General features: G+C 66.4%; 33 protein-coding genes and 9 pseudogenes (2 of these 42 running past the window's edge). 19 read left to right on the top strand and 23 right to left on the bottom strand.

The features are described 5' to 3' along the window. The 3 genes from EET10_RS04520 to EET10_RS04510 all read left to right on the top strand — a co-directional run. Positions 1 to 368, top strand: partial view of an MBL fold metallo-hydrolase gene (locus EET10_RS04520; protein WP_036398462.1) — the 3' portion only. 349 nt of this gene lie to the left of the window's left edge; only the last 368 of its 717 coding nucleotides appear in the window; its start codon lies beyond the left edge, outside the window; the stop codon is at positions 366 to 368. Between the two features lie 128 nt (positions 369 to 496). Next, positions 497 to 1,330, top strand: coding sequence for a hypothetical protein (locus EET10_RS04515; protein WP_036398464.1), 834 nt, complete (start codon positions 497 to 499; stop codon positions 1,328 to 1,330). A 79-nt stretch (positions 1,331 to 1,409) separates the two neighbouring features. Beyond that, positions 1,410 to 2,105, top strand: coding sequence for a crotonase/enoyl-CoA hydratase family protein (locus EET10_RS04510; RefSeq protein WP_122501929.1), 696 nt, complete (start codon positions 1,410 to 1,412; stop codon positions 2,103 to 2,105). 73 nt (positions 2,106 to 2,178) lie between these two features. Here EET10_RS04510 and EET10_RS04505 read toward each other — a convergent pair whose 3' ends face one another. Next, positions 2,179 to 3,942, bottom strand: coding sequence for a transposase (locus EET10_RS04505; protein WP_136623064.1), 1,764 nt, complete (start codon positions 3,940 to 3,942; stop codon positions 2,179 to 2,181). Positions 3,943 to 4,266: 324 nt separating this feature from the next. Between EET10_RS04505 and EET10_RS04500 the strand changes: the two genes are divergently transcribed. Together EET10_RS04500 and EET10_RS04495 are read left to right on the top strand one after the other, a co-directional pair. Further along, entirely contained in the window at positions 4,267 to 6,723 is a 2,457-nt protein-coding gene (locus EET10_RS04500) for a molybdopterin oxidoreductase family protein (RefSeq protein WP_036398468.1), read from the top strand. Further along, complete coding sequence (locus tag EET10_RS04495) at positions 6,720 to 7,199, top strand: hypothetical protein (RefSeq protein ID WP_036398470.1); 480 nt, start codon at positions 6,720 to 6,722, stop codon at positions 7,197 to 7,199. Before EET10_RS04500 ends, EET10_RS04495 begins: the two co-directional genes overlap by 4 nt. Before the next feature lie 8 nt (positions 7,200 to 7,207). Here the strand turns inward: EET10_RS04495 and cynS are convergent, their stop codons facing one another. After that, positions 7,208 to 7,666, bottom strand: coding sequence for a cyanase (cynS, locus tag EET10_RS04490; RefSeq protein WP_036398472.1), 459 nt, complete (start codon positions 7,664 to 7,666; stop codon positions 7,208 to 7,210). 14 nt (positions 7,667 to 7,680) lie between these two features. Then, positions 7,681 to 8,223 (bottom strand): annotated as a pseudogene (locus EET10_RS04485) (SAM-dependent methyltransferase). 230 nt (positions 8,224 to 8,453) lie between these two features. Here EET10_RS04485 and recC point away from each other — a divergent pair. From recC to recD, 3 genes are read left to right on the top strand one after another with little or no spacing between them, the layout of a single operon-like run. Further along, positions 8,454 to 11,738: an exodeoxyribonuclease V subunit gamma gene (gene recC, locus EET10_RS04480; RefSeq protein WP_122501928.1), complete on the top strand. Its 3,285-nt coding sequence runs from the start codon at positions 8,454 to 8,456 to the stop codon at positions 11,736 to 11,738. After that, positions 11,738 to 15,016 carry an exodeoxyribonuclease V subunit beta gene (recB, locus tag EET10_RS04475; protein ID WP_122501927.1) on the top strand — a complete coding sequence of 1,093 codons (3,279 nt, stop codon included), beginning with the start codon at positions 11,738 to 11,740 and terminating at the stop codon, positions 15,014 to 15,016. The genes recC and recB overlap by 1 nt, the downstream gene beginning before the upstream one ends. Then, complete coding sequence (recD, locus tag EET10_RS04470; protein WP_122501926.1) at positions 15,013 to 16,740, top strand: exodeoxyribonuclease V subunit alpha; 1,728 nt, start codon at positions 15,013 to 15,015, stop codon at positions 16,738 to 16,740. The genes recB and recD overlap by 4 nt, the downstream gene beginning before the upstream one ends. A gap of 515 nt (positions 16,741 to 17,255) precedes the next feature. Here recD and EET10_RS04460 read toward each other — a convergent pair. From EET10_RS04460 to EET10_RS31905, 10 genes and pseudogenes are all read right to left on the bottom strand, one after another. Then, positions 17,256 to 18,237 (bottom strand): annotated as a pseudogene (locus tag EET10_RS04460) (ISL3 family transposase); the annotation flags it as partial. A 15-nt stretch (positions 18,238 to 18,252) separates the two neighbouring features. Beyond that, positions 18,253 to 19,620 (bottom strand): annotated as a pseudogene (locus EET10_RS04455) (IS1634 family transposase); the annotation flags it as partial. Between the two features lie 66 nt (positions 19,621 to 19,686). Beyond that, positions 19,687 to 20,499, bottom strand: a complete 813-nt coding sequence (istB, locus tag EET10_RS04450) for an IS21-like element helper ATPase IstB (protein ID WP_122501800.1) — start codon at positions 20,497 to 20,499, stop codon at positions 19,687 to 19,689. Further along, positions 20,496 to 22,016: an IS21 family transposase gene (gene istA, locus EET10_RS04445; protein WP_122501925.1), complete on the bottom strand. Its 1,521-nt coding sequence runs from the start codon at positions 22,014 to 22,016 to the stop codon at positions 20,496 to 20,498. The genes istB and istA overlap by 4 nt, the downstream gene beginning before the upstream one ends. Before the next feature lie 166 nt (positions 22,017 to 22,182). Beyond that, positions 22,183 to 22,338 (bottom strand): annotated as a pseudogene (locus EET10_RS30505) (IS1634 family transposase); the annotation flags it as partial. A 114-nt stretch (positions 22,339 to 22,452) separates the two neighbouring features. Further along, positions 22,453 to 23,028: pseudogene (locus EET10_RS04435) on the bottom strand (transposase); the annotation flags it as partial. 187 nt (positions 23,029 to 23,215) lie between these two features. Beyond that, positions 23,216 to 23,527: a hypothetical protein gene (locus EET10_RS04430; RefSeq protein WP_075509581.1), complete on the bottom strand. Its 312-nt coding sequence runs from the start codon at positions 23,525 to 23,527 to the stop codon at positions 23,216 to 23,218. A 230-nt stretch (positions 23,528 to 23,757) separates the two neighbouring features. Beyond that, positions 23,758 to 24,321, bottom strand: coding sequence for a hypothetical protein (locus tag EET10_RS04425; protein WP_036398480.1), 564 nt, complete (start codon positions 24,319 to 24,321; stop codon positions 23,758 to 23,760). Positions 24,322 to 24,335: 14 nt separating this feature from the next. Continuing rightward, positions 24,336 to 26,234 carry a hypothetical protein gene (locus EET10_RS04420; protein ID WP_246013600.1) on the bottom strand — a complete coding sequence of 633 codons (1,899 nt, stop codon included), beginning with the start codon at positions 26,232 to 26,234 and terminating at the stop codon, positions 24,336 to 24,338. 441 nt (positions 26,235 to 26,675) lie between these two features. Further along, positions 26,676 to 26,881, bottom strand: a pseudogene (locus EET10_RS31905) (creatininase family protein); the annotation flags it as partial. Positions 26,882 to 27,276: 395 nt separating this feature from the next. On the opposite strand from EET10_RS31905, the gene EET10_RS04405 reads away from it, so the two are divergent. Both EET10_RS04405 and EET10_RS04400 read left to right on the top strand, forming a co-directional pair. Continuing rightward, entirely contained in the window at positions 27,277 to 28,539 is a 1,263-nt protein-coding gene (locus tag EET10_RS04405; RefSeq protein WP_036398485.1) for a metal-dependent hydrolase family protein, read from the top strand. A gap of 45 nt (positions 28,540 to 28,584) precedes the next feature. After that, on the top strand, positions 28,585 to 29,292 hold the full coding sequence (locus EET10_RS04400) for a TVP38/TMEM64 family protein (RefSeq protein ID WP_051490193.1): 708 nt from the start codon (positions 28,585 to 28,587) through the stop codon (positions 29,290 to 29,292). Here EET10_RS04400 and narI read toward each other — a convergent pair. The 6 genes and pseudogenes from narI to EET10_RS04370 all read right to left on the bottom strand — a co-directional run. After that, positions 29,274 to 30,023: pseudogene (gene narI, locus EET10_RS04395) on the bottom strand (respiratory nitrate reductase subunit gamma); the annotation flags it as partial. The gene EET10_RS04400 and the pseudogene narI overlap by 19 nt on opposite strands. 48 nt (positions 30,024 to 30,071) lie before the next feature. After that, entirely contained in the window at positions 30,072 to 31,721 is a 1,650-nt protein-coding gene (narH, locus tag EET10_RS04390; protein WP_063468624.1) for a nitrate reductase subunit beta, read from the bottom strand. Next, positions 31,721 to 35,395 (bottom strand): nitrate reductase subunit alpha, encoded by a 3,675-nt coding sequence (locus tag EET10_RS04385; RefSeq protein ID WP_122501924.1) that lies wholly within the window; start codon positions 35,393 to 35,395, stop codon positions 31,721 to 31,723. The genes narH and EET10_RS04385 overlap by 1 nt, the downstream gene beginning before the upstream one ends. Then, positions 35,392 to 36,588 carry a nitrate/nitrite transporter gene (locus tag EET10_RS04380; RefSeq protein WP_276860781.1) on the bottom strand — a complete coding sequence of 399 codons (1,197 nt, stop codon included), beginning with the start codon at positions 36,586 to 36,588 and terminating at the stop codon, positions 35,392 to 35,394. The genes EET10_RS04385 and EET10_RS04380 overlap by 4 nt, the downstream gene beginning before the upstream one ends. Before the next feature lie 107 nt (positions 36,589 to 36,695). Beyond that, complete coding sequence (locus tag EET10_RS04375; RefSeq protein WP_122501923.1) at positions 36,696 to 37,652, bottom strand: class I SAM-dependent methyltransferase; 957 nt, start codon at positions 37,650 to 37,652, stop codon at positions 36,696 to 36,698. Positions 37,653 to 37,683: 31 nt separating this feature from the next. After that, positions 37,684 to 37,883 (bottom strand): annotated as a pseudogene (locus EET10_RS04370) (hypothetical protein); the annotation flags it as partial. 75 nt (positions 37,884 to 37,958) lie between these two features. On the opposite strand from EET10_RS04370, the gene EET10_RS04365 reads away from it, so the two are divergent. Together EET10_RS04365 and EET10_RS04360 are read left to right on the top strand one after the other, a co-directional pair. After that, entirely contained in the window at positions 37,959 to 40,511 is a 2,553-nt protein-coding gene (locus tag EET10_RS04365; RefSeq protein ID WP_122502741.1) for an SEC-C domain-containing protein, read from the top strand. 84 nt (positions 40,512 to 40,595) lie between these two features. Further along, positions 40,596 to 41,747 (top strand): FIST signal transduction protein, encoded by a 1,152-nt coding sequence (locus EET10_RS04360; protein WP_036398493.1) that lies wholly within the window; start codon positions 40,596 to 40,598, stop codon positions 41,745 to 41,747. 51 nt (positions 41,748 to 41,798) lie between these two features. Here EET10_RS04360 and EET10_RS04355 read toward each other — a convergent pair whose 3' ends face one another. Continuing rightward, the gene (locus EET10_RS04355; protein ID WP_122501922.1) at positions 41,799 to 42,197 is read right to left on the bottom strand and encodes a type II toxin-antitoxin system VapC family toxin; all 399 of its coding nucleotides are present in this window, start codon (positions 42,195 to 42,197) and stop codon (positions 41,799 to 41,801) included. Beyond that, positions 42,194 to 42,439 carry a type II toxin-antitoxin system VapB family antitoxin gene (locus EET10_RS04350; RefSeq protein WP_036398495.1) on the bottom strand — a complete coding sequence of 82 codons (246 nt, stop codon included), beginning with the start codon at positions 42,437 to 42,439 and terminating at the stop codon, positions 42,194 to 42,196. The genes EET10_RS04355 and EET10_RS04350 overlap by 4 nt, the downstream gene beginning before the upstream one ends. A gap of 596 nt (positions 42,440 to 43,035) precedes the next feature. Here EET10_RS04350 and EET10_RS04345 point away from each other — a divergent pair. The 7 genes and pseudogenes from EET10_RS04345 (at position 43,036) to EET10_RS04305 (ending at position 54,387) form a co-directional block, all read left to right on the top strand. Continuing rightward, positions 43,036 to 45,402, top strand: coding sequence for a DEAD/DEAH box helicase (locus EET10_RS04345; RefSeq protein WP_246013712.1), 2,367 nt, complete (start codon positions 43,036 to 43,038; stop codon positions 45,400 to 45,402). Then, positions 45,384 to 45,473 (top strand): annotated as a pseudogene (locus EET10_RS04340) (DUF4926 domain-containing protein); the annotation flags it as partial. The gene EET10_RS04345 and the pseudogene EET10_RS04340, both read left to right, overlap by 19 nt. Before the next feature lie 488 nt (positions 45,474 to 45,961). After that, positions 45,962 to 47,689: an exonuclease domain-containing protein gene (locus tag EET10_RS04335; protein ID WP_122501921.1), complete on the top strand. Its 1,728-nt coding sequence runs from the start codon at positions 45,962 to 45,964 to the stop codon at positions 47,687 to 47,689. Between the two features lie 738 nt (positions 47,690 to 48,427). Continuing rightward, positions 48,428 to 49,093: a hypothetical protein gene (locus EET10_RS04325; RefSeq protein ID WP_036398499.1), complete on the top strand. Its 666-nt coding sequence runs from the start codon at positions 48,428 to 48,430 to the stop codon at positions 49,091 to 49,093. Between the two features lie 158 nt (positions 49,094 to 49,251). Continuing rightward, positions 49,252 to 50,049 carry a glycine-rich domain-containing protein gene (locus tag EET10_RS04320; RefSeq protein ID WP_136624711.1) on the top strand — a complete coding sequence of 266 codons (798 nt, stop codon included), beginning with the start codon at positions 49,252 to 49,254 and terminating at the stop codon, positions 50,047 to 50,049. Positions 50,050 to 50,242: 193 nt separating this feature from the next. Next, complete coding sequence (locus EET10_RS04315; protein ID WP_122501918.1) at positions 50,243 to 51,481, top strand: PPE family protein; 1,239 nt, start codon at positions 50,243 to 50,245, stop codon at positions 51,479 to 51,481. A 530-nt stretch (positions 51,482 to 52,011) separates the two neighbouring features. Continuing rightward, positions 52,012 to 54,387, top strand: coding sequence for a lysylphosphatidylglycerol synthase transmembrane domain-containing protein (locus tag EET10_RS04305; protein WP_036398507.1), 2,376 nt, complete (start codon positions 52,012 to 52,014; stop codon positions 54,385 to 54,387). A 111-nt stretch (positions 54,388 to 54,498) separates the two neighbouring features. Here EET10_RS04305 and EET10_RS04300 read toward each other — a convergent pair whose 3' ends face one another. Both EET10_RS04300 and EET10_RS04295 read right to left on the bottom strand, forming a co-directional pair. Further along, positions 54,499 to 56,232 carry an IS1634 family transposase gene (locus tag EET10_RS04300; protein WP_036398586.1) on the bottom strand — a complete coding sequence of 578 codons (1,734 nt, stop codon included), beginning with the start codon at positions 56,230 to 56,232 and terminating at the stop codon, positions 54,499 to 54,501. A 263-nt stretch (positions 56,233 to 56,495) separates the two neighbouring features. After that, positions 56,496 to 57,671: the 3' end of a GH92 family glycosyl hydrolase gene (locus EET10_RS04295; RefSeq protein ID WP_063466607.1), read on the bottom strand. Its footprint extends 1,467 nt past the window's final position; 1,176 of the gene's 2,643 nt are visible here — the last part of the coding sequence; its start codon lies off the right edge, out of view; its stop codon occupies positions 56,496 to 56,498.

Below are 57,671 nucleotides of genomic sequence, written 5' to 3'. Positions count from 1 at the left end.
GGATTCCGATGAGTGACCTGACCACCCATGAGCACCGCGACAAGGTCGCCATCGGCGACATCGAGATCGAGTTGCTACACACTCCGGGCCACACGCCGGGTAGTCAATGTTTCCTACTCGACGGCCGGCTGGTCGCCGGTGACACGCTGTTCCTGGAAGGCTGCGGGCGCACCGACTTCCCCGGCGGGGATTCCGACGAGATCTACCGCAGCCTGCAACAGCTCGCCGCGCTACCCGGCGATCCGACGGTATTTCCCGGGCATTGGTATTCGGCCGAACGCAGTGCGCCGCTCTCGGAGGTCAAGCGGTCGAACTACGTCTATCGCGCCGCCGATCTGGGCCAGTGGCGCATGTTGATGGGCGGCTGAGCACCGGCGCCAAATCCGAGTTGATCCCTGCCACGTGCCCGCCGCCGCGATGGGGCCACACCCAGGATCGTGCGCCGCTCAATTTCGCCGGCGGATCGGTGTGGTGGTATAAGCGGAGGGTGGATTCCATGGGGTGGGTCCAGAGCAGCTGGCATGGGGTCACCGATGTCGAGTCCGGCACCTGGTTCGCGGTGGCCGCGTGGGCGGCGTTGGCGCTCGGTGTTATCGCACTGGTCGTGATGAACTATCACCTTCGCCGCAGCCGCGAACTGACGTTCGAGCAGACGCGACCGTATGTGTCGATGCTGATGGAGCCTCACGTCGCGGACTGGCATGTGATCGAACTCGTGGTCCGAAACTTCGGTCGCACCGCGGCCTATGACATCCGGTTCTCGTTTCCCAATCCGCCGACCGTGGCCGAATACGAGAACGCCTCGGACGGTTACGCCGACGTCGTCGAATTACAGTTGCCCCGCGAACTGCCGACGCTGGCGCCCGGTCAGGAATGGCGGATGGTGTGGGATTCGGCACTCGACCGCGCCGAGATCGGCCATGGCGTCGAATCCCGGTTCGAGGGGACGGTGATCTACTACGACCGCCCCGAGCAGCGGCCCGGCTGGCGGTTCTGGCGACGGGGGCGGCGTCCACTCGAGACAAAAGTGGTGCTGGACTGGGATGCCCTGCCGCCGATTCAGCGGATCGAGCTGATGACGACCCACGACCTGGCGAAGCGGGAAAAGCAGAAGCTGGAGCTGTTACGCAGCCTGCTGACGTATTTTCACTACGCAAGCAAGGAAACCCGACCCGACGTTTTCCGCAGCGAGATCGACCGGATCAACCGCGCCGTCCAGGAGACCCAGGACAGGTGGCGAACCCGCCAACTCGACGAGCCCACCGACGTCAGCCTGCGCTGGGGTGACGCGGAAAGCGAGCTGGGCAAGCATCGCAGTCAGCGGGTCTGAGGGCGCGCTGCGGCCAGCCAAGCGGTGCGCGGCGAAGTTGATCTGATTCAATCGACGTCCCTACCGAAGGAGTAAACCCATGAGCGGCCCGGTCACCTACACCCACGACGAAACCATCGCGGTGATCCGGATGGATGACGGCAAGGTCAACGTGATCGGCCCCGCCATGCAGCAGGCTCTCAACGAGGCGATTGACCAAGCCGACCGGGACGACGTCGGTGCGCTGGTCATCGCAGGCAACCACCGAGTATTCAGCGGCGGCTTCGACCTCAAGGTCCTGACCTCCGGCGAGGTGCAGCCCGCGATCGACATGCTGCGCGGCGGCTTCGAGTTGGCCTACCGGCTGTTGTCCTATCCCAAGCCGGTGGTGATGGCCTGCACCGGTCATGCGATCGCAATGGGCGCGTTCCTGTTGTCCTCCGGCGACCATCGCGTGGCCGCGCATGCCTACAACATTCAGGCAAACGAAGTCGCGATCGGCATGACCATTCCCTACGCCGCCCTGGAAATCATGAAACTGCGGCTGACTCCGTCGGCCTACCAGCAAGCCGCCGGACTGGCCAAGACATTCTTCGGTGAAACCGCGCTGGCGGCCGGCTTTATCGACGAGATCGCGTTGCCCGAAGTGGTACTCAGCCGCGCCGAGGAAGCCGCGCGTGAATTCGCCGGTCTCAATCAGCAAGCCCACGCCGCGACCAAATTACGCGCCCGGGCCGACGCCCTGAAAGCGATGCGCGCCGCGATTGACGGAATAGAAGCGGAATTCGGTGTGTAACCGCGGCAAAGCCGTAAAAGGCGGTAACGGCCGCTAACGCGGATTTCCGCGCAGGAAGTTCGGCACAAGTTGGTCAGTTGAATTCGTAGCGGAGTGTTCGGTTTCCCCACCATGGGACGGTGGTGTCGTGTGCCAGGTCGGCTTGGCGGAGGACGGGGGTGTAGGCGCGTCGGTCGAGTCGGACGGTGATGGTGTCGTTGGTGGTGGTGATCTGGCCGGGGGTTTCGAGGAAGCGGCGTTGCAGCACGTCGGGGGTGACGGCGGCGTAGCCGGGTAGTCGGTTGCGCAGGGCGGCGGTGAGGGCCTGGGCGAGCACACAGAGCATGATGTCGAGATCGACGTTGAGGTTGACCGCTGAGGACAGCGCGTCGGCGTGGAAGGCTTGGATGATCTCGGCGAGGCGTTGCTCGATGGTCATGCGCCGCGCGTAGTGGGCGATGAGGGCCTTGGCGGGCAGGTCGTGGTCGTTGGTGATGATCACGGTGGGGGTGTCGCGGCCGAGCCCGGTGACGACGAGTTGCCGCACGGTGGCGGGGTAGCCGGTCAGGTGTACGCCGGTGGTTTCACATACCTTGGGGCGGTTGAACTTTCCGGGCCGGTCGAGGGTCACGGTGGTGAAGTCTTTGCCCGTGAGGGCGTCGATCTGTTTGACCAGGGATGCCGAGCGCATGCGCAGGGTCAGGAACTTGACGCCGCGGTCGTTGAGTTCGCCGAGCACGGTGTGGGTGGTGACCTTCTGGTCCATGATCAGCATGGCCGGGTCGGTGCCGGACACGGTTTTCCAGTGGTCGCAGAAGGCGATGACCTCGCGGGCCTGGGTGGCTTTGGACAGGTCGGCGTTGGCGTAGACCAGGTTGTGGGTGCCGGTGTCTTGGGCGAAGAAGGTGAGCACGGAGCGGGCGCGTTGCGAGCGGGTGGGCACGTAGTGCTTTTCCAGCGCGGGGTCGTGGCCCCAGTGCATGACGGCGTGGAAGTCCAGGTCGAAGACTGCGTTCTCGCCGGTGGCGAGCCCGCCGTCGATCATCTTCGCATCCAGTGCGGCCAGGAAGCGGCGTTGGTGGTCGTGGCCGGTGCGATAGGAGTAGTCGGTCAGGGCGGACTTTTTCGGCAGTGCGGCCAGTCCGGCGAACAGGGCCGCGGCCGGGTCGGAGATCAGCAGGTCATCGACGTGGGAGACGCGGCGGGTGCGGGTCAGCTTCAACGCCAGCAGCGAGAGCAACCACGAGGTCGCGGGCACCACCCGGGTGCCGGGATAGCCGGCTCGGCGCACCAGCTCGGGCAGCCCCAGCGCGACCAGGTCCGGGATCAACAGCAACAGCCCCGCCTTGCCGGTTTCGACTGTGGCGGGCCAGGTTTGGAAGTCCAGCTTGCCGGTGCGCGGTAGCCGGGTGTCCCGTCCTGGGGTGGCCGGGCTGGTGCTGGCGACCGGTTCGGGGTGGCGCAGCAGGCGCCCGAATCCCTCCTCGGTGAGGATCTCGCCGACGCTGGTGCGGTTCAGCGGGGTGTTCTCGCCGGCGAGCCGCGCGGAGATCTCGTAGGTGGACAGCCCCTCGCGACGCAGCTCGATCACCCGGGCGCGGACCCGCTCCTTGGCCGGCGCGGTGCCCGGTGCGGGGCCGGGCTTGCGTTGCGGGGCGAACAACTCCAGCTTGCCGGCCCGGTGGTCGCGCACCAGGTTGACCATTCCCCACCGGGTGTAGCCGAACCGCTCGCCGGCCTCGGCATGGGACAGGCCCTCGACGAAGAACGCGCGCAGCGCCTCGTAGCGGCGCTGGTTCACCTGCTCCGGCGCGGTGAACGCCCGCACTTCTCGATCTTGTGGTGATCTAGCTGGCACACAACAATTTTAACAGTTCTACTCGGCAAGCTAGCACTACGACATGCCGGCACGGAAAGTGTTGAACTGCAACGATTGCTGAATTCAGAGTGCGATTCTACCCGTCGCTCCGCTCGACGATTACGACAGCCAACGATCACCAATTGTCTATAATGACAGCCAGCTATACACAATATAGGTCAGTGATCCACACCCGAAATCACCAAGAAACCGCAGGTCAGGCGGCTCTCGCTACGCGCGGGTGTTGCCCCGAACCAACTACGCGGAAATCCGCGCTAACAACCGCGGCGTTTCGAATTCTCATCGCCGGGTAACTATCCGCCCATGGCTACGCCGGACCGGATCGCCCAGCCCTGGGGAACCAGGACCCCCTACGGAACCGGCCAGGACTGGCCGCAGCGCGTCGATCAATACTTGGCCGACGGCCTGGACCCGGAATCGGTTGATCAGTGGGTGCAGTCGGCTGCGGTGTTGCACTCCAACGGCGACGGCCTGGACATCGCCGTCAAGGATGGGCGCATCGTCGGTGTCCGCGGGCGCGCCGTCGACCGGGTGAACCATGGGCGCCTCGACCCCAAAGACCTGTTCGGCTGGCAGGCCACTGCGTCGCCGGACCGCCTCACCACACCGCTGATCCGCCGACACGGCCAATTGCGACCGTGCGACTGGGACACCGCCATGGACGCGATCGTGCAGCACAGCCGGGAGCTGCTGGACAGCCACGGCCCCGGCGCGATCGGGTTCTATACCTCCGGCCAGCTGTTCCTCGAGGAGTACTACACCCAGGCCATCATCGCGCACGGCGCTATCGGCACCAACCATGTCGACGGCAACACCCGGCTCTGCACCGCAACGGCTGCGGAGGCGCTGAAGGAGACATTCGGCTGCGACGGCCAGCCCGGGTCGTATACCGACGTCGACCATGCCGACGTCATCGCGCTGTTCGGGCACAACGTGGCCGAGACGCAGACCGTGCTGTGGGCGCGGATGCTCGACCGGCTGGCCGGCGACACGCCCCCCGCCATCGTGTGCGTCGATCCCCGTCTCACCCCGGTGGCCCAGCAGGCCACGGTGCACCTGGCGCCGCTACCGGGCACGAATGTGGCGCTCATGAACGGGTTGCTGCACGAGATCATCGCGCACGACTGGGTCGACCGCGACTACATCGACGCGCACACCGTCGGCTTCGACGAGCTGCGCAGCCGAGTGGCGGAGTTCCCCGCACAGCACGCTGCCGAGATCTGCGGCGTCGACGCCGACGACATCCGCCGCGCGGCAAGGCTTCTCGGCACCGCCGAGCGACTGCTGTCCACTGTGCTGCAGGGCTTCTACCAGTCCCATCAAGCCACTGCGGCAGCGGTCCAGGTCAACAACATCCACCTGGTGCGCGGCATGCTCGGAAAACCGGGCTGCGGCATCTTGCAGATGAACGGGCAACCGACGGCCGAAAACACTCGCGAGTGCGGCGCCGACGGGGATCTGCCCGGCTTCCGCAACTGGTCCAACGACGACCACATTGCCGACTTGGCCCGGGTGTGGAACCTTGAGCCACAACAGATCCCGCACTATGCTCCGCCCACGCACGCGATGCAGATGTTCCGCTATGCCGAAGAGGGCACGCTTCGGATGCTGTGGGTTACCGCCACCAATCCGGCGGTGTCGCTGCCGGAACTCTCGCGGATCCGCGACATCCTGGCCCAGAAACGACTGTTCCTCGTCGTCGAAGACATCTTCATGACGGAGACGGCCGAGCTGGCGGACGTGGTATTGCCGGCCGCCGCGTGGGGCGAGAAGACGGGAACGTTCACCAATGCCGACCGCACCGTTCACCTATCCGAAAAGGCCGTCGAGCCACCAGGGTTCGCGCGTAGCGACCTGGACATCTTTCTCGACTACGCGCGGCGCATGGACTTTCGCAACAAGGACGGCCAACCGCTGGTGTGGTGGACCGATCCCGAATCGGCGTTCGAAGCGTGGAAGAAGTGCAGCGCCGGACGACCCTGCGACTACACCGGCCTGAGCTACGACAAGCTACGCGGCGGCAGCGGCATCCAATGGCCCTGTAACGCAGAGCATCCCGACGGTATCGAACGGTTATACATCGATGCCCGATTCTGGGCGCATCCCGACTACTGCGAGGCTTACGGCAAGGACCTGATCACCGGCGCTCCGCTGGAGCCCACCGAATACCGCGCGATGAACCCGTACGGCAAAGCCATTATCAAAGCGGCCGAATACATTCCGCCGCACGAGCCGATCACTGCCGAGTTCCCGTTCGCGTTGATCACCGGCCGCACCCTTTACCACTTCCATACCCGCACCAAAACGGCTCGGGCACCGCAACTTCAAGACGCGGCACCCGAGGTGTGGGTGGAAGTCTCGCAGCGCGACGCGGGCCGGCTCGGCATCGCGGAGGGCGATACCGTCGAGGTGAGCACCCCGCGTGGCAGCGTGCGCTGCGCCGCCCGGATCAGCGGCATCCGCCACGGCGTGTTGTTCGTGCCGTTCCATTACGGCTATTGGGACGCCGAGGAGGCCCATGACCATGGTCATCATCGAGCCGCCAATGAGCTCACCCTGACCGATTGGGATCCGGTGTCCAAACAACCGATCTACAAGACCGCGGCCGCAAGGCTGCGGCGGCTGCGCGCCGGAACCGGTGGTGCGGCATATGCGCCGACCACGGCGGCGCCGGCGCCGGTCGGCGGCGCGGTGCCCGATACGGTGGGCGGAACCGCGGCTCGCGCAGCCGAAGCCCTGGTCAGTGGCGGTGCGTCGTGAAGCTCAAGCTCGCCATCCGCGAATTGCATCGCTCTGAGCGCAAACTCGCTCACCGGTTCAACGTGATGGCCGCACGCCACCGCAGCGACCAGGACATCTATCAGCTGGCGCACGACCAGGCCGGCTGGTCGCTGCATCACCTCGAAGAGCTGGCCAAGCATGGCCGCCACTACGGGCTGCGGCTGTCCGCCGACCCGCATACCCGCGCATTGACCGGCTTTGCGCAGACTCGGATGAGCGGCATGCTGCGACACCGCCCGGAACCGGCCCTGTTGCTACTCGCCGACCTGCGGCGAATACACCGGATCGCCGCGGGCGCATCCCTGGACTGGGAGCTGCTGGGCCAGGCCGCGCAGGCGGCGAAGGATCTCGAACTGCTGGAGCTGACGTCGCGCTGCCATCCGCAGACACTTCGCCAGATGCGTTGGGCCAACGCAATGCTCAAAGAACTCTCACCACAAGTGCTCACCAGCTGAACGCTCTTTCACTGCTCATCAGCCGAAACCCATTGATAGGGAAGGAATTTCCCATCGAATGTCACAACCACCCGGTCACCTGAGGAATGTGTCTGCCGCTGCACTTCGACGCTGAAGTTGATGGCACTCATGATGCCGTCGCCGAACTTCTCGTGGATCAATTCCTTGATGGCTCCCCCGTAGACCTGCAGCGCTTCGTAGAAGCGGTAGATCGTGGGGTCGGTGGGCACCGCGGTGGGCAGACCGCCGCGCATCGGCGGAGCGGCCAGCACGGGCACCGCCGACGCGTCAAGACCCAGCATCTCGACCAGGACCGTGCCCAGTTCGGCGGGAATAGGGTGCTGTCCAAGTAGCGCCGACGTCGTCCACACCACCGGTCTGCCGATGGCGTCGGCCAGTTCCTGCCAGCTGAGCCCTGTGGACAGGCGGGCCAAGACGATCTGTTCGGTAATGCGGGATCTGTTCATCGACCTAGCATGCGTCACCGAGGTTTCGTGGCGGCGACCAGGCGCGTGGAAAACCACGGCCCCCCGTACCACATACGCCGACCGGCACGGGTGGCAATGTTGTGCATGGCCAGGCTGCTGACCACCACGTCGACGCTATCGTCGGCCGACGGCAGCGCGGTCATGTCGGCGGTGCGCAACTCGATCCGATCGGCGACGTCCTCCACCGCCGCATTGGCCAACGTGGCCTCCCGCGAATTGTCCGTCTGATCGGCACGCCACAAGTCGACACCGATCGCGCGGCCGTGTGGCAGCCGCTTGGCCGCCGCCAGCAGCACCGCACCGCGTCCACAGCCGAGGTCGAGCACAGTCTCGTCGCCACGCAAGGCCAGCTCGTCGAGAATGCGATCCCAAACCCAGATTTTGTTGCCGCCACGCGGTTACCCCGGGCAAGGCTGATGCCCCGCCGCCGCGGCGAACACAGCGACCTGAACACCGACACCTGCCAACTGCGTTGTCGCCGAAAAGGTGCCGAAGGACCCGTCGTATCCATAGTCGGCTTGGTGGCCGCGGCGCATCACCTGCGCCCGGATCGGCGCGCGCGGCCGACCAGCCGGACAGCCAACGCCGAGCTGGTACGCGACCAGCCGGTTGTCGGGGGCGCCAGAAACGCCCCGGGCCCTGTCCTGGTCACCCACAGCGGGCCCCGGTACCGCACGGCGATCAGTCACGACGACGAAGTCGTCGCAGGTTTCCATGCGCCCCATGGTGCCATCGGCGTCGGTCCGGCGGGCTATGGTGGCCCGCGATGGCACTTCATCTCCACCGTGCCGAGCGCACCGACCTGCTTGCCGACGGACTCGGCGCCCTGCTGGCCGCCCCGCTGCCCGACCCGTTCGCATCGGAGCTGGTGCTGGTGGCGGCCCGCGGCATGGAACGCTGGTTGAGCCAGCACCTGTCGCATGTGTTGGGCAGCCGCGGTGCCCACGGGGACGGAGTGTGCGCCGGCGTCGCATTCCGCAGCCCGCAGTCGTTGATCGCCGAGATCACCGGGACCGCCGACACTGACCCGTGGTCGCCGGAGGCCATGACGTGGCCGCTGCTGGAGGTGATCGACTCCGTCCTCGACGAGCCGTGGTGCCGCCCACTGGCAACGCATTTGGGCCACTTCGACACCGACGCCGTCGAGGCAGAGTTGCGCCGCGGTCGCCGCTATTCGGTGGCGCGCCGCCTGGCCGGGCTGTTCGCCTGCTACGCCCGGCAGCGTCCTTGGCTGCTCGCCGGCTGGCTGGACGGGCACTTCGACGACGTGGACGCCGACCTGGCGTGGCAACCCGAATTGTGGCGGGCGTTGGTCGCCGCGGTCGCAGCCGATCCGCCGCACATCCGGCACGAACAGACCGTGGCCCGGCTGACCGCAGGCCCGGCCGACCTGCCGGCGCGGCTGTCGCTTTTCGGGCACACCCGGCTGGCGTGCACCGACGTGCAGCTGCTCGGCGCGCTGGCCACTCATCACGATCTGCACCTGTGGCTGCCGCACCCCAGTGACGACCTGTGGCAAGCGCTCGCCGGTGTCCACGGCGCGGTGCCACGACGTCAGGACACCAGCGGGCACGCTGCCCGGCATCCGCTGCTGCAAACCCTCGGGCGCGACCTGCGGGAGCTGCAACGGGCGCTGCCGGCCGCTCCGGCGACCGATGAATTCCTCGGCGGGGCAACCAAATCCGACACGTTGCTGGGCTGGCTGCAAACCGACATCGCCGCCAACGCGACGCGCCCGGACGGACGGCGGCTGGCCGTCGGCGACCGCTCGGTGCAGGTCCACGCCTGTCACGGACCGGCCAGGCAGGTCGACGTACTGCGCGAGGTGCTGCTGGGCCTGCTGGAGGACGACCCGGCCCTGGAACCGCGCGACGTGGTGGTGATGTGTCCCGATATCGAGACCTACGCGCCGCTGATCGTGGCCGGCTTCGGGCTGGGTGAGGTCGCCGGTACCGGGCATCCGGCGCACCGGCTTCGGGTCAGGCTCGCCGACCGCGCGCTCACCCAGACCAATCCGCTGCTCGGCGTCGCCGCCGAACTGCTCGGCATTGCGGGCAGTCGTGCCACCGCCAGCCAGGTGCTCAACCTCGCGCACGCCGCCCCGGTGCGCGCCCGCTTCGGTTTCAGCGACGACGATCTCGACGTGATCACCGACTGGGTGCGCCAGTCCAACATCCGGTGGGGATTCGACCGGCACCATCGCCGGCCGTACGGCCTGGAGCGATTCCTGCACAACACCTGGCGGTTCGGCATCGACCGCATCCTCACCGGCGTGGCCATGTCGGACGACTCGCGGGCGTGGCTGGACACCGCGCTACCCCTCGACGACGTCGGCAGCAACCGGGTGGACTTGGCGGGACGCCTGGCCGAGTGCGTCGCGCGGTTGCATCACGTGGTCGAACGACTCAGTGGCGCAATGCCGTTGACCGACTGGCTGGATGCATTGACGGACGGGGTCGGTCTACTCACCCGCTCCGATGAGGATTGGCAGCAGGCGCAGCTACATCGGGAATTCGCCGACGTCCGCGCGCAAGCCGGCGCCCGCGCGTCCACCCTGCTACGGCTGCCCGACGTGTCGGCGCTACTGGACGCATCACTGGGCGGACGTCCCACCCGGGCCAACTTTCGTACCGGCACCCTGACCGTGTGCACCATGGTGCCGATGCGATCGGTGCCGCATCGGGTGGTATGCCTGGTCGGCCTCGACGACGGGATCTTCCCGCGGCACCGCGCACCCGACGGTGACGACATGCTGGCGCGCGCACCGATGACAGGTGAGCGTGACGTCCGCTCCGAGGATCGCCAGTTACTGCTTGACGCCATCGGTTCGGCCACCGAGACATTGGTGATCACCTACACCGGCGCTGACGAGCACACCGGGCAGCCGCGTCCGCCGGCCGTGCCGCTGGCCGAGCTGCTCGACGCGCTGGATCGCACGACGGTAGCGCCGGTTCGGCGGCAGATCCTCACCAGACACCCGTTGCAGCCCTTCGACCGCAAGAACGTCACACCCGGGGCACTGGTGCCCGCCACACCGTTCACCTTTGACCCTGCTGCGCTCGCGGCCGCCGAAGCGGCCACCGGAACGCGCTGTGCGCCTGTAGCGTTCGTTGGTGAGCGGCTGCCTGATCCGCCCGCCGGCGACGCGACGCTGGCCGATCTGCTCGACTTCTTCAAGAACCCGGTCAAAGGATTCTTCCGAGCACTCGACGTCACCCTGCCGTGGGACGTCGACACCGTCGAGGACGAAATGCCCGTCGAGATCAACGCCCTGCAGGCGTGGACGGTAGGCGACCGGATACTGCACGACATCCTGCGCGGCATGCATCCGGATGCGGCCGCCAACGCCGAATGGCGCCGGGGAACCCTGCCGCCCGGGCGGATTGGCGTGCGCAAGACGAAGGAAATCCTCGACTCTGCGTGCCAGCTGGCCCGGGTCGCGTTGCCACACATGGCGGCCGACGGCGACGCTCACGACATTGACATCGATCTCGGCGCCGGCCGCCGGCTCAGCGGAACCGTCACGCCTGTCTACGGCGAGCATCTGGTGTCGGTGACGTACTCGAAGCTGGCGCCGAAGCACGTACTGACGTCATGGATCGGGCTGGTCGCGTTGGCCGCTCAACTTCCGGGCCGCGATTGGGCGGCGCTGTGCATCGGCCGCGGGAACAGCAGGACCCGCACCGCCAGAAGGGAATTCGCGCCCCCGCCGGACCCGGTGGCCGTCCTACGCGATCTGGTGTCGCTGTACGACGCGGGCCGGCGCGAGCCGTTGCCGCTGCCACTGAAAACGTCGTACGCGTGGGCGCAGGCACGCCGGGACGGCGACGAGCCCGCATTGGCCGCGCGAGAACGGTGGGAGTCCAACAGGTTTCGCGACGGAGACGACCGTGAGCCTGCGCACATACGGGTCTGGGGCGACAAGCCCGCCTTCGCTGTGCTGCTTGGCTCGCCCCGCCCGGGCGAGGAGATGGCCGGCGAGGACACCCGCCTGGGTGCGCTGGCGGCCCGGTTGTGGCTGCCGCTGCTGGGCGCCGAGAGGACCGGCTGATGGAGCGCTTCGACCTGCTGGGGCCGCTGCCCGAGCACGGCGCCACCATTGTGCTGGAGGCCAGCGCGGGCACCGGCAAGACGTTCGCGCTGGCCGCTCTGGTGACCCGTTACCTCGCCGAGACCGACGTCACCCTCGACGAGATGCTGCTGATCACGTTCAACCGCGCCGCCAGCCGCGAGCTTCGCGAACGCGTCCGCGACCAGGTCGTGGCGGCGGTGGCCGCTCTGGAGGACCGGATGCCGCGCGACACTGATCTGGTCAGGCACCTGCTGTGTAGCGAGGCCGAGCGCGCCGTACGGCTGGCTCGGCTGCGGGGCGCGCTGGCCGACTTCGACGCCGCCACCATCGCCACCACGCACGAGTTCTGCGGCTCGGTGCTGAGATCCCTTGGCGTAGCAGGTGACACCGATTCCGGCTTGGCCTTGCAGGAGAGCCTCGACGACCTGGTGGCCGAGATCGTCGACGACTGCTACCTCGCGCGCTTCGCCAACAGCGACACCGATCCGGTGCTGACGTACGCGCAGGCGCTCGACCTGGCCCGCAACGTCGTCGCCGATCCGTATGCGCAGCGGCGCCCGCTGGATCCCGACCCGGACAGCGCGGCCGGTGTCCGGTTGGACTTCGCCGAGCAGGTGCTCGACGAGCTCGACCGGCGTAAGCGCCGGCTACGGATTCTCGGCTACGACGACCTGCTGCTACGGTTGTCGAAAGCCCTTGCGGCAGTGGACTCGCCGGCTCGCGGCCGAATGCGGCGCAGGTGGCGAATCGTGTTGGTGGACGAATTCCAGGACACCGATCCGATCCAGTGGCAGGTGCTGGAACGTGCTTTTCGCGGGGTCTCGACGCTGATCCTGATCGGCGACCCGAAGCAGGCCATTTACGGCTTTCGTGGTGGCGACATCTACACCTACCTCAAAGCGGCCCGCACCGCCGATGCCCGCTACACGTTGGGAGTCAACTGGCGCAGTGACGGGGTGCTCGTCGAGAGCCTGCAGACGGTGCTGCGGGGCGCCGCACTGGGTCATCCGGAGATCGTGGTGCATGACATCGAGGCGCACCACGGCGGACATCGTCTGCAGGGGGCGCCGCGCGGCGCGGCATTTCGGCTGCGCGTCGTCAAGCGGCCGGCCGTCGGCTACGACGGTACCGCCAATGTGCCAATCGGCTTGTTACGCCAGCATATTCCCGCCGACCTGGCCGGAGACATCGCGTCCCTGCTGTGCAGCGGCGCCAGGTTCGCCGGCCGGCCGGTCGCCGCCGGGGACATCGCGGTGATCGTCGAACATCACCGAGACGCCCGGGCCTGCCGGGACGCCTTGGCGAGAGCGGGTATCCCGGCGGTCTACACCGGCGACACCGATGTGTTCGCGTCCCGGGGGGCCAAAGACTGGCTGTGTCTGCTGGAGGCCTTCGACGCGCCGCAGCGCAGTGGGCTGGTCCGCGCCGCCGCCTGCACCATGTTTTTCGGCGAGACCGCGGAAACACTTGCCGCTGAAGGTGATGCACTGACCGACCGGGTCGCCGCGACACTGCGTGAGTGGACGGACCAGGCGCGGCTGCGGGGTGTGGCGGCGGTGTTCGAGGCCGCGCAGTTGGCCGGTATGGGGCGCCGGGTGTTGGGCCAGCGCGGCGGCGAGCGACACATGACCGACCTGGCGCATCTCGCCCAGCTGTTGCACGAGACGGCTCATCGGCAGCGCTATGGCCTTCCGGCCCTTCGTGATTGGCTGCGCAGGCAGTGCGACGACACCACCCGTGCCGGCGAGCAGAACCGGCGTCTGGACAGCGACGCCGCGGCGGTGCAGATCATGACGGTGTTCGTGGCCAAGGGTCTGCAGTTTCCGATCGTGTACGTGCCGTTCATGTTCAACCGGAATGTCCGGCGCGACGACATCCTGTTGTACCACGACGACACCGATACCCGCTGCCTCTATCTCGGCGGCAAAAACAGCCGATCGGTTCAGGAGTTGAACCGCGCCGAGGCGGCCCGGGACAACATCCGGCTCACCTATGTCGCGCTCACGCGGGCCCAGTCTCAGGTGGTGGCCTGGTGGGCGCCGACCATCGACGAAGTCAACGGCGGCCTGTCGCGGCTACTGCGCGGTCGTGGCAGCGGTGATCCGGTGGTGCCGGATAGGTGCACACCCCGGATCTGCGACGACGACGCGTGGGCGGTGTTCACGCGCTGGCAGGACGCCGGCGGACCCTCGGTCGAGGAATCGACGATCGTCTCCCCCGCCGCCATCGAAACCAGCTCGCCGGCTGACGGTTTCGCGGTCCGGCATTTCCACCGCCAGATCGACACCAGCTGGCGGCGCACGTCGTATTCGGCGCTGGTGCGCGCCGCAGATGCGAGTGCGCCGTCCGGCGTGACCAGCGAACCCGAAGTCGACGTGCGCGACGACGAGGTGGATGCGGTGGTCGTGGCCGAGCCGGGTTCGGGTGCCGACCTCGCCTCGCCGCTGGCGGCCATGCCGTCCGGTGCGGCGTTCGGGTCGCTGGTGCATGCGGTGCTGGAAACGGCCGATCCGCAGGCCGTCGACTTGGCTGGCGAACTCGAGGCGCAGGTGCGACGGCATGCGCCGTGGTGGCCGGTCGATGCCGATACTGCCGAGCTGGCGACGGCGCTGGTGCCGATGCACGATTCGCCGCTGGGTCCGCTGGCCGGCGGCTTGACGTTGCGCCAGATCGGGGTGCGGGATCGGTTGCGGGAGCTGGACTTCGAGATACCGGTGGCGGGTGGTGATCTACGGTCTCGCGCCCCCCGGGTGTCTCGGGTGTCTCTGTCGGATGTGGGTGAGTTGCTGCGGGTACACCTGCCCCGCAGTGACCCGTTCTGGTCCTACGCCGATCGGTTGACGTCGCCCGGTTTGGGCGGTCAGTCGTTGCGGGGGTATCTGTCCGGGTCGATAGATGTGGTGTTGCGGTTGCCGCAGCAGCGATACCTGGTGGTGGACTACAAGACCAATTACTTGGGCGCCACCGCCGCTGACTACAGTGTCGCCCGCTTGACAGAGGCCATGCTGCATTCCGACTACCCGTTGCAGGCTCTGCTGTATGTGGCTGTGCTGCATAGGTTTCTACGCTGGCGGCAGCCCGGATACGATCCGCGGCGGCACCTGGGCGGGGTGCTGTATCTGTTCGTGCGGGGAATGTGTGGCCTCGGAACGCCGATCCGGGACGGGCACCCGGCCGGTGTGTTCGGCTGGCGTGCGCCGGCCGACTTGGTGGTGGCGCTGTCGGATCTTCTGGATGACGGGAGACGTGCCGGGTGAGCGTTTCCGACGTCGAGACCGCCGTTACCGCGGCGGGCCTGCTACGCCTCTTCAACGAGGCCGGGATACTCAACCTTGCGGACATCCATGTGGCGCAGCGCCTTTGCGCTCTGGGCAAGGAGCCAGATGACCGGGTGGCGCTGGCCGCGGCGCTGGCGGTGCGGGCGCTGCGCGGTGGGTCGGTGTGCGTGGACTTGTCGACGATCGCGGGGGCCGCTGACGGCGTACCGTGGCCGGACTCCGAGCAGTGGCTGGCCGCAGTGCGGGCCAGCACGCTGCTCGCGGAGCCGCCGGTGCTGCATCTCTATGACGACCGGCTGCTGTACCTCGACCGGTACTGGCGCGAGGAACAGCAGGTCTGTGACGACTTGGTGGCCATGCTGGTTCCCAGACCGTCCGAGCCTACCGCCGAAGTGCCCGCCTTCGAGCGACTCTTCCCGTCAGGCTTCGAAGAGCAACGTAGCGCGGCGGAAATCGCTGTGTCGCAGGGCGTGACCGTACTCACCGGCGGGCCGGGAACCGGCAAGACCACCACGGTCGCGCGCCTGCTGGCGGCGCTGGCCGAACAGGCCGAACTGGCCGGCCACTCGCGGCCCCGCATCGCGCTGGCGGCACCGACGGGCAAGGCGGCGGCGCGGCTGGCCGAGGCGGTACGACACGAGGTGACCCGTCTCGATGCGGCCGATCGCATGAGACTCGGCCAGCTGCAGGCGGTTACGGTACATCGTCTGCTCGGTAGCAGGCCCGACACGTCGTCACGGTTTCGGCACGATCGCGGCAATCGGTTGCCGCACGATGTGATCGTGGTCGACGAGACGTCGATGGTGTCGCTGACGCTGATGGCGCGGCTGCTGGAAGCGGTTCGTCGGGGCGCGCGGCTGATTCTGGTGGGTGATGCCGATCAGCTGGCGTCGGTGGAAGCCGGCGCGGTGCTGGCGGATCTGGTGGACGGGCTCGCGGCGCGAGACGACGTGCGGGTGGCCGCGCTGCGCACCTCGCACCGGTTCGGCAAATCGATCGGGAACCTGGCTGATGCGATTCGCGGCGGCGACGCGGACCGGGTGGTTGCGCTGCTGCGATCGGGTGACGAGCACATCGAGTTCATCGACGACGAGGACCCGACGCCACTGTTGCGCGCGGTGTTGGTGCCGCACGCGTTGCGGCTGCGCGAGGCGGCGCTGCTGGGAGCCGTGGGCCAGGCGCTGGCCGCATTGGAGGAGCACCGGATGCTGTGCGCGCACCGGCGCGGGCCCTTCGGTGTCGGGCACTGGAACCGGCAGGTGGAGGCCTGGCTGGGCGAAGACACGGGTCAGCCGCCCTGGTCGCAGTGGTATGCCGGGCGGCCGCTGCTGGTGACGGCGAACGACTACGGGCTGCGGGTGTACAACGGCGACACCGGTGTGGCCGTCGTCGGCCCGGACGGTCTGCGCGCCGTCCTGGCCGGTGCCACCGGGCCGCTCGACTTCGCGACGGGCCGGCTGTCCGACGTCGAGACCATGCACGCCATGACCATTCACAAGAGCCAGGGCAGCCAGGCCGATGAGGTGACGGTCCCTCTACCGGACCAGGATTCGCGATTGCTGACGCGAGAGCTCTTCTACACCGCGGTGACGCGGGCCGAGAAGAAGGTGCGCGTCGTGGGTTCCGAGGCGTCGGTGCGGGCCGCGGTTGAGCGACGCGCGGCGCGGGCATCCGGACTGCGAATGCGGTTGCAGTGTGGGTGATTTCGAGGACGGATCGCTGTGCACGCCATCCCACCCGCGCAATAAAATGTCGGCGTGCCCTCGGTACCCCGCCAGCCTAGCTCCGGGCGCGCCCGCCAGACAGTGATAGCTGCCCCGGAAATACGGCTGAACGCAGCCCCGCCGGTTGTCACATTGAACCCCGGCGCCGTAATCGGCTGTCCGGCGCGCGTTTCGGTGCACCAGCGTTCTTAGTCAAAATGGTGGTGGCTTGTTGCGTTCGGCGACGTGGGCATCGTTGAGGACCCGTTCGCATTTGATGCGGAGGGCGACCCCGGCGGCTCGGGTGCGTTGCCGGTGGGGCATCATCACGCCGCGGTCACCTATAGTAGTTGCGGGGGTGGGAGGCAAGTCGCCGGTGGTGGTGTTCCAGGCGGGAAAGAAGATTTAGCTGCCGGGGCGGGTGGTGTAGGTCCGTCCGTTGGGCGCGGTCCAGATCACCGTGCCGTCGGGCAGCTGCACATACTTCCGGGCCGTCCAGAACGTTTTCGGGCTCTTCACAATGTGGGGTGTAGTTGGGGTCTGAATCCGCCGGTCTCCGGGAGTGCTCTTGCGATGTAGTTGGTCAGGTTGCGGAATCCGAGGGCGGAGCCGCGTAGGTGTTCGAGGCGCCCGTTGATCGCTTCGGTCGGCCCGTTGGCGGTGCCGGGTCGGATCGAAGTTGGCCAGCACGTCGGCGGCGCGTTTTTTAACGTGCGTCCCAGGGGTGATGACTTCGGCGAGCACGGCGGGGACGCCGTGGCTGATCGACTCGATAAGCGTGCTCATCAGGGTGCGGCCGGTCCGGCGGTCGGGGTGGCGGTAGGCGGTGATCATGCGCTGGTAGATGCCCCAGGTCGCCTCGACCTCGACGTGGGCGTCGGCGGCGAACAACGTCGTCAGCCGGTCTTTCTGCTTGTCGGTGAGCAGCTCAGCGCCGGTGTGCAGGGTCCGCCGCGCGGCATAGAGCGGATCGGCTTTGCGGCCGCGGTGGCCACAGGTGTCGAGTTGGACGCGGCGGCGGCATCCATCCAGCGCCTCGCCGGCCAGCCGGACAACGTGGAAGGGATCCATCACCGCGACCGCGTCGGGCAGTTCCTCGCTGGCGGCGGTCTTAAACCCGGTGAACCCGTCCATTGCCACCACCTCAACTTCGTTGCGCCAGGACTCTTCTCGTTCGACCAGCCAGGCCTTGAAGGCCTGTTTCGAGCGGCCCTCGACCATGTCCAGCAGCCGCGCCGGGCCGGTGCCCTCGCGGATGGCGGTCAGGTCGATAATCACGGTCACGTACTTGTCCCCGCGCCGCGTGTGGCGCCACACGTGTTCGTCGACCCCGATCACCTTGACCCCGTCGAACCTGTCCGGGTCGTCGATCAACACACGCTTGCCTTCGGCCAACACGGCGTCGTTGGCGGTATTCCACGAAACCCCGAGTCCCTCGGCGATACGGGAAACGGTGAGGTGTTGGCACACAACGGCTTCCAACGCCCACCGCAAGCCATGACCTGACTTCGGTCATTTAGTGCGTAGGTCGGCTCCGCTGATTTGGGCGAGGGCGTCGCGTAGGTCGGCGGGCAGTGGATCGGCGGCGGTGAGGGTGTGTTGGCCGGCTCGGATGTCCACGGTGCGGTATCGGCGTGTGGTGCGCACGAATTGCCGGATACTCCAACCGGTTTGGTGTTCGATCCAGTGGCTGACTGCGAGCGCGGCGAACACGATGTTTAGGTGGGCCTCGATGGACTCGCGTTTGTGGTGGTAGATCGGGCGGGCGGCCAGGTCGTGCTTGGACATCCGGAACGCCTTCTCGATCCGCCACAACTGGTGATACGCATCGATGACGAAGTCTGCGGTCTGGCCGGTCAGGTTGGTGGTGTAGCCCTTGATCCCGGCCAACTCGCGGGCTTTGGCTTCTAACTCCCGGTTCACCGACCGGTTCTCGCCGGTCACGGTGATGAACCGGTTGCGTTTGAGGGGGGCCTTCCCGTCGACGGCGGCCTGGGCTTTGGCTACCTGCTCATCGATACCACGCAGGGTGCGCCGGGCCCGGTCAGCACGGTACTGGTAGAAGATGACCCGGTCGGGGATCCCGCGGGCCTTCTCCTTGCTGCTGGCCGGCCAGGCCTGGGTGAAGATGTGCCCGTCAGGGATGTCCTCGCCGGGATGCTTGTCGCGCCATTCGCGTATGACGCCGGGCAGGAACGGGATCCTGGAGCCGAGGATGAAGGTCAGCCCGGCGGCGTAGATCGCTTTCTGGTTGTCCTCGGAGATCATGCCGGCATCAGCGACCACTGTGACATCGGTGAGTTGGTGGGCCTTCTTGAAGGCGTTGATGACGGGCAGCATCGTCTTGGTTTCACCCTTGTCGCCTTCAAATGCGTGTACTGCCAATGGAAATCCAGTCGCATCGGTGAGCAGGCCGATGGTGATCTGCGGTTCGAGCCGACGTTCTTTGGAGAATCCGGGCTCGCGGAATCCGTCGGCCTTATCGGTCTCGAAGTACAGCGTCGAGACGTCGTAGAGCACCAACGACGCCGGCCCCAACGCCGCCTGAACCGCGCACGCCTTGGACAACGCCCGGCCGAAAGCCGCTGTGGCGAACCGCGGCAGGTGCCGGGTCAGGGTGCGGTAGGACACCGTGGCGATACCGGTCTCGGCCAGTACCCGCAGCGAGTCGGCCTTACTGGTCGGCTCGATGATCCGGGCCAGCACCAGATCCCGGAACACCTCATCGGCTCCAGCGGCCCGATCGAAGCCAAGCCGGACATACGCAGCGCACAAGCTGTCCCACAAAAACGCCATCCGCGAAGAGACGATTTCCAAAGAGGCACCGGATATTTCGGTGTCACCGACATCAAGGTCGAGGGTCTGCTGACCTCCAGTAAGTGTCAATGGCCAGGTTGAAGTATCCGCTGGTGGCCAGATAGAAGTATCCACCCCGTGCGGTAGTTCCTAGGTTGGTGTGGGCGTCTCCTTCCGGTGTTTGGCGTCTTTCATGCGGTAGGAGTCACCGTCGGTGATGACGACGGTGGCGTGGTGCAGGAGGCGGTCGAGGATGCTGACCGCGGTGGTCTGTTCGGGCAGGAAGCGGCCCCACTGCTCGAAGGGCCAGTGCGATCCGATGGCCAGCGAGCGGCGTTCGTAGGCGCCGGCGACGAGCCGGAACAGCAACTGGGTGCCGGTGTCGTCGAGGGGGGCGAACCCGAGTTCGTCGAGGATGATCAGGTCGACCCGCAGCAGCGATTCGATGATCTTGCCGACGGTGTTGTCGGCCAGGCCGCGGTAGAGGGTTTCGACGAGGTCGGCGGCGGTGAAATAGCGGACCTTGTGTCCGGCGTGGATCGCGGCGGTTCCCAACCCGATCAGGGTGTGGGACTTGCCGGTGCCGGCGGGGCCGATGATCGCCAGATTCTGTTGCGCGCGAATCCATTCCAGACTCGACAGGTAGTCGAAGGTCTTCGGCGGGATGGAGGAGGCGGCCACGTCGAAGCTCTCCAACGTCTTGGGCACGGGGAACGCCGCGGCTTTGAGGCGGTTGACGACGTTCGAGGCGTCGCGGGCCGCCAGTTCGGTCTCGACCAGCGTGCGCAGAACCTCCTCGGGAGTCCAGCGTTGGGTCTTGGCGGTGATCAGGACTTCGGGTGCGGTGCGCCGCACCGCGGCCAGTTTCAACCGTCGCAACCCGGCATCCAGATCGGCGGCGAGGGGTGGAATCGATTTCGGTGCAACGGGTTCAGCGTCGGTGATGGGTGGCGTCCTGCTCATGGGATCACCTCGCCATCGGCCACGGCGGGGGTGATCCTGTAGGCGTCCAGGGAGCGGGTCGGGGCCACGGGCAGGTCGAGGATGAGCACGTCGCCAGCGGGTCGGGGCTGCGGCGCCCCGGTGCCCGCGGCCAGGATGGAACGCACGTCGGCGGCTCGGAACCGGCGGAACGCCACCGCCCGGTGCAGCGCGGAGACCAGGGCGTCGGTGCCGTGGGCCGCGCCGAGGGCGAGCAGGATCTCCAACTCCGAGGCCAGCCGGGTGTTGCCGATCGCCGCGGCGCCGACCAGGAACGCCTGCGCATCGGCGCCGAGGTCGCAGAACTGCTTCTCGACCATGGTCTTCGGGCGCGGGCCGCGACTGGGTGCTAGCCGGGGTCCGTCGTAGTGCTCATCGAGGATCGAGGTGCCGCCGGGTGCGACGAGTTCGTGTTCGGCCACGATCACCCCGGTGCCGGGCTCCAGCAGACAGATGGCGCCGTGGTCGACGACCACGGCCACCGTGGTGCCGATCAACCGCATCGGCACCGAGTAGCGCGCCGACCCGTACCGGATGCAGGACAGGCGGTCGACCTTGCGCAGCACCGATGGTGCCCCGATCTGCAGTCGCAGGGATGGGAGTGGTTGCAGCAGTTCATGTTCGACGATCAACCGTTCATCGGGAACCGCGCAGATCTCCGAATGGGTCGCGGCGTTCACTTCCGCGCACCACACCTCCGCCGCGGCATTGGCGATACGCAGATCGACCGGTGTTCCGGTGACGGCGGCCTCGGTCAACAGCGGGACGGCAAGATCGTCCTGGGCGTAGCCGCACAGGTTCTCCACGATGCCCTTGGACTGCGGGTCACTCGCATGACAGAAATCGGGAGCGAAGCCGTAGTGACCGGCCAGCCGGACGTAGTCCGGAGTCGGGACGACGACGTTGGCCACGACCCCGCCCTTGAGGCAGGCCATCCGGTCGGCCAGCACCCGCGCCGGGACCCCACCCGCGGCGGCCAGGGCTTCGGCGATCAATGCCAACGTGGTCGAGGCACGCTCGTTGGTGGCGAAGCGCACGAAGCGCCACCTCGAGAACGCCAGCACCGCACAGAACAGGAACAACCCCGGTCCGACTTGAGCCCAGTCGATGACCAGGTACTCACCGGGTTCCCACACGGCTGGACGACGGCCTCGGTGATTGGTGCTGCGCCACAACGCTTTCGCCTCCGCGACGAGGCGGCGGAAGTTACGATCAGAACCCGTGTAGCCCGCCGCACGGGCCTTCGGGAGCAGCCGCTTGGCCGAGATCCGACCCTTCGATTTCTCCACGCGTTCGGCGACCAGATCGGCGACCGCGTCGTAGTTGTGGGCCCGTTCGGCCCGCGGTGGTGGCGGGACGCCGGCCTGGTCGGCCTCGAACTTGTCCACGATCTTCTTGACGGTGCGGTGGGTGGTGCCGCAGTGCTCGGCGGCAGCCCTATACGACCCGAGCTGTTGGTAGGCGGAAATGATGTCCATTCGGTCCTTCGCAGATTTCAATGGAACTCCCCGGTGGTGGCGCTGAGTGGTTGGCGCCTTCACCGTCACCATCGGGGCCCGCAGTTCCTGATCGACACGACGAACACGGGGTGGATACTTTTATCTGGCCAAAAACGGATACCTCGACTTGGCCACCAGTGGGTACTTTTTCATGGCCACGGACAGTAAGCCGCCGTACGGCCGCCGTCTTGAGTGCTTGCAATTCCACCGCGTCATGAGCCGAACCCACATGCTCGATCGAGCGTGCACCGCGCCGCGACGACCACACAATCTGCACCGCTGTCGCCCCCGACTTGGTCCTCACCGTCCGCATATAGGCCACTCCGGCACCCTACGAACCCATCCGTTAGTGCACACATTCCGGCCCCAACGACCACAAAACAGCAGGTCCAAGCGTCGCGCCAACCCCAAACCGGAAAAGTGACCGAAGTCAGGCCTCGCGGATGGCGGTCAGGTCGATAATCACGGTCACGTACTTGTCCCCGCGCCGCGTGTGGCGCCACACGTGTTCGTCGACCCCGATCACCTTGACCCCGTCGAACCTGTCCGGGTCGTCGATCAACACACGCTTGCCTTCGGCCAACACGGCGTCGTTGGCGGTATTCCACGAAACCCCGAGTCCCTCGGCGATACGGGAAACGGTGAGGTGTTGGCACACAACGGCTTCCAACGCCCACCGCAAGCCATGACGCGACAGCTTCGCCCGCGGCTCGGCCGCCGCGCTGGCGTCTTGGCGCCACACGTGCCCGCAGCCTGTGCACCGGTACCGGCGCACCGTGACCAGCAGGGTCGTCGGCCGCCAGCCCCACGGCTCGTGGGACAACCGACGGGTCACCGTATCGCGTGGCGTGCCCTGGCAGCCGCAGCGACGACACCAATCGTCGGGTTCGACGACCAGGCAGGCCAGCACCGCACGCTCGGGCTCGACACGCTGCCCGACTACCTCCAGGCCGAGATCATCCAACCGGCAAAACGTAGTCAAATCAGGGGCAATGAAGATAGCGTCAGCCATGTCGAGGTCTTTCAGATGAGGTGTATAGGAACCTTCATCCTCGGAAGACCATTCCGGCAACGACGCGCCGACCAGCCCTACACCCTCATCTGCGAAGAGCCCGTTTTCAGCAGGTGGTGTTATCGACACGCACACTTGAGATTTGATGCAAATCCGTAAGCTACCCCCGCAGGTGGGGCATTAAAGCTCACCGGTTCCACTCCACCAGCTTCATCCGCACGTCGACACCTGGTCCGAGCTTCTGCTTGAGACCCTGCATAAAACCCCACTGACGCACCGCCTGGTCAGCCAAACGCCGACATAGCCGCTCCACTGCGTCGACCGGCTGGTTTTCATAGTCGATATCACCGCGGGCATCCAACGTGTCCGTCGCGGAAGCAACCGGTACCTCGTTCTCTAACAGCAGCACCGCGAGCTGACGCTTGTCCACCAGCACCACCCACCGCATCTGTGCAGGCAGTTTGGGGAGCGTCGTTTCATCGCTTGCTGCGTACGTCATGTGCGTTCCTGCCTGAGTTCCTTCAGGCCCACGCGGAGACCACCGCCGGACGATGACCTCTGCGGACAGCGTCGCCTCATAGCCGATTCCCCGCAGTGCAGCACTTCCCTGACGCCTCCCCTATTGCTGACCCACGTGGGCGGTGCCGAACCCGCAACGCTTCATGAGATGGGCCATTGAGGACTGCCAATTCGTTGCGGAACTCTCGGATATTTCGCACCTTGGCGAGCTCACTCCCAGACCATCGAAGATGACAAGAATAGACCCCAAAGGAATCCCGCCCCATAGCGATCTCCCTTCCATAAGAACTCGTAGCCTTCGTACGCGGGAAGGATATCGTCGAATAGCGGCCTGTTCTCACGTCGAATACTAGGGCCGAAACGCTCATCGAATTCGAGAATGTCGCAACTCCAAGCGGCCAGTTGGGTCGGAGATTCGACATCGAGCGGTGTGTGCTCGGTGTGAGTGTAACCCGCTGACTCAAGTAGTCCGTTCGCGTCAGCGTGCGCGTTGAATTCAAATCCGGGCCACAACACGCTGTTGTACTTCAGTGATGTGGCGTCCTCGTCGAGAACTCCTAACAGCGTCTTCATATATCGAAACCGCGATATCTCTTCGCTGAGGGCTTCTGCTACCCGATCGTGAATACGTACTGCGCTGTCTAAAGATAGCCCGACCTTGGCCAGCTTGGCATCTAGTAAGCCCTTGGTATCTGCTAAGGACAGTCGCGGCTTCATGGTCATTAGGAGATAAACCTCGAAATCGACTACTGCTGCATACAAAGTTACGTCCATCGCCTACTACTCCACTACTTCGGCAAAAACTGAAAGAGATCGCCCCGAAATACAGAAAGCGTTCCGTCCGGCGCTACCATGATAGCTTCCCCAACCTGCGGGACAACTGGTAGCACCAGCTTTGACCCATTAGGCCCGTCGACAATTCCCGCGGTCTGACCCCACGCCGCTTTCGCCGCGGCGTCGGCCGCCTCCGCGGCCTGTTGCTGATTGCCGATGTGCAATTGATTAAGCCTATCCACCAAAGAATTCAGTCTCGAGCCCTTAGGTACGTGTTCCATGACATCTTTACCGATTTGCGTGGCCTGATCGGTAATACTCGGGCTTGAAGGCGCACTCGGTTGGTTTGATGGGGGCTCGGACCGAGCTGTACCCGGCCGCGTGGGGCCTGGGGCGGGTTCGCCTTCTATGGGTATGCCTAAGTCGTTTAAGCGGGCCCGGATTGCGGTTTGGCGTTCGAGGAGAGGACCGCGCGAGGCGATGCAGGCGTTGTATTGGGCCGGCGGCAGCGGCCCGACGTTTTCGACGCCGCATCGGGCGTTCCACGCCCGTATCTCAGCGTTAACTTTGGCCCATTCTGCGATCGCCTGCTCGGCGCTCATGTCTTTAGGGTCGACCGGCATGGGTGGCGGGGTCGGGTCACGCGGTGGGGGCAAAGATGGTGCCGCCGGCGCCGAGGCTAGCCCTGGCGGGCCGAAGCCCAGCATGTGGACACCGCCGTTGCCAGTCCCGGGTGTCGTAGCAGACGGCGCGGTACCGGCGGGACCGGGGTCGAGTGTGACAGGTGCGGGGGCAGGGGACGATGACTGCGCGGCCGGGGATTGGTGCGCGTGCGGGGATTGCGTCTGCGGCGGATCGGTGGAGGGCAGGTGTTGCGGTGCGTGCTCGTGCCGCACTTGCCCGGGATCGGCAAACTGCGTCGCTGCGGGTTCGGCGGTCGACGGCGACGGGTGGGGTTGGACGTGTGTTAGCGGGGTTGCCGCGGCAGCAGCGGCCGGTGCGCTGATCGCGGTGGCGGCCGTCGTCGAGACCGCGCCCGTGCTGACCGGGGCGGCCATGGCGGCGATCCCCGAACTCGGCCGGGCAGCCAGCGAGGACAGCCAGCCGTCGCCGGTGCCGGCCCCGGCTCCGACGCTGCCGCCGAAGGCAGGCAGGGGGCCGGCACCTGGCGGCAGCGGCACCGGCGGCGCGATGCCCGCCAGCTCGCCGGCCGCTGGTGGGGCTTGCCACGTTGGTGCCGCTGCTGAGGCCGCGGCCTGCGGTGATATGTGCCGTATCAGCGGGCTCGCGCCGGTCAAGGCATCGAGCAGCGACGATGCTGAGGGGGCTGGCGGTGATGGCGGCACCGTCGGATTCGGCGTGTGGGTGGTGGTGATGGCGGCGACCGCCTGGATGTGGCCGCGCACCGCGCCTTCGCCGCCCAGCTCTCCGGCGGAGCGCGCCACGTCGGTGGCGGTCTGCACCTCCTGGCCGGTGAAACGGGTCACCTGAACACGCAGATCGGCGCAGATGGCCTGGGCGGTGGGCTGCCGGGCGTACCAGCCCATCGAGCCCGGCGCATACATCGCGTCGGTGGCCGTCCAGCCCTCGGCGACCGCGAACCCTGACTGGTTGGCCCGCTCGACGGTGGCGAAGATGGAGTGCTTTTGCTGGTGCAGCACGGCGGCCCCGTCCTCGGCGGTGGCCGCTGCAGTATCGAGCAGCTCGGCTTCCTGTTCGGCGGTGATGGCGTGGCGGGCCAACGCGGCCTTCATCGCCTCATCGCCCTGACCCTGCCAGTCCAGCGAGTCGGCCTGGCTCTTGATCGTGCCCACCACCGAGCGGCGGCGCCCCGCCAGCTCGCGCCAGTGCGCGGCATTCTCGGTCAGATGCGACACGGTGTAGCCGCGCAACGCCGACTGGGTGGGGATCACGCGTTACGGGCTGTTCCGGTGATCGTGGTGACCACGTATTTCAGCATGTCCGCGGCATCGGAGTCGGTGGCTTCATAACCGGTCGCCGCGACCTGGGTCATCCCGGCGCTGGTGGCGATCTTAGGGTGCAGGTCGGCAGTGGCGACCTGGACCGCGCCGGTCAGCGGCGGCGAGCACCGTGGGCCACCCGCCAGACGGTTCCAGCGCTGGTGGCGCGGCGTGGAGATCGAAAGCCTCCACGTGCCAGCCGGTGCTGGTCACCCGCAACTGGGCTGGGTTGACGCGAAGGTTGTCGCCCACGCGGGGATTGTAGCGGTGACGCTCACCGGGCGAGAACGTGTGGGACGAGACCACCGGGCGATATCAGGGATACCCGGCGGATGAGCCCGACCTCCTTGATAGCAGTGACGAAAGTTCTCACGCGCAGGGGCAGGGCAGGTCACCGAGGGTCGTCAGGTAGCGACGGTCGCCGGCGGTGTGGTCGCAGGTCTGCCAGCCGTCGCGCAGGTAGTCGGGGTGGGTGGCGAACAGGATGGAGTTTCTAGTTCCCCGGCGTGCATATCGTCGTGGCAGCTGCTGCGGATTCCTGCGACGGTACGGGCCTCGGCCCAGTCTTCGCGGCTGGGGCAGAGCCCGACGCTGATGGGGGCCTGTTCCTATCTTGCAGGTGTTCGCGCGCAATAGCGCTTTGAAACACCCCTATACCGCAACGTTGGATGAGGTTCACGATTGGTTTGTGGTTTGACCTGGTTGTCGATGATCACCCCACGCAGAACGACGACAAAGACACCGCCGCACAGAACGACGAATCATGTTCTACGCCAGGCAGGCAGCTGCTCATGTGCCAACTGCGACACTCCGGCACCTCACCGACGTACCGAGCCAGGCTAATCGACCGTCACTCGGTCAGTTGGCGACCGCGGTAGCAATCTCTTCACGATCCGTTACCGTCAACCGAACTTTGGTCCAAAAGAACCTCCGGCCTGGGCCATACGCTACTTCGGGGTTCGCCGACCCGCTGCAGTCTCAACAAGGAGCCGGCATGGACACACACGAACTACGCATTTCCAACGTCGACGTCTTCGACAGCGTCGACGGCCGGATCACCGGGCCCATGGACGTCACTGTCTGCGACGGGTTGATCGCCGCGGTGACACCTGCGGGCTCAACCGAATTCTCCGGCCCGCAGATCGACGGGACCGCAAAGACGTTGATTCCCGGGTTGATTGACGCGCATTGGCATGCGATGTTCGCCACCATCCCGGCGGTGGTGGCCCAGCTCAGCGAGCTCGGCTATGTCTACGCGAGGGCGATCACCGGCGCCCGGGAAACGCTGCTACGCGGCTTCACCACGGTCCGCGATCTCGGCGGGCCGGTGTTCGGAATCAAGCAGGCCATCGACGAGGGTGTGATCGCCGGTCCGCGTATTTACCCGTCCGGCGGGTTCATCTCCCAGACCGGCGGGCACGGCGATTTCCGGCTGCCCCACGAGGTCCCTCGCGGTGTCTGCGGGCACCTGAGCTACACCGAGATCATCGGTGCCGCCGTCATCGCCGACGGCGAAGCCGAGGTGCTGCGGGGAGCACGAGAGATGTTGCGGCGCGGCGCCTCTCAGCTCAAGCTGATGGCCGGCGGCGGGATCAGCTCGACGTACGACCCGATCGACGTCGCCCAGTTCACCGAGGCCGAGATCCGCGCGGCGGTGGCGGCCGCGGAGAACTGGGGCACGTACGTCACCGTCCACGCCTACACACCCCGCGCGATACGCACCGCCGTCGCCGCAGGCGTCCGCTGCATCGAGCACGGCCACCTGATCGACGAGGACACCGCCGCACTGCTCGCCGAAAAGGGCGTCTGGTGGTGCCTGCAGCCGTTCGTCGACGACGAGCCCACGATCCCCGTCACGCCGCAGACGAGGGCAAAGCTGCGGCAGGTGGTCTCCGGCACCGACGCGGCATATCGGCTTGCGATCAAGCACCGGGTCAAGGTCGCATTCGGAACCGACATATTGTTCGACACGGCACTCGCCAGCCGACAGGGCGCCCAGCTGGCCGAGCTCACCCGCTGGTACGCGCCCGCCGAGGTGTTGCAGCAGGCGACGATCCGCAACGCCGAGCTCTTGGCCATGTCCGGGCCGCGTAACCCCTACCCGGGCCGGCTGGGCGTCGTGGCCGACGGCGCCCTGGCGGACCTGGTTCTCGTCGACGGCAATCCGGTGGCCGACATCTGGCTGATCGCGCGGCCCGACGAGGCGTTCGTCGCCATCGTCAAGGACGGCCGGTTGGTCAAAGGCACTGTCGAGTAGCCAGGGCGTGCCCGGACATGCCGGTGCGGAAGAATTGCGGTCAGCATGGTCGACAACCCCGGTTCTCCGCTGACATCCCGACGACCCCACATCGTGCGGCTCGTCGTGTTCGCCGGCTTTCTACTCGGGCTGTGGTACCTGGTAGCCGTCGCACGAGTCGTCGACGTCGAGGTGGTGCGTCGCGCGGTCTCGGCGACAGGTCCGGCGGCGCCGCTGACCTACGTTGTGGCCTCGGCTGTCCTCGGAGCGTTGTTCGTGCCGGGCCCGGTCCTGGCCGCGGGTAGTGGTCTGCTGTTCGGTCCGGTAGAGGGCATCTTTGTGACGCTGGGTGCGACGGTGGGTACCGCGATCGTCGCCAGCTTCGTCGGCCGTCGGGCCGGACGCGACAGCGCACGTACTCTGCTGGGGGCGAGCCGCGCCGACCGCGTCGACGTGCTGATCGAACGACGCGGACTGTGGGCGGTGGTCGGTCAACGCTTCGTCCCCGGCATCTCGGATGCGCTCGCCTCCTATGCGTTCGGGGCATGTGGAGTTCCGTTGTGGCAAATGGCCGTCGGTGCGTTTATCGGTTCGATGCCGCGGGCATTCGTCTACACCGCGCTGGGCGCCTCGATCGGTGATCGGTCCTCACCACTGGCATACGCGGCGATAGCGGTGTGGTGCGTGACCGCCGTCGTCGGCGTGTTCGCCGCACGGCGTGGTTACCGATCTTGGCGTGGGCGCGCACTGCCGAGTCAGCGGCCGCGACGCTGAAGATGCGACCCGACCAGCTCCTTGCGCGCGGCGACGCCGCGGCTGCGGTAGACGACGTAGGGCCGGAACAGATACGCGACCGGTGCGCTGAACGCGTGAACCAGCCGGGTGAACGGCCACATGGCAAACAGCGCCAGCGCGATCATCACATGCAGCTGGTAGTACAGCGGCGCCAGCGCCATCAGTTCGCCGCGAGGTTGCAGCACCCAGATGGACCGGAACCACACCGAGACGGTTTCGCGGTAGTTGTACGACTCGCCGAACATCCCCGAGCCCAACGCGGTCGCGTACAGCCCCGCCGATATCGCCCCCACCAGGAACACATACATCAGCTTGTCGTTGACCGTGGTGGCCATGAACACCGGTCCGCGGCTGCGTCGCCGGTAGATCAGCAGCGCCAGCCCCGTCAGCGTGGTGACCCCGGCTATCGACCCCAGCACAACAGCCTGGACGTGGTAGGCGTGATGACTCACCCGGGCTGCGTCCGTCCATGATTCCGGGATCAGCAGGCCGATGACGTGTCCGACGATCACCACCAGGATGCCGTAATGGAAGAGCGGGCTCGCGATACGCAGCAACCGCACCTCGTAAAGCTGCGACGAGCGGGTGGTCCACCCGAACTTGTCATATCGGTACCGCCACCAGGTGCCAACGGCGACGATCGCGAGTACCACGTAGGGCACCACATCCCAGAACGTCTTGCCGAGCACCTCATTCACCTCCGGAGTTGCGTCGCGGCGCAATTCTCACATCTCTCGACGCAAACGGTCGCAGCGTCCTCATCGCCGCCGCCCACGCGGGAACATTCCGGGTGGCACCCCGCGACCGTCCCAGTTGAGGAGGTTGACCCGCGACGGCTGATTGGCGTTGGCGGCCATCCCTTCACTGGTCTGCCGTTGCCGCAACGCGTGGAACGTCTCGACCGCCACCGGCACCGGTCCTCCGCTGGCCTCGCCGAACGGCCCGGAGCCGTACATTCCGGGACCGCCGTCGAAGGACAACGAGCACCCGGCTTCCTCGACCGCGTCGCCGTCCAGCTCGTATGCGGTCGGGATCACGTACCGCTCTTCGTATTTCGCCAATGCAAGCAGCCGGTACATCTGGTAGATCTGCTCTTCGGTCATGCCGACCGATTCCGGGATGTGCGGCTGCGTCGGCCGGCCGAGGTTGATATCGCGCATATAGGAACGCATCGCCGCCAGCCTGCGCAGTACGGATTCCACCACGGTGGTGTCGCCGGCGGTGAACAGCCCCGCGAGGTACTCGATCGGAATGCGCAGTGCCCCCAGGGCTCCGAACAAATTGCCGAGGTCCTCGCCGTCGTGCCCGTCGCGGCCGATGGCGTCGACGACCGGAGACAGCGGCGGAATGTACCAAACCATCGGTACCGTGCGAAATTCCGGATGCAGCGGAAGCGCCACCCGGTAGGTGTTGATCAGCGCGTAGACCGGGGAGCGCTGGGCGGCCTCGATCCATTCGTCGGGGATCCCCTCGGCGCGGGCACCGGCGATGACGTCGGGGTCGTTGGGGTTCAACAGGATTCGCCGGTGAGCATGGTAGAGGTCGGCGTCGCGCTCCACCGACGCGGCTTCCAGCACCCGGTCGACGTCGTAGAGCACCAACCCGAGGTAACGTAGCCGTCCGACGCACGTTTCCGAGCACACCGTCGGCAGGCCCACTTCGATGCGCGGATAGCACATCGTGCACTTCTCCGCCTTACCGGTCTTGTGGTTGAAGTACACCTTCTTGTACGGGCAACCCGACACACACATCCGCCAGCCGCGGCAGCGATCCTGGTCGACGAGCACGATCCCGTCCTCGGTGCGTTTGTACATCGCGCCCGACGGGCAGGAGGCCACACACGACGGGTTCAGGCAGTGCTCGCAGATCCGCGGCAGATAGAACATGAACGCCTGCTCGAGTTCCAACCGCACCCGTTCGCTGACCTGCCGCAGCACCGGGTCGCCGGGCACGATTTCCGGTGAGCCCCCAAGGTCGTCGTCCCAGTTCGCCGACCACGACACCTTCATCGGCTTGCCGCTGATCAGGCTGCGCGGCGGCGCCACCGGCATCTGCTCGCCCAGTGGGGCGGTGATCAGCTTCTCGTAGTCGTACGTCCAGGGCTCGTAGTAGTCGCCCAGGCTGGGCATCTTCGGGTTGGCGAAGATCTTCAGCAGCTTGGCCAGCCGCCCGCCGCCGCGCAGCCTCAGTCGACCGCGCCTATCGCGTTCCCAGCCCCCGCGCCAGCGCGTCTGGTCTTCATAGGTGCGCGGATAGCCTTGTCCTGGACGGGTTTCCACATTGTTGAACCAGACGTACTCGGTGCCCGCGCGGTTGGTCCAAGCCTGCTTACACGTCACCGAACAGGTGTGGCAGCCGATGCATTTGTCGAGGTTCATCACCATCGCCAGCTGCGCCATGACTTTCATCAGTACACCACCTCCTGGGAGCGGCGACGCACCACGGCCACCTCGTCGCGCTGGTTGCCGGTGGGACCTAAGTAGTTGAACGCGTACGCGTTCTGCGCATAACCGCCCGCCAGGTGACTGGGCTTGATCAGCAGCCGGGTCAGCGAGTTGTGGATGCCACCGCGACGCCCGGTAGTCTCGGTCAGCGGCGTGTCGATGGTGCGCTCCTGGGCGTGGTAGACGAATACCACGCCGTCGGACATCCGGTGGCTGACGATCGCTCGGCACACCACCACCCCGTTGCGGTTGACCGCCTCCACCCAATCGTTGTCGCGCACGCCGATCTTGGCCGCATCGTCAACGCTCATCCACATGGTGGGTCCGCCCCGCGACAGCGACAGCATGAGCAGGTTGTCCTGATACTCCGAGTGGATCGACCATTTCGAGTGTGGCGTCAGATACCGCACGGTCAGTACGGCGCCGTCACCGCCCAGTCTCGGCTCACCGAAAAGCCGCGACATGTCCAGCGGCGGACGGTAGATCGGCAGCTGCTCGCCGAGCTCTTCGACCCAGTCGTGGTCCAGGTAGAAGTGCATTCGGCCGGTGAGCGTGTGAAACGGCTTGAGCTCCTCGATGTTCACCGTGAACGGTGCATACCGGCGCCCGCCGGTCTCGCTGCCGGACCACTCCGGGCTGGTGATCACCGGCACTGGGCGAGCCTGGGCGTCGGCATAGGTGATGCGGCGTTCCTCGCTGCCTTCGGCCAGATGCGCCAACCGGCGCCCCGTCCGTCGTTCCAGTTCGTGAAATCCCTCGACCGCGAGACGGCCGTTGCTCGTTCCCGACAGCGCCAGGATCACGTCGGCCATCCGCTCGGCGGTGGTGATCGCCGGCCGCCCGGCGGCGGGCCCGGAGTTCAGCACCCCGAACTTGGCGGCGAGCTCGTCGACTTCGCGATCCGGCCAGACGGTGACGCCTTTGGTGGTCAGCCCTAGCCGTTCGGTCAGCGGCCCCAGCGCGGCCCACTTGTCGGCAATGGCGGCGTAGTCCCGCTCGACCACCGCGATGGTACCCATCGTCTTACCGGGCTTAGGCAGCTCTCCTGTTGTGCGCCAGTCGTATTCGACGCCCGACGGGTAGGCCATCGCGCCGGGCGTGTCGTGCTGCAGCGCGCCGAGCACGACATCGGCGCGGGTGCCCAGATGCTTGGCCGCCAGCGTCGAGAAAACGCTCGCGATCGCACCGAACGCCTCGTAGTCGGAGCGTGTTTCCCACGGCGGATCGATGGCGGGGCTGAATGCGTGCACGAACGGGTGCATGTCGGTGCTGGACAGGTCGGCCTTCTCGTACCAGGTGGCGGCCGGCAGCACCACGTCGGACAGCAATGTCGTGGACGTCATCCGGAAATCGATGGACATCAGCAGGTCGAGTTTGCCTTCGCCGATGTTGTCGCGCCACACGATGTCGTTGGGCCGCAACGCTTCTGGTGCCGGCGTTGCCTGCAGGTTCGACGTCGTGCCGAGCAGGTGCGTAAGGAAGTATTCGTTGCCCTTACTGGACGAGCCGAGCAGGTTGGCGCGCCACACGTTGAGCACCCGGGGCCAGTTCGCCGGGTCGTCGGGATCGGACAGGGCCGGTTTGAGTGCGCCGGTGGCGAGTTGCTCGGCCACGTAGTCGGCGATGTCCCGCCCGGCCGCGCGCGCCTCGTCGGCGACGTCGAGGCTGGAGCGGTTGAACTGCGGGTAGAACGGCGTCCAGCCCATCGCGACCGCGGCGGCCAGCACGTCCATGGTGTGCTTGCCGGTGAACCGGCTGCGGCCGGTGGGGCTGGCCAGCGCGTCGGCTCGGTAGCCGTCGTAGCGCCACTGGTCGGTGTGCACGTACCAGTACGACGTGCCCGCCATCTGCCGCGGCGGCCGCGACCAGTCGGTGGCCATCGCCATCGTCGCCCAGCCCGTGACCGGGCGGCACTTTTCCTGGCCGACGTAGTGCGCCCAACCCCCGCCGTTGCGGCCCATCGACCCAGTGAGCAACAGCAGCGCCAGCACGGCCCGATACGTGGCGTCGCCGTGGAACCACTGGCAGATGCCCGCACCCATGATGATCATCGACCGGCCACCGGATTCCTCTGCACTACGGGCGAATTCGCGTGCCACGCGAATCACCTGGTCGGCAGGTACCCCGGTGATCGGCTCCTGCCAGGCCGGGGTGTACGGATATGCCGCATCGTCGTAGTCGGTGGGCCAGTCTCCGGGCAGCCCGGGCCGGGCCACCCCGTATTGGGCCAGCATCAGGTCGAACACCGTGCAGGTCAGGTTCTCGCCGATGCGGCGTACCGGGACGCCGCGAATCATGGTCTCGCCGCGACCGTCGGCGGTGTCGAAGCGGGGCAGGATGATTCGCGCGGATTCGCCGGCGCTGCGGTGCGCGACGGTCAGCGCCGGCACGATGTCGCCGAGGTCGAGGTTCCACTTGCCCACACCGTCGTCGCCGTACCGGAAGCCGAGTGATCCGTGCGGGACCGCGGCCTGGTCGGTGGCGCCGTCCAGCAAGACCGGTTTGAACGCCGCGTTCTCGACGTCGTGGCCGAGGTCGGCGGCGGTGAGGACCTTGCCCGGCACCAGGTCGTCACCGCGGCTTTCCAGCTTGACCAGGAACGGCAGGTCGGTGAACCGGCGGACATAGTCGACGAAGAACGGAATCCGTTGCGTGACGAAGCATTCCGACAAAATGACATGCCCCATGGCCATGGCCAGTGCGCCGTCGGTGCCAGCCGCGCAGGGCAGCCACTCGTCGGCGAACTTGGTGTTGTCGGCGTAGTCGGGGCTGACGGTGACCACCTTGGTGCCGCGGTAACGCACCTCGGCCATCCAGTGCGCGTCGGGCGTGCGGGTGACCGGCACGTTCGAGCCCCACATGATCAGGTACGCGGCGTCCCACCAGTCGCCGGACTCCGGCACATCGGTCTGGTCGCCGAACACCTGCGGCGCCGCCACGGGAAGGTCGGCGTACCAGTCGTAGAACGACGTCATGGCGCCGCCGATCAACTCCACGAAGCGGGAGCCGGCCGCGTGGCTGACCATCGACATCGCCGGGATCGGCGAGAAGCCGGCGATGCGGTCGGGGCCGTAGGTTTTGATGGTGTGCACGTGCGCCGCGGCGATCATCTCGGTGGCCTCGGCCCAGGTGATGCGCATCAGCCCACCTTTGCCGCGCGCCCGCTGGTATCGGCGGCGCCGGTCGGGGTCGGACACCACGTCGGCCCACGCCAGCACCGGATCGGTCAAGCGCGCCTTGGCTTCCCGGTACATTTCGACCAGCACCCCGCGGGCATAGGGGTGACGCACTCGGGTCGGCGAATAGGTGTACCACGAGAACGCGGCACCACGGGGACAGCCGCGAGGCTCGTATTCCGGGCGGTCGGGGCCGACGGACGGATAATCGGTCTCCTGGTTCTCCCAGGTGATGATCCCGTCTTTGACGTAGATCTTCCACGAGCAGGACCCGGTGCAGTTGACGCCGTGGGTGGAGCGCACGACTTTGTCGTGACTCCACCGGTCGCGGTAGAAGACGTCGCCTTCGCGCCCGCCCTCCCGGGTGACGGTGCGCAGATCGGCGGAGAACTGCCCCGGCGTGAAGAACCTTCCGGTGCGCTCGAGGAGTTCTTCGATGCGGCCCCCGGGCGGGTTGCTCACGTAGTCGCCTCCCTGCGTTCGGGTTCGTCGGCATGCAATCCCAGCGCGGTGTATGCCAGTGCCACCAGGGCGGTCGCGACCAACAGCGCCAGCCCGACCGTGTAGTCGTTTTCGACGGGGTCGTAGGTGGCGCCCATCACCATCGGCGGGAAGTAACCGCCCAGCCCGCCAGCGGCGGCGACGATGCCGGTGATCGTGCCGACGGATTGGGCGGGCGAGCGGCGGGCAACCCAGGCGATCACGCCGCCGGTACCGGCTCCCAGGAAGATTGCCAGCGTGATGAACGTCAGCGCCGAGAACACATCCGGCGGCGGCTTCAACGTCGCGATCGACGCCAGCGCCGCAGTGCCGGCCAGCGACGCGAGGACGACGTACTTGGGTGCGAAGCGGTCGGCCAGCGCGCCGCCGACCGGCCTGGCCACCACGGCGGCCACCGCAAAACCGGCCGTACGGGCGCCCGCGTCGACCGCGGAGAATCCGTAGATCGTCTTGATATAGGTGGGCAGGTAGTTGGCAAACGCGACGAAACCACCGAACACGATGGCGTACAGGAACGACATCTCCCACGTCACCCGCAGCTTTGCGGCGGCGGCCAGCTTCGGCAGCACCGGACCGGTGTTCGGTGTGAAGTCCGGCGAGTTACGCATGACCAGCACGCACGCCGCAGCGGTGAGCGCCAGCGCAGCGGCGATGATGACGTGAGTGGTGAACAGGCCGAACCAGCGCACGAATCGTGGTGTGAAGAACGCCGACAACGCGGTGCCCACCATGCCCATGCCGAACACTCCGGTGGCGAACCCACGGCGGGCGGCCGGATACCACGCGTTGGCGAACGGGATCCCGACGGCAAAAACCGTGCCCGCGATCCCGAGGAAGAACCCGAACACCAACAGCAACGGATAGGAACCGTACTTCCCGGCAAGGCCCACCGCCAGCACCGGCGCGATCGGCGCCAGCGAGATCGCAATGAACATCGCGCGCCCGCCGAACCGGTCGGTCAGCGAACCGATCACGATGCGGCCCAGCGCGCCGACCAGAATCGGCGTCGCCACGAGCAGCGAGGCTTTCGCGCTCGACAGCCGCATCTGCTCGGCATAGGTGGTTGACAGCGGGCCGATCATGTTCCATGCCCAGAAGTTGACGGTCGAGACCCAGGTCGCCAGGGCCAAGTTCGCATTCCGCTGTGCGCCGATATCCGGCGTACTCGCCGTATCCACGGCTATACCCAATCACCTCATCAACCGATTGGAAACCAAACAGAAGTAATCGGCGGTCCGGCGGCGGCCCGGTACGGATTACGCTAGGCGCCGGCCCGCACCGCAGACACGAACAGATTCCGCGGCGCGCTGTCTTGGACCTCCTTCGGCGGGTTGCGGTCGTAGCCGGCCATCAGTTGCGCCGACGGCGTCACCGTCACCTCCCAGCCGTGGCGGCGCAACCAGTCGCCGACGTCGTCGCGCTCCTCGAAGTACCACAGCTCGTCGGTACTGGGCACCTCGCGCCGCGGGTCGACCTTGACCATCAGTGCTCGGACACGGTCCATCCGCTCGCGCCGCTTGGCGCGGAAGGCGGGATCCAGAAAGTCGGGGCCCAGCGCCTCGACAGCGATCCGGCTACCGCTGACCGCGAGCTCTTGAACGCGGTTGAACAGCAAGTCCTGTGCAGCCGCCGGCAGATACGGCATGAGCCCCTCGGCTGACCATGCGCTCGGCGCCGACACGTCGAAACCGGCCTGCCGCAACGCCTTCGGCCAGTCTTGACGCAGGTCCACCGGGACGCCGACTCGATGACAGGTCGGCTCGGCCCCGTGCTCACGTAGCGTCGCCGTTTTGAACTCCAGCACCTTGGGCTGGTCGAGTTCGTAGACCGTGGTGCCGTCGGGCCACGGCAACCGCCAGCACCGCGCGTCCAGGCCGGCGGCCAGAATCACCGCCTGACGGATACCCGACCGGGTCGCGTCGAGGAAGAAGGTGTCGAAAAACGCCGTGCGGCAGGCCATATAGTTGATCATGGCCTGCATTCGCAGCGGCACCTCGGGTTCGGCTTGGAGAACCTCGGCGGGTAGCTGCGGCGCCGAATACCAGTTCCACACGCCGTCGCCGGCCGCGTCGAGGAAGACCCGGGCGAACGGATCGCGGATCAGCGGGTGCTCGCTCTGGGTTTCGGCCGCGCGCGCCGCTGCCACACCCAGCGCCGTCGCGCCCACGCTCTCGGTGATCTCCCAGCTGTCGTTGTCTGTTCTGGCGGTCCTGGCCATGCGTTCACTTCCTCCCGCTCAAGCACCGACCCTACGTGCCAGCGCCCAGACCGTCAGGCTCGGGGGACCCGGGTTCGCCGGATGTCAGCCGACCGTGGGGAATGAGTATCGCGACGTCATTGTGCAAGTGCGCCAGGCCGCTCTCAGGGTCGCCAACTGCCCGTCGTGGTTCCGCGCCAGCTGAGCCAGGTAGGCGTCGGTCACCTGTCGATGACCGATCACGCCATCGATGTCGACATCGTGAAAGAGGCACTGTCAGTCGCGGGGTTCTCGCGGCGCGGCTTCGCACGGCATAGGGTGGTCGCCGTGGCTGATGCCTTCGGGGGGTCGCAGACCCCGGCAAGAATCCTGGCCGAGCACGGCCCGTTGCACGAGGACGACTTTGCAGCGCGGCTACGGGACAGCGGCGTGGCCGACCCGGAGGCCGAACTGGACCAGATTCTCGACGAAACTGAATGTCCAGCAAGGCAATTAGTTGACGACAGGTGGGTGTGGCTGCCGACCATGCTGGCCGGGCGGGTGTTCACCCACCGGCTTTGCGCCGAAGAGCTGGCCTATGACGCTCTCAACGTGACCCCGGATCTGGACCCCGTCACCGCCCTGTGTGAGCACGAGCAGTACCAGCGGCTCGCGGACGGTTCGCCGGCCGGGGTGGTGCTGGCCGACTTAGACGACGAGTTGCTCGAACAGCGAGGCATCCCGGACGAGGCGGTCGACCCGGCCTGGGCGCTGCTGCTGGCGCCGGGCACATTAGGCGCGCTGGGGTTGGCCGAGGGCGACCTGGCCGGGGTCCGGCTGACCGAGGACGGGTTAGTGGTCGAGCGGGTCACCGAGGTCGCGTCGGCCGAAGGAGTGGGTGCGCGGCTAGCCGCGGCGCTCGACACCGAGAAGCCGGCGTACTTCGACGCCGCGGTGTGGACGGTGTGCGCGGAGGACCCGCAGCTATTCACCGAGCCGCTGCCGCCGCTGTCCGAGATCGTCGACGACCACGGCCTCGCGCACCAGGGCGATTGGCTTGCACCGGGCGGATTCGATTTTGGCGCTTGGCATTTCAAGCTAGGCTGCCAAGCGCTGGCCGAACGTCATGAACTCGACCCCAACGACGCGGTCGCGTTGTACGTGCTGGTCAAGTTGCACGACCAGATCGCAGCGCTGCTCGACGCGGGCCTGGCGCCGCAGGAAGCGTTGGCCGCGGCCACCGACGGCGCGACAGGACCCGACATGGATCTCGTCGGTGAGTTAGGGGCCGCCCTCGCCGATCCGCTGCTGGCTGAGCTGCTGGTGGCCGAGACGATCGGCACTGACCGGGTGGGGACGGCCGGGCTGGGCTTGTTCGCCGAGGTGCTGGAGTCGAAGGTGCCCCGCCCAGCGCGGGTGGCGTGTCGGTGGCTGCGCGCGGTCGCGCTGGAGCGGATGGGCAACGTTGAAGCGGCCGAACGCGAACTGCTGGCCGCCGAGACGATGGATCCGGATTGGCCGTTGCCACTGTTAGATCTGGCCCGCATCGCCTCCGATCGCGGTGACGTCGATCGCGGGTTGGCGTTGCTGCGCCGCGCCGGCGCCGAGCCGGACTACCCGCTGGTGGAGCTGCTGGAGCAGTACCGGGCCGAGCCGCGCCGCGACCTCGGCCGAAACGAGCTGTGCTGGTGCGGATCTGGGCGCAAGTACAAGAAGTGCCATCTCGGGCGTGAACAGCTGCCGCTGGACGACCGAGCGCGCTGGCTGTATGCGAAGGCCATCCAGCATGCGCTGATGAGCGGCTGGAATGACCTGCTGATCGAGGTGGCGGACGAACGCTCTCGCCACGCCGGCGATGATCCGGACGCGCTGACCACCGCGCTGGGTGATCCGCTGGTGATCGACGCGGTGCTGTTCGAGGGTGGGGCGTTCGAGGAGTTCCTGCAGGTGCGCGGGTCGTTGCTGCCCGACGACGAGCGACTGCTGGCACAGCAGTGGCTTCTGGTGCAACGGTCGGTGTTCGAGGTGGAGCGGGTGCAACGCGGCCACAGCGTCACCGTGCGCGACCTGCGCAGCGGCGACACCCATGAGGTGCGGGAGCACGCGGCCAGCCGCCAGCTGAAGACGGGGCAGCTGGTGTGCGCGCGGGTGCTGCCCGCCGGCGACACCATGCGATTTTTCGGCGGCGTGGAACCGGTCGCGCTGCACGAGCGCGACCCGCTGATCGAACTGCTCGACACCGAACCCGACGCGGTGACGCTGGTGGCCTACCTGAGCCGCCGGTTTGCGCCGCCGACGCTGACCAACACCGAGGATGATCCGCTGGCGTTCTGTGAGGCCACCGTGCGTGTCGGCGACCCGGCCGCGATCGCGACCGCCCTCGACGAAACCTACGAGCGCGTCGATGCCGACGAGCCGCCCCGGTGGTACGAATTCGTCACAACCCAAGGGACCCAACGGATCCGGGCGATACTCGCCCTCGACAGCGACACGCTCCGGGTAGAGACCAACAGCGAAAAGCGGATGGACCGCGTATTGGCCGCACTGGCGCGCCTCGACCCGGCGATGATCGTCCTGGAAGATACCCGCCGCCCGTTGGGCGACACCCGCGAGCTCGCCGAACTCGCCCAGCAGCTACCGGGCGGCGAGGAAGGCGTATCCGAGCCCGATGGACCACCCGGTGGACCAGAGGTGGCCGCGGCCCTCGAGGAAGTCATTCGTCGGTACGAAACTGCGTGGCTCGACGAACCCATTCCCGCACTCGGCGGTCACACCCCTCGGCAGGCAGCCGACGACCCCACCCGACGCGGCGACCTGATCAAACTCCTCGACAGCTTCCCCGTCCGAGCAGCCGCCGGCGCCATGAATGCCGACCGGCTGCGCGCCGTGTTGGGCCTGTAGTCCGGGCGGCGCAACGGCGCGTTTCTGCAGAACCGGGCCGCGGTAATGGTCGGAAACCGGCGCCGGACAGCGCATGATGGAGGGGTGCGGATCGGAGTCGGATTCTCCACCGCGCCCGATGCGCGGAAGGCGGCGGTGGAGGCGGCCACGCAGGCGTGCGACGAGCTCGCCGGAGAGGCGCCGTCATTGGCCGTGCTGCTCGGTTCGCGGTCGCACTCCGATCAGGCGGGAGACGTCCTCACCGCGGTGCAGCGCATCGTCGGCTCGCCCCCGCTGATCGGCTGTGTCGCCCAGGCGGTTGTCGCCGGCCGCCATGAGATCGAGGACCAGCCGGCGGTGGCGGTGTGGCTGGCGTCGGGTCTGGCCGCCGAAACGTTCCAACTGGACTTCGTCCGCACCGGCTCGGGCGGATTGCTCACCGGTTACCGGTTCGACCGGTCCGCACACGATCTGCATCTGCTGTTGCCGGACCCGTACACATTCCCGTCGAGTCTGCTCATCGAGCACCTCAACAGCGACCTGCCGGGAACGACCGTGGTGGGCGGCCTGGCGAGCGGAGGACGTGGACCGGGCGGCACCCGGCTGTTCCGTGACCGCGGCGTGTTCAATTCCGGGCTCGTCGGGGTGCGCCTGCCCGGTGTGCGCAGCATCCCGATCGTGTCGCAGGGCTGCCGACCGATCGGCCGTCCCTACATCGTCACCGGCGCGGACGGCGCGGTGATCACCGAGCTGGGCGGGCGCCCGCCGCTGCACCGCCTGCGCGAGAGTGTCGAGGGGCTGCCGTTGCACGAGCAGGAGCTGGTCAGCCGTGGCCTGCAGATCGGCATCGTGGTTGACGAGCACCTGGCGGCTCCGGGGCAGGGCGACTTCCTGATCCGCGGGCTGCTGGGCGCCGATCCTTCGACCGGGGTGATCGAGATCGGCGAGGTTGTCGAGGTCGGCACCACGGTGCAGTTCCAGGTCCGAGACGCCGCGTCGGCGGACAAGGACCTGCACCTGGCCGTGGAGCGGGCGGCAGCGGAGCTGGGTGGGCGTCCGGCGGGCGCGCTGCTGTTCACCTGCAACGGGCGGGGACGGCGGATGTTCGGGGTGGCCGACCACGACGCGTCGACGATCGAGGATCTGCTGGGCGGGATTCCGCTGGCCGGTTTCTTCGCTGCCGGGGAGATCGGCCCGGTTTTCGGCCGCAACGCCCTGCACGGCTACACGGCGTCGTTGGCGCTGTTTGTCGACTGACTGCGCGGGGTTCGTCACTGGTGTCACAGCTGACACGGGCTGCCGGCGGGCTCATTCCGGCAGCGCGGATCGGACGTCGGTATGCCCAAAGTCATTGCCTTTCCACAACAGTGGCTCGCGTAGGTCTACGGCCAGTGCATACGACAGGCAATCGCCGAAGTTCAAACCGGCCGGGTGGCCACTGCCTTTGCCGAAATCTGCGTAGGCCTGACGCGCAAGCCGGGCCTGCCGTTCGGCCACCGGCTCGACCACGAACCGGGCTTCCTCGAGCAGCTCGTCCAAACTCCTGCTGATGATCGGGTCACGTAGGGAATCCAGGACAATCCCGCATTCGAGATAGCTTGCCGCAGAAAGCCTTCTCACATCCGCGGCGGCGATTGCGTTGGCGTAGCGGGCGGCGTCGTCCTCTTCGGTGAGGATCGCAATGATCGCCGACGTGTCCACGATCACGCCGGTAGCCCTCGCTCGTCGTAGAGCAGTGCAGCATGGTCCAGCGGCTTGTTCTCCGGGTTCATCCGGCTGGCGGTCTTGTGGCCGATGGCCAGGAGCCGGGCGGCCAGATCGTCCCTCTGCAGCCGGGACAGCCGCTCTTGCACCGCCGTCGCCACCGCCTGAGCCTGAGACTCGCCCGTGATCGCGGCGATCTGCCTGACCGCTTCATGGACCGACGCATCTTTGATGTTCAACGCCATGTTGGTACCTTTCTACCTGTCTGATGGTACCGTGGTGTCGCGTCACTCGCGAAGGCTCGCGGTGCGCCGTCGACGAAACCATTTGTCAGCTCCGGTCGAAGCTCTCACCGATGTCGACAGAGACTCGGAGATTGAGATCTTCGGGTCGCTGAGTCGCACACCGGTTGAGCGCTGCGCAGGCTTCCGGCGACGATGCGGCCCAGCGCCGAAGGCCGCGGCACGCTCGGCTAGCCTGTTGGCCTGGGCGACGTCTATTCGGGCCAAACGTTGCCGACGTGCAAACCTTTATCCCGTTCTCGGACCGCGAGCTGCCGCCACAGACACCGCATGGCTTGGTGGCGCCCACGCGCGTGGTCCGTCACCGATCGCTTCGGAAAATGTGAACAACGTGCCAAATTTGTCGCACACCCGAAGTATGGTCGCCTCCGGGTCGGTACCAGCTTCCTAACGGGAGGTGTCATGGACGCGTTCGGTGTCCTTGACGAAGTCCTGAACGACTACGAGTCCTTCGTGAAGGGCTTCCTTGACATCAAGGACGAGCAGATCCGGGCCAAGGTCGAGGGCGAGATCGAGGACGGCCTGCTGTGGCCCGAGCCATGGTTGGCGCTCAACCCCGCTTTCGACCCGGGGGGTCGGTCGGCGAGCTGGTCGAACGGAGAGTGCTGCATCCCCACGCTCGCGAGATCTTCCGCATCAAGGCCGACGACGACGCTATCGGCCGGGAAGTCACCTTCCATCGGCACCAAACCGACGCCTTCGAGATCGCCAACCGCGGCGAATCGTACGTCCTGACCACTGGCACCGGCTCGGGCAAATCGATGTCGTACATCGTGCCCATCGTGAACCGGGTGCTGCACGAAGGATCGGGCAAAGGTGTACGAGCCATTGTCGTCTACCCGATGAACGCGCTGGCCAATAGTCAGCGCAGCGAACTGGAGAAGTTCCTCGGTACCGCGAACCACAAGGTGACGTTCGCCCGCTACACCGGGCAGGAGACATCGAGCGAACGCGAGACGATCCTGGCATCGCCTCCGGACATTTTGCTGACCAACTACGTGATGCTCGAGCTGATGCTCACCCGGCCACGTGAGCGTAAGGCGCTGATCTCCAGTGCCGGGAACCTGTCGTTCCTGGTCCTCGACGAGCTGCACACCTATCGCGGGCGCCCGGGCGCCGACGTTGCGATGCTGGTGCGCCGGCTGCGCAGCGCGATCAACGCTGAAAAGCTGCAGTGCATCGGCACCAGCGCGACCCTTGCCGGTCCGGGCACCAAGGCCGAGCAGCGCCAGCAGGTCGCCGACCTGGCCACCCGAATCTTCGGTGTCAAGATCCCGGCCGCCAACGTGGTCGGCGAGACGCTGCGACGGGCGACGTCCGGCCACGTCGATACGGCTGCGCTCACCGCGCGGCTGCCAGCGTCGACCCCGGATACTTGGGAAGACTTGCGGACCGATCCGCTGGCCGTGTGGGCCGAGGACGAGTTCGGGCTGCGCGAAGACGACGAGGGAAAGCTCAGCCGTCGCCCACCGAGCAAGTTGAGCGAGGCGGCGGCAAAGCTACACATCGCGACGGGCGTCGACGAACAGATATGTCGTGACAAACTCCGGAAACTCTTGCTGGCGGGGTCGCGAGCCCGCGATCCCCAGGGTCGTTCGCTGTTCGCGTTCAAGCTGCACCAGTTCATCGGCAAGGGCGACACCGTCTACACCACGCTGGAGCCGGCGGAAAGCCGTTACCTGACAACGCAATACCAACGAAGCGCACCCGAGCGGCCGGCGGGTCAACCGTTATTTCCACTGGCCTTCTGCCGGGAATGCGGCCAGGAGTTCTTGGTGGTCAACCTCGATCGCGGCCGCAAGAGTTTCAGTCCACGTATCCTGCACGCAGGCATCGATGAGCAACCCGACGCGACCGGGCTGCTCTACGTCACTGACCAACCATGGCCCGATCCGGCGGACCCCGCACTTCTGGAGCTGGTGCCCGACGACTGGGCGGTGTCTGCCGGTGCGGGCCAAGCCCTTGATCCCGCGCGCCTCAACAAGCTCCCGGTATCGCTGCGCGTCGACCCTTTTGGCAGCATCACCGACGACGGAATGCCCGTTGCGATCTTCGAACGGCTTGACTTCTGCCCCTCGTGCAAGACGAGCTACGAGAGCGCCCGGCAGTCGGAGTTCTCCCGCGTGGCCAGCCTTGGTACCGAGGGCCGGGCCAGCGCGGTGACGGTGCTGTCGCAATCAGTCGTGCGTGCCCTGCGCGACGAGACCGATCTCGATGCCGAAGCGCGGAAGTTCCTGGCGTTCAGCGACAACCGTCAGGATGCGAGTCTGCAGGCCGGACACTTCAACGACTTCGTCATCGTCGCGTTGATTCGATCCGCACTCTACCGGGCCGCCCTCAACCATGGCGACGGGCCACTCACCGACGAGAACCTGGGGCCCGAAGTGGTTTCCGCGCTTGGCGGTAACAACCTCAAGCGCTTCGCACGCGACGAGGACACCGCCGACGAGCTCGTGCCGCGCAAGAAGATCGCCCGCGCGCTGCGCGATGTCGTCACCTATCGACTGTGGCGCGACCTCGCCCGCGGATGGCGCATCACCATGCCCAACCTCGAGCAAACCGGCCAATTGCGGCTCGATTACTTCGGTTTGGATCAGCTCGCAGATGACGACACCAAGTGTGCTGCAAGAGGCGGCCCATTAGTCAGCGCAGATCCCAAGGTTCGCCGGCAGTTGATGCACGTGCTGCTCGACGAACTGCGCCGAAACCTCTGCATCGAAACCGAATTCCTCAGTGAGGAGAAGTTCGATGCGATCAGGCGTGCCAGCCGGGAGTGGCTGAAAGATCCGTGGGCGATCACCGACGAATCCGGAACGTACAGTGGCACAGCGTATCCCGGCAGCCGGCCCAAAAACGTCGCGGGCACTGGCGCCGACCTTTACTTGTCGGGTCTCGGTTCGCGGTAGTCACGTTAGCGGGTGACGACATACGGCCGAGGCGGCCACGGGAGATCCTGCATGTCCGCGAGGTTGCATAGCTTAGTTCGCAGCCCGGTCCGCCCCGCCAACGACTCCGGAGCGGTGCTGCCACTGGACTTTCAACGTGGATACGTGGACCCATGGGCGTGCCGCCGATGACTTCTCAAAAGCCGCCGCCCCCGGCGATCGAGGCCGCCTACCGGATTCTTGCGGAGCACGGACCGCTGTCCGCGGCAGATCTGACGGGGCTCTACGCTCGCAGGGCTTCGCCAAGTCGATCGAGAGCCTCTCCCAACTCGCCGATCGCTTTCCGCAGCGCTTTCAGACGGCACGCTGTCCATCAGGTCCGCTGAGCCCCCGGTGACCGTCGCCCGAGTCGGAAGATATCAACGAGAACACCGACGGGTACCGACCCACGAACATTCGCCGCGCCGCGGCCGACCGTATCGCGGTCCTCGACATCGAGACCACCGGGCTCGACTCTGCCGCAGACTTCGTCTGCGAACTCGCTTTGGTTGGGTTAGACGGCACGCCACTTGCGAACATCATGGTCCAATTGCCAGCCGGTGTGGCGCGGCCGAACGAGAGTCTCGGCGCGGAATTCCCCCTCGACGACGCGCTGCGGTTACTCGAGGCCCACCTGGCCGAGATCGACCTCGTGATCGGCCACAACCTACTGGAATTCGACCGGCCGCTCCTGCACAAGGCGGCCGAGCGCGCCGGCATCGATCCCCCGCACCTTCCGTCGTGTGTCGACAGCCTGCATCTCGCAACCCTTTTCGACGCAGCGATGCCCAACCGGTCCCTGGCGGATCTGACGCACCAATTCAACATCGATCACCAGGAGCCCCACCGCGCCCTGGCGGACGCGACCGCGACGGCCGGGGTCGTTCGGGCGATGCTGGACGCAATCGATGTGGAAGAGCCCAGCTGGCAGCTCGCCATCGGTGTCCTCGAGGCCTTCGATCATCCGCTCGTGTCGTTGCTGCCCGGGCTGACCGCAACCCCCGAGCTGTCCACGTCGACTCGCCCGCCAGATCCGCTGCTGATCCCGTCGGGTTCACCGGCTGCCGACGCGTTCTCGGCCGCACGCGACGCCTTCGCGGTCCTGCAAGCCCGGCATCAACTCCTCCCGCGCGAAGCGCAACAGCAGATGGCGCGCGCCGTCGCCGACGTATTCGATCACGGGGGACGCTTTGCGGTCGAGGCTCCCACCGGGACCGGCAAATCGCTGGCCTATTTGTTGCCGGCCCTTGGACGCGCCTCGCGACCGGCTCAACCGGTCGTCATCGCGACCGTAACCAAAGCGCTGCAGAGCCAATTGCGCGACGAAGCAACGCGTCTTTACACCGACGGGCTACTGGGGGCACCATTCCGGCAGATCCAAGGCGTCGGCAACTACGTGTGCACGCGCGAGCTCGAAGATGCGCTGTCGGACCGCGAATCCTCCCCGCTCGCCCTGGCCGTCGCGCTGCGTGCCATCGCCGCATCCCCGACCGGAACCTGGGACGACGTCACCGACGACGTCATCCGCCGTCGGGACACCCGCTATGCGCGCACCCGGGCGCGGCTACGCACCAACGCCGGCGGTTGTGAACGGACGAAATGCGTTTGGGCACAGGTGTGTCCGCTGACCCAGCAGCTCAACGGTCTCGACAAGACACCAGGTGTGGTGTCGGTGAACCACGCGCTCATCGCCAACTGGGTGAAGACCGACCATGCCCCAGGTGACGTTCTCGCCGAGTCCCGCGCCGACCTCGTGGTCGACGAGGCGGTCACGGTAGCGGATGGCCAGGTCTGGGGGCACCAAGCGAACCTCAGGCCTGGCGCAACCGATGCACGCCGAATGGACAGCACCACAACGCTTCCCAGAGACCATGGTGTCATCGACCGGGAAGGCCACTTTGGGCCCGATGCGTCCCGATGCAGTTACTGTGGCGGCAGAATCTGCCCGGTGTGCCTGCGCGGCATGGTCTCGTGTGACTGTTGCGCAACGCCGATCTGTCAGCGATGCGTGAATAAGCCGAAAGAAGAACTCTGGCTATGCCCTGCGTGCGCCACGCTGCGGCGCGCCACCCGACGGGAAGCCCGCCAACATGGGCGGTTCCTGCTGACCCGAGGCATGCTCATCGGGACCGACCCTGTGCACACTGTCGTCGTGGAGCACACGAAACATCGGTGGATGCGTCAGGCCGAAGACGGCGCCCAGTCCGTCATCGCGAGCCCCGCGGTCGAAGGATTCCTGAACGAGCGCTTGGCGGATGGCGACGACTAGTTCCCCGGGACCATGCACCGGTGCGCATCTTCCTTGGCGACTGCCCGATAAGCATGCATAGCCGGATAGACGCATAAGCCGCCGCACGCTCCGCCGAACCAGCGTCAGGCCCGAGCGGCCCAACGCCGGCACCGTTCTCGATCCGCAGCCGTCGTAAGGCCGAGCCTCCTCGGCATGCCGCGCCGCCTGCCGATGCCGAGACCGTCGAAGGTGCGTCATGATCGCATCCCGCCTGGATTGATTACAAAGTTGACTTCTGCAACTCTGTCCGATACAGATGTATAGATTTCAATACAAGATACATACAGGCGCCGCTGGGCGACGAGGGAGTCAACACAGGCGCGCAGTATCAAGCGATCCGAAGGGATGTCGGCAGTGACGCTGTGGGTGGTTGCCGTAGACCCAGCGGACGCGACGGCATCGGTGAAGTGGTTGAACGCGCCGCCGGTAGCGGCGTACACCGGCCCCGGGGATTTCGGCGATGGTTGCTGCCTCGGTCTCGTTGCTGCCTCAACGGTGTTGAACAGCAATGATTTACAGCCCGCCGAGGCGACCGCCGAAAGTGCCGGCCAAATCCGGGCTCGCGCCGGTGCCTACCGGCCAGGCTATGGCGCCGGTGTCGCTGCAGCAGCGTTGACGCCCCCCCGCCACCGGTCTGGGGTGAACACACTGGCGACACCGTGAATGGCACATCGAAGACATCGTTTGACCCCGCATCGCCGAAAGGACCATCCGCCCATGCCCAGACCGACCCGTAGCGCGAGACCTGAAAACACCGCCGACGATGCCGAATCTGGTTCGGCTCAACCCAAAGCCGGGACCGCCAAGTCGCGGCGAGGCAGGCTTGCGGCCGGCGCCACGCTGGGAGCGCTGGCACTGACCAGCGGCATCGCCGGCATCGTCGACGCCTCAAGCCCGACCACCGCCAACGGTCTCGGCGTCGATGTGGGGCGGCTTACCATCACGCTGGCCTCCCACGGCGGCTTCAAGCTCGACAGCTGCACCAGCAACACCAACGACACTTCCGGTAGCAGCCTCAGCGGCGGCACGTCGAGCAATTCGAATGACACGACGGCTCCTACCCAAGACAGCACCACGGCAACCAGCAGTTCCGGCGGGGCCAATGAGCCTCCCGCAGATACTCAGACAAATGTGATCCCGGGTAACGCTCAGCCGGCGGGGCCGCAAGTTACGTCCAGCACCGGCGCAGCAGGCGGGTATGACGACTACGACTACTACAGCTCGAGCGAATCCGACGACGACAGTTCAGGCACAAATACCGTCGCGCAATGGCAAGCGAACAACAACGAATACCGCCCTGACGACCCTAGTAGTGAAGAGCAATCGGATCTCGACTATGCAGCTGCATATGCGGCAGGCGACCCGTATAACCCTGACAACTAACGGCAAACAGGCAGATCGGCATTTCGCGTTGGTCCGGTATGACCGGACTGACGTGATCGGAAAGACATTTGGGCCCGAGATGTATATGCGTTCGACTACCCGGAAACACCAGCGGCGTAGTCCGGATTTCCGGCCTCGGCAAGAAAGCGGGCGAGGTTATGGTAACCATTGCCGATAGCACCCCCTCCCCTACCGCCACCTCCGGCATCACACCTGCTGAAAGCAATGATTCGGACGCGAGGGTGCTCGACGCTCATCTTCGTGAGGCGTTGGCCTTCGAGGCGCCGTATGTGCTTGATCGGCTGCTTAGCGACCGGGTGGTCGAGACCCGCGCTCAGGCCGAGAAGCTTTTCACCGAAGTCAAGAAGTATCTGGTGTTATGCGAGCTGAGCCACGACAGGGTCATCGGTATGTATTCGGAGATGGTCGACGCCGCCTGGCACACATTTATCTTGTTCACCGATCAGTATGCGGACTACGGCCGGCGGTTCTTCGGCCGTTATCTCAGCCATGCCCCTACCCACTACGGCCCCGGGCACCACGGGAAGCGCAGGACGGCAGTGAAGAATCGGCCGCCGGCAATTCCAGTGAATGGCCGGGGCCCGCGGTGGAAGTCCACATTCACTGATTTCCGCGAGCGCTACGAAGCATTGTTCGGACAACCACTCCCCGATGTCTGGCATGACGTCTGCTTTATCACCGTCAACCGCCGGATGCTTGTCGACGACCGCCGGGGCCGGCTTACCTTGGCTCGCAGTGACGACTACGTCGCGCTGTGTCGCACCGACGGCACCGCTGTCTTGTCGGTCAACGATATGGCCTGTGCAGCATTGCAATTCATCATCGCCGCGGGCGCCTTCTATGTCCGGGAATTGCCCGGCGGGCTGACCGACGATGAAAAGATCGGCCTTGCTCAAGCGCTCGTCCGGTCTGGCGCACTCAAAGTCGCTCCCTAGCAACATGTTCGGTGCCGACGGGGCCGCCGCAGGGCGGGCGGGTACGTCAGCAGTGTCACCGGCTTTGGACGCCAACGGCTTTCCCGAGCCCCTGGCGGCGTCGGGCGGTCAGCGGGGCACCACCGGATGAGTTCGTCAATGCGGCAAACAGGCCGCGGTTTCCCATCATTCACCACCAGCAAGGCCAGGAGCCATCGTGTTTGATTTTGCGCTGTTGCCACCAGAGGTGAATTCGGCCCGGATGTACACCGGTCCGGGATCGAGCTCGCTGCGGGCCGCCGCAGCCAGCTGGGAACTACTGGCAGCCGAACTGCACTCCGCGGCCGGCATGTACCGAGCGGTGGTGATGGACCTGACCAGCATGCGGTGGAGCGGTCCGTCGTCGATGTCGATGGCCGCCGCGGTCATTCCCTATGTGGAATGGCTGACCGGCACCGCCGAGCAGGCTGGACACACCGCGGCCCAGGCAACCGCCGCCGCGACGGCCTTTGAGCAGGCCTTCACGATGACGGTGCCGCCGGCGCTGATCGCCGCCAACCGCGCCCAGCTGCTCGCGCTGATCGCCACCAACTTCTTCGGCCAAAACACCGCCGCGATCGCCACCACCGAAGCCCAATACCTGCAGATGTGGGCCCAAGACGCCACCGCAATGCACGACTACACCCTCGCCTCGGCCGCAGCATGGAAGCTGACCCCGTTTGTCTCCCCGCAATCCGACACCAACCCCGGCGGGCTCAGCGCTCAACACGCCGCAGTCACCCACGCCGCCACCAAGGCCCCCACGCCTTCGAACAAGGGCAACTGGATCGGAAACCTGCTCAAAGACATCGGAGCGGCGTTGACCGCGGTCGGCCTACCCGAGGTCGGGCTGCCGCTCTACGAATTGGGCGTATTCGTCAACACCTTGAAGCTCCCCAAGATCCTCAAAGACGACTTCACCGCCCTCGACGCCCTGTTCGCCTGGTACTCCACCATGGGCTCGGTGACCGGCGTCAGCGGCATGGCCAACGGGATCATCAATACCGAGAAGAGCCTCGGCTTGATTTCCGGCGTGGCCCAACCCGTGGCCGACACCGCACCCAAAGTCGCCCCGGCCCTGCTGGCCCCGCTCAATGCCATCGCCAAATCACTATCCGGAGCAACCATGCGCGCCGGAGGCGTCCTGGGCGGTCAAGTCTCGGCCACCGCGCGCAGCGCAGGCACCATCGGACAACTGTCGGTGCCCCCCTCCTGGGCCACACCCCAGGCCACCGTCGCCGCCAAAACATTCCAGGCCGCCACCCCCCTGAGCACACTGCCCACCAGCGACGCCGCACCCGCAGCCATGCCCGGCCTACCCGGAATGCCCTCCGCCGCAACCGGACGCGCCGGCGTCATACCCCGATACGGACTCAAAATGACCGTAATGTCACGCCCACTCTCCGGAGGCTAACCACACCCTCTTGGCCAGCTTTGCTGAGGACGCAAGGTTTGACAGCGCATACGCCCACGGTTTTCACGGCAGACATGCTGAGAGCGTCGACTGTGCACTGACGGCGCTGAGCGTGCACTGAGGGCGTCGACTGTGACGTCAGGCCGGCCGGATCGCGAATATGCCGCCCGCCATGCACCCTCAAACCCGCCACCGCACACTCGATACGGCGGCATGGCAGCCGACGAAGCTGCGGCGGGCCGAAAACAGACGCCAACGGGATGGTCCATCGACGGCGCGCACGTGGACATCGATGACCAGCAGCTCCTGGTCACCTTGAATTTTCGAGGACGTGGGCAAACCGCATACTCGTGAGACCGGTGTGACCACACGCCGGGTCGGCTCGGCGAGCAACCCGCCGCGCATGCACTGTCGGGGCCAGAACCCAGCCTGGCACCAGCCGACATCGGCCGACTCATCGGTAACGGTTAAGTTGTCGACAGGACGAGCACGGCTCAGCGAACACCACCCGAAGGATCGTCGGGAACAACATGCGAGTTGACGGGCGCGACATCGCCGTTTCCGGCAGCTTGCTGCCCCCGGTGATCCGGCGCACCAACGACATCATCCGGCTCACCCTGGCGGCGATATTCCTGCCCGCGGTGATCGCGAGTTCACTGTTCACCCGCCCCCAGTGGATCGCGCTGGAGAAATCCATCTCCGAGATCGTCGGCGTGCTGTCGCCCACCCAGTCGGATCTGGTGTACCTGGCCTACGGCATCGCGATTCTGGCGTTACCGTTCATGATTCTCATCGGCCTGATCGTGTCCCGCCAATGGAAGCTGCTGGGTGCGTATGCGGCCGCCGCGTTCATGGCCTTCCTGCCGTTGTCGATCAACAGCAACCGCATCGCGGCACCCCGTTGGCATTTCGACCTGTCCGACAAGCTCACCACCCTGCCCGCCCAGTTTCTCGACGACCCGCGGTGGATCGCCATGCTCGCGGCGGTGCTCACCGTCTCGGGGCCATGGCTGCCGGCCCGGTGGCGACATTGGTGGTGGGCGCTGCTGTTGGCGTTCGTGCCGATCCACCTCGTTATCAGTGCCATCGTGCCGGCCCGCTCGTTGCTGGGATTGGCAGTGGGATGGTTCGTCGGCGCGCTGGTGGTCCTGGTCGTCGGTACCCCTGCGCTGGAGGTGCCGCTGGACGGTGCGGTGCGCGCGCTGGCCAAACGCGGATTCGCCGTCGCCATGCTCACGGTCGTACGGCCGGGCGGACCCGGCCCGCTGGTGCTGTCGGCCACCTCGACGGACCCCGAGTCCAGGGCAGCAGTGGAGTTGTACGGTCCGCATCAACGCAGCGGCGGCGCGCTGCGGCAACTGTGGTGGAAGCTGCGGCTGCGCGGCTCCGAAACCGCGCCGCTGCAGACCTCCATGCGCCGCGCCGTCGAGCATCGCGCCCTGATGGCCATCGCCATCGGACAAGCGGGCGTCGCCAACACGTCGACGATCGCTTTGTCCGACCTCGAACGCGGCTGGACCTTGTATGCGCATCAGCCCGTTCGCGGGATTCCACTCGACGAGTGGACAAGCCAGACTGCGGTTTCCCAGGTGTGGAAATCGCTGCGCATCCTGCACGACCACCAGATCTCGCACGGAGACCTGCGCTGCAATGCGATCACAGTCGACGATGGCACCGCGCTCTTCGGCGGGTTCGGCGCCGCCGAATACGGAGCCACCGACGCCCAACTGCAATCCGACATCGCCCAGCTCCTGGTGACGACGACGGCGCTGTACGACGCGAAGTCCACGGTGACGGCAGCGATCGACGCCTTCGGCGCCGACACCATCCTGACGGCCTCCCGCCGGCTCACCAAATCCGCAGTGCCCAAGCGTATCCGCGAATCGGTAGCCAACGCCAAGACCGTCATCTCCAACGCCCGCTCGGAGGTGATGCGCCAAACCGGCGCCGATCAGATCGAAACCCAGACCATCACCCGGTTCAGCCGCAGCCAGTTCATCCAACTGGTGCTCATCGGCGCGCTGGTCTATGTCGCGTACCCGTTCATCAGCACCGTGCCGACGTTCTTCTCTCAGCTCAAACATGCCAACTGGTCGTGGGCGCTGCTGGGTCTGGCGGTGTCGGCGCTGACCTACGTGGGTGCGGCGGCGGCATTGTGGACCTGCGCCGACGGCCAGGTGAGCTTCGTGAAGCTGTCGATTGTCCAGGTGGCCAACACCTTTGCCGCAACCACCACCCCGGCCGGCGTGGGCGGGCTCGCGCTCAGCACCCGCTTCCTGCAGAAGAGCGGCCTGACCGCATTGCGCGCCACCGCCGCAGTGGCGCTGCAGCAATCGGTCCAGGTGATCGTCCATCTGGCGTTGCTGATCCTGTTCAGCGCCGTCGCGGGCACGTCGGCCGATCTCTCCCACTTCGTCCCGACCGCCACCGTGCTGTATCTGATCGGCGGTGTGGCGCTGGGGATTATCGGCACGTTTCTGTTCGTGCCCAATCTGCGGCGGTGGCTCTCGACGGAGGTGCGTCCCAAACTCAAGGAGGTGTCGAGTGACCTGGCCGCGCTCGCTCGCGAACCACGACGCCTAGCGATAATCCTCTTGGGTTGTGCCGGAACGACTCTCGGTGCGGCGTTGGCCTTGTGGGCCAGCGTCGAAGCCTTCGGCGGCGGTACGACGTTCGTCACCGTCACCGTGGTGACCATGGTCGGCGGGACGCTTGCCTCGGCCGCTCCCACCCCCGGCGGCGTCGGCGCCGTCGAGGCGGCGCTGATCGGTGGGCTGGCCGCCTTCGGAGTGCCGGCGGCCATCGGAGTCCCCTCGGTGCTGTTGTATCGGGTGCTCACCTGCTGGCTCCCGGTATTCCTCGGCTGGCCGATCATGCGCTGGCTCACCAAGAACGAGATGATCTGAGCCCCTCTTGCGCTTCACAGGAAGACCGGCACACACCCCAGGACTAGCCCGAAGTTCCCCCTGCTGTGTTGACGAATGGGTGCTGACCTGCGGTTTTGGCTTGTTCACTGACTACATGTAGCCCAGGCGGTGGGTGAGGCCGAGGAGTTCGAAGGCTCGTCGCTGCAGTGGGGTGGGGGTGGTGAGTTTGGTGAATGTTGGCATGTCGTCGGCGGGTTGAATGTGGTTGGCGCAGATGGTTTCCAGGTCGGTGAGCAGGCTGGTGAAGCTGTGCACTGGGGTGCCGTCTTGGGTATGTTTGCGGGCGGCCTTGGCTAGTGCGGCATCGGAGCGTTGGGCCGCGGCAACGGGATTGGTGCGTGTGGCGGCGGCGGCGGGTTTGTCGTGGTCGACAAACAGGATCGGGGCCAGGGCTTGTTTCATGTGCCAGCTGATGTAGTAGGACAGCATCCGCAAGAACATGTGGGCGCGGACCCGGTCGGCGAGATGGTGGCGGATGGGGCGCACGTCGAGTTCGCTGTTGCAGGTGCGGAAGAAGCGTTCGACGTCTTCGAGTCCCTTGTAGCGCAACACGACGTCGCCCGCGACGAGGGTGTCGGCGGGCAGGCTGGTGCGTATCACGTAGATGCCGTCGAGGGCGGCCTCGGCGGCGATGCTGTCTTGGTTGCGGGTGTAGGTGAACGTCTCGTCGGTGATCTCGGTGTGAAAGTGCTTGGCCATTTTGTAGTGGTTGATCACCTTGCCCACCTTGAGCGCGATCTTGTCTTGGCCGCGCAGCGGGCGCCGTGCTCGGGTGGTGGCGGCGGCGATGAGGGCGAGCTGTTTTTCGGTGGCGGCCAACAAGTCTTGGCGTTTGCGGGTGCGCTGGGCGCCCAGGACCGGGTTGTGGCAGCACATCAGCCGCTCCCCGGGAAAGTCTGGGGAGGTGATCTCGACGAGGTCTTGTTGGTCGAACAGGGTCAGCTGCAGCGCGTCGGCCTCGACGAGGGCCTTGATCTGCGGGGCGCGCAGCGCGGTGATCCAATCCAGCTCGGCGGGGCGCAGCTCATCGCGGATGCGCGCGCAGGTGAGCATGCCGCGGTCCCCGATCAAGCAGACCCGGGTGAGCCCGAAGCGTTTTTTGAGCTTGGTGATCTGGGCGCTCAGGGTTTTCGGGTCGGCGGTGTTGCCGTCGAACACCTCGATCGCTATCGGTATCCCGGCGGTGCTACACAGCAGCCCGTAGACGATCTGCGGCCGGCCTTTGACCCCGTCGCGGGCGTGCCCGATCTTGCCCAGCGGGCAGGTGTGGCCCTCAAACGCCGCCGAGGACACGTCGTAGAGCACCAGGGTGCCGTTGGCCAAATGCCGTGCGGCCAGCTTGGTTTCGATGGCGTCCTTGCGCTGAAGCACCCAGTCCATCGCCGCATAGAGGTCATCCTCATCACAGCCGGACACGCCCAGCACGTCACCGAGAGAGCTGGTCGCGGTCTCAGAACGCAACCCGCGCGCCACCGCCAGCTTGGAGCCTGGGTCGATCACCTGGGCCACCAACATGGCGGTCACCAGATTCCGCCGCCGCGAGGGCGCCGGGTCGATCAACTCCTCCACGCCGAGTGCCCGCGCGGTGCCCAGCACCGCGGCCACGTGCCCGTGCGGCAGGCTGCGGGTGATCTCGAACGCCTCGGCCAGCTCCACCGTTGGCGACAGTCCCTTAAGCACCCGCGATAGCGCATCCACCTTGGGCGCCGGCCAGCGGGTCAGGTTGGCCAGGGTGCGGTTTTTCACCTTTCCGCCTTCGCGGTAACTTTCCCGCAGCAGGATCGCCGGCGGTGACCCCCGGTTCGGCACCCGCGCCACGTACATGTCTACTTTATAGCATATCGATAGGAGTTATAACGCTTATTCAATTGATGACGCGCCGTACGAGTCTATCGTGCACATGTCTACATATTCGCCTTTACGTGGGCGCAAAAACACCTGCTCACAAACCACATCGGCGACTCAGACCCCACCTAACGGGGGGAACTACGGACTAGCACGAACGCCGTCGCCACGATGCCGGCCAGCCCATAGCCGGCGACTCTGTCCGCCGCCGCTGTGAACATTAATCGCCCACGAAGGCTTGCTTATTCGGACGACTCCACTTCCATGACCACGACGAGCAGCACCGAACTCCGGCTGCTTTCACCCACCGTGGTGGTCAGATACACCAGGTAGTACTCCTCGGGCACTGCCTGCGACACCGTGATCGCCACGTTCACCGATGCCGACCCGTCGTCGGCGAATCGACCGGACACCGGCGCCACGGTGATCCCGCCGACCGTGGACATGCCGGTGATCGTGTAGTCGCCGGCGCCGTCGATCATCCGCTGCGCGTCGAGCGTGACGGTCCCCGTGGTCCCCGGAGCGATCGTGACGATAGGCCGTGGAACATTGACCGTCACTGCCGAACCGCCCGCACCGAACGACGGCGGCGCGGAGGACGGGGCGGTGCCCCAGACCGTGTCGGGGTTGGCCGCGAGCGAGAATGCGACGTCACCGCCGGTACGGATGATCGACTCCGGTAGAAACGTCTTGTCGGTGGGCCGTCCGTCGATGGTCAGGCCGTTGATGTACTTCATCCGGCCGGGCGCCGAAGCTCCGGGCGCCGCGATCCGGATGGATTTGCCTGCCGGAAGCGCGATTACGGCGCGATCGAACAACGGTGTGTTCACGGTGAGAATCGATGTTCCCGGAGTGCTCGGGTACAGCCCGAGGGCCGCCCAGACGTACCAGCTGGACATCGCACCGAGGTCGTCGTTGCCTGGCGCCCCGTCAGGTGTGGCCGAGAACAGCCCGCGGACCCGGTCGACGGTGCGCTGCGTCTTCCATGGTTGCCCGATGTAGTTGTACAGCCACGGAACCCCGAAACTCGGCTCGTTACCGGCCCACAGATAGGGCTGGTTAGGGCCCACGTTGAGCTTCTTGGTGAAGCGGTCGAGGCGGTCGGCCACCGCCTTGCGGCCGCCCAGGGCGGTCACCAAGCCGGCGACGTTGTGCGGTACCCACCAAAGGTATTGCTCGGCGTTGCCCTCGTCGAAACCGTCCTGGCCGAAGCCATCCGGGGTCTCGACGAACCCCGGGCCGTAGCGGAAGAACCCGGTCGGGCTGCGCGGCGAGACATAGCGGGTGCTGGGGTTGAACAGGTTCTGCCAGTATTGCGCCCGGTTCTGGAATTCGGCGGCGGTGGCGCTGTCGCCGAGCGCCGCGGCGAACCGGGAGATGGTGAAATCGTCGACCGACCATTCCAGCGTGATCGAAGC

The organism is Mycobacterium pseudokansasii (genome assembly GCF_900566075.1).
Taxonomy (GTDB): domain Bacteria; phylum Actinomycetota; class Actinomycetes; order Mycobacteriales; family Mycobacteriaceae; genus Mycobacterium; species Mycobacterium pseudokansasii.
The sequence above is the reverse complement of the archived record's forward strand: the minus strand, read 5'-3'. Positions and strand labels throughout refer to the sequence as shown.

What these genes read in the sequence shown, in the direction of transcription:
- EET10_RS04335 (WP_122501921.1), top strand. Translation starts at nt 45,962, where the DNA reads ATGGTCCAATTGCCAGCCGGTGTGGCGCGGCCGAACGAGAGTCTCGGC.
- EET10_RS04510 (WP_122501929.1), top strand. Translation starts at nt 1,410, where the DNA reads ATGAGCGGCCCGGTCACCTACACCCACGACGAAACCATCGCGGTGATC.
- EET10_RS04425 (WP_036398480.1), bottom strand. Translation starts at nt 24,321, where the DNA reads ATGGACGTAACTTTGTATGCAGCAGTAGTCGATTTCGAGGTTTATCTC.
- EET10_RS04345 (WP_246013712.1), top strand. Translation starts at nt 43,036, where the DNA reads ATGGTTGGCGCTCAACCCCGCTTTCGACCCGGGGGGTCGGTCGGCGAG.
- recC (WP_122501928.1), top strand. Translation starts at nt 8,454, where the DNA reads ATGGCACTTCATCTCCACCGTGCCGAGCGCACCGACCTGCTTGCCGAC.
- EET10_RS04300 (WP_036398586.1), bottom strand. Translation starts at nt 56,232, where the DNA reads ATGTACGTGGCGCGGGTGCCGAACCGGGGGTCACCGCCGGCGATCCTG.
- EET10_RS04500 (WP_036398468.1), top strand. Translation starts at nt 4,267, where the DNA reads ATGGCTACGCCGGACCGGATCGCCCAGCCCTGGGGAACCAGGACCCCC.
- cynS (WP_036398472.1), bottom strand. Translation starts at nt 7,666, where the DNA reads ATGAACAGATCCCGCATTACCGAACAGATCGTCTTGGCCCGCCTGTCC.
- EET10_RS04400 (WP_051490193.1), top strand. Translation starts at nt 28,585, where the DNA reads ATGGTCGACAACCCCGGTTCTCCGCTGACATCCCGACGACCCCACATC.
- EET10_RS04325 (WP_036398499.1), top strand. Translation starts at nt 48,428, where the DNA reads ATGCCCAGACCGACCCGTAGCGCGAGACCTGAAAACACCGCCGACGAT.
- EET10_RS04375 (WP_122501923.1), bottom strand. Translation starts at nt 37,652, where the DNA reads ATGGCCAGGACCGCCAGAACAGACAACGACAGCTGGGAGATCACCGAG.
- EET10_RS04305 (WP_036398507.1), top strand. Translation starts at nt 52,012, where the DNA reads ATGCGAGTTGACGGGCGCGACATCGCCGTTTCCGGCAGCTTGCTGCCC.
- istB (WP_122501800.1), bottom strand. Translation starts at nt 20,499, where the DNA reads ATGAGCAGGACGCCACCCATCACCGACGCTGAACCCGTTGCACCGAAA.
- EET10_RS04320 (WP_136624711.1), top strand. Translation starts at nt 49,252, where the DNA reads ATGGTAACCATTGCCGATAGCACCCCCTCCCCTACCGCCACCTCCGGC.
- narH (WP_063468624.1), bottom strand. Translation starts at nt 31,721, where the DNA reads ATGAAAGTCATGGCGCAGCTGGCGATGGTGATGAACCTCGACAAATGC.
- EET10_RS04350 (WP_036398495.1), bottom strand. Translation starts at nt 42,439, where the DNA reads ATGGCGTTGAACATCAAAGATGCGTCGGTCCATGAAGCGGTCAGGCAG.
- EET10_RS04405 (WP_036398485.1), top strand. Translation starts at nt 27,277, where the DNA reads ATGGACACACACGAACTACGCATTTCCAACGTCGACGTCTTCGACAGC.
- EET10_RS04515 (WP_036398464.1), top strand. Translation starts at nt 497, where the DNA reads ATGGGGTGGGTCCAGAGCAGCTGGCATGGGGTCACCGATGTCGAGTCC.
- recB (WP_122501927.1), top strand. Translation starts at nt 11,738, where the DNA reads ATGGAGCGCTTCGACCTGCTGGGGCCGCTGCCCGAGCACGGCGCCACC.
- EET10_RS04430 (WP_075509581.1), bottom strand. Translation starts at nt 23,527, where the DNA reads ATGACGTACGCAGCAAGCGATGAAACGACGCTCCCCAAACTGCCTGCA.